Here is a 57671-nt window from a genome sequence, read left to right as displayed (position 1 = left end):
AGCCACGATGACCCTTGACGCGATTCCGGGCAATGAATGGCAAGGTGTCGTGGATTACGTGTACCCAATCCTTGATCCAAAAACACGTACGTTGCGTGTGCGCCTTAAATTCCCTAATCCAGATGGCGCATTGAAGCCAAACATGTTCGCCAATATTGCCTTGCAGCCTGTTACTGACGACGCAGTATTAACGATTCCTAAATCATCTGTTATTCGCTCTGGCGGTATGACTCGCGTTGTTCTGGCTGAGGGCGAAGGCAAATACCGCTCAGCTCGAATTGAAGTTGGCCGCGAAGCTGGCGAACAAATCGAAGTATTACAAGGACTTAAACAAGGCGATAAGATCGTTACGTCATCTCACTTCATGCTCGACTCTGAATCAAGCCAGTCGGCGGATCTGTCTCGCATCAATGGTGTAGAAGCAGCGGCGGAAACAGCATGGGCCAAAGGTGAGATCACAGAAGTAATGAAAGATCACCGCATGCTGACCATCAACCACCAGCCGGTCCCAGAATGGGATTGGCCAGGCATGGTAATGAACTTCACTTTCGCAGATGGTGTTGAAATGGGTGACTTGAAAAAAGGTCAGGCTATCGAATTTGAAATGCAAAAGACGGAGTCCGGTCAGTACCAAATTATCGACTATAAGGCAGACAACAGCGTCATTGCGGCAGAAGTTTGGCTAACTGGTGACATCACAATGTTGATGGCCGACTTTGGCATGATCACCTTAAACCACCTACCCGTTGCAGAATGGAACTGGGATGCAGGCGAGATGAACTTCTCAGTGGGTGAAGACGTTGATCTATCGGGTTTTGAAGAAGGACAGAAAGTTCGGTTTCTAGTTGAAAAACAAGGATCTGACTACGTTCTTAAACAGCTAGTTCCTGCAACATCAGCCGTCGAGGGTTAATTATGATCAATGCTATTATTCGTTGGTCACTGAGCAACCGATTCCTAGTGTTGGTCGCGACCTTAGCCCTTGTATTAGGCGGACTTTACAGTGTAAAGAATACGCCTGTTGATGCGATTCCGGATCTTTCTGATGTGCAAGTGATCATCAAGACAAGCTATCCGGGTCAAGCTCCTCAAGTCGTCGAGGATCAAGTTACTTACCCACTCACCACCGCCATGCTTGCCGTGCCGGGTGCTGAGACAGTTCGTGGCTACTCTTTCTTTGGTGACTCTTACGTTTATATCATTTTCAACGATGATACCGACATGTACTGGGCACGTTCACGCGTGTTGGAGTACTTGAGCCAAGTAGCACCAAAGCTGCCACCGAACGCAAAACCAACCCTAGGTCCTGATGCAACGGGCGTGGGCTGGGTTTACAGCTACGTATTACAAGACAAAACTGGCAAACATGATTTGGCGGATCTTCGCAGCCTGCAAGATTGGTTCTTGAAGTACGAATTGCAAACCGTTGATGGCGTTTCTGAAGTTGCGACCGTGGGCGGTATGGTGAAGCAGTATCAAGTGCAGATTGATCCTGCCAAGCTGCGTGCGTACAACCTCACTTTGCAACAAGTGAACATGGCAATCCAAAACGGCAACCAAGAAACCGGCGCGTCCGTTATCGAAGTTGCGGAAGCCGAACACATGGTTCGTACCACGGGTTACCTAACCAGCATTGAAGACATCAAATCACTGCCTCTCAAAGTCACCGAGAAAGGCACGCCGTTGCTATTAGGTGATATCGCAGACATTAACCTTGGTCCACAAATGCGCCGTGGTATCTCAGAGCTGAATGGCGAAGGTGAAGCGGTAGGTGGTGTTATCGTGATGCGCTTTGGTGAGAACGCCAGTGAAGTGATTGCGAAAGTCAAAGACAAACTCGCAGACCTACAACGCAGCCTACCAGAAGGCGTGGAAATTGTTGCAACCTACGACCGCTCTACCCTTATCGATTCAGCGGTAGAAAACCTATGGAAGAAGCTTGCAGAAGAGTTCATCGTCGTTGCGATTGTGTGTGCGCTGTTCTTGTTCCACATTCGTTCTTCATTGGTTATCGCTCTGAGTCTACCGGTCGGTATTCTCACTGCGTTTATCGTAATGCATTGGCAAGGCATCAATGCCAACATCATGTCCCTTGGTGGTATCGCGATTGCCATCGGTGCCATGGTGGATGGTGCAATCGTGATGATTGAAAACGTTCACAAGCACATTGAACGAACGCCACTGACCGACAAAAACCGCTGGCAAGTAATAGGTAAAGCCGCAGAAGAGGTCGGCGCACCGCTGTTCTTCTCATTGCTGATCATCACTCTTAGCTTCGTACCAGTGTTCGCCTTAGAAGGCCAAGAAGGCAAGATGTTCTCGCCGCTTGCGTTCACTAAGACTTACGCCATGGCAGCGGCAGCAGGTTTGGCAATCACACTCGTGCCTGTTCTTATGGGCTACTTCATTCGCGGTAAGGTGTTACCGGAACACAAAAACCCAGTTAACCGTGGTTTGGTCGCGTTGTATCGCCCGCTGTTGAACATCAGCTTAAAATACCCTAAGACCATGATTGTTATCGCATTAGGTCTAATGGCGTCGGCTTACTACCCAACCAGTAAACTGGGTAGCGAGTTCATCCCTCCGCTGGATGAAGGAGACTTGATGTACATGCCAACAACCTATCCGGGTATCTCAATTGGTAAAGCACGCGAGCTTCTACAACAAACCAACAAGCTGATCAAAACCGTTCCAGAAGTGAAAACCGTATGGGGCAAGATTGGCCGAGCTGAAACTGCAACCGATCCAGCGCCACTCACCATGATTGAAACCGTGATTCAGTTGAAGCCACGCGACCAATGGCGTGAAGGGGTAACAACCGAGTCACTGCGCAAAGAGTTCGACAAGCTGGTTCAGTTCCCTGGTCTTACTAACGCTTGGGTAATGCCGATCAAAACGCGTATCGACATGCTGGCAACGGGTATCAAAACCCCTATCGGCATTAAGATCGCCGGACCCGATCTGAAAGTGATTGAGAAGATCGGCTCTCAGTTGGAGCCAATTCTTAACGACGTACAAGGCACGGCATCGGTTTATGCAGAACGTGTAGCAGGTGGTCGTTATGTCACGATCGACATTAAACGTCGTGCCGCAGCGCGTTATGGCTTAAGCATCAAAGACGTTCAACAAGTGATCTCCACTGCGGTGGGTGGCATGAATGTGGGTGAAACCATTGAAGGCTTGGAGCGTTACCCAATCAACGTTCGTTACCCACAAGACTACCGCGACTCAGTGGTTAAACTGCAAAACCTACCATTGGTGACACCAAATGGCGCTCGTATTGCGCTGGCTGATGTAGCGGACATTCGTTACGAAGACGGCCCTCCGATGATCAAGACGGAAAACGCGCGTCCAAACGGCTGGGTGTTTGTCGATATCGATGGTCGTGACCTTGGCTCTTACGTCGTGGAAGCACAGCAAGTCGTGGCTGATCAATTGGAGCTTCCTGCGGGTTACTCGCTGGCTTGGTCTGGTCAATACGAATACATGGAACGTGCGAAAGATCGCTTGAGTGTCGTGGTACCAATCACCATCGCCATCATTATGCTACTGCTTTACTTCAGCTTCCGTCGTGTCGGCGAAGTAATGATCATCATGCTTACGCTACCACTCGCTATGGTCGGTGGTTTGTGGCTCATGCATATCCTCAACTACAACTTCTCGATTGCCGTCGGGGTCGGCTTTATTGCCCTAGCAGGCGTCGCGGTTGAAATTGGGGTCATCATGCTCGTCTACCTCAACCAAGCATGGCACTACAAAAAGCTGGATGCGGAAGAGAGCCAACAGAAGCTTGAGACGAAAGACCTAACCGATGCCATTCGTGAAGGTGCAGGCCTGCGTGTTCGCCCAGTAATGATGACGGTACTGACGGTCATTATTGGTCTGATTCCGATCATGTACGGCGAAGGTACAGGATCAGAAGTAATGCAACGTATCGCCGCACCAATGATTGGTGGTATGGCATCGGCACTGCTGCTGACGCTGTTGGTGCTTCCAGCCATCTTCAAGCTGTGGAAACAACGTGAGTTGCGTCATAGCAATGCGACTAATCACCAAGCTAGCACACAAGCTAGTGATGTAAACAACAAGGCTTAACCCCTACCTTCCTCTCAAACATGCCGTTTGAGGGGAAGCAACCAAGTTAATAATGAATTAAAACAAGGATATAAAAATGAAAAAGACACTAATCACTCTTGCTCTAGCCCTAACAACAACGACTGCGTTTGCCCAAGTGGATCATTCAAACATGGACCACGCGAACATGGATCATAGCAACATGAAGCATGAAAATATGGACCACGGCAGTATGAAGATGGACCACAGTAAAATGGACCATTCAAACATGATGGATATGCCGGGCATGTCGGCAGTAGGTATGCCAGCAAAAGGGGCAAAGCCAGACAAGGTGGTACACGTTATCTTGGGTGATGACATGACCATCAAGTTCAAAAAAGACGTTAAAATTGAGCCAAACGATGTGGTGCAATTTGTGGTCATGAACACCGGTAAGATCAACCACGAGTTTACGATTGGTTCGGCTAAAGAGCAGCTAGAACATCGCGAAATGATGAAGACAATGAGTGGCGATCACATGCATGACTCAGGCAACGCAGTTACGGTAGAACCAGGTAAAGCGAAGCAATTACTGTGGCACTTCCACGGTGACAACAAGGTTGAGTTCGCGTGCAACATTCCGGGCCATGCAGAATCGGGCATGGTTAAAAAGATTGAACTGTAAGTAATTATCCAACTAGACAAAGGAGCTGATGATTCAGCTCCTTTTATTTCTCTGGATCAAACTATTCGTTAGCTCATGATAAGAAATTCTGAGCCAGTGTCTCACGCTAAGATATTTTTATGACCGAATCACCGACGTAATATATAAGCCAAACTACGGGCCTTGATAGCAACACTCTTCTCCTCATATTGAGACCGTATTAGCGTATTGCAAAGAATCCTACATAAAATAGACATAGATTTAACAGTGTTTAGAGTATTGGCTCGTTATAGTTTACGTGACATCGCTACGGTGCGAACTAAAACTAAAATTGAAGAACACGATCCATGAAAAAGTTATTTTTGTTGGCTGGGCTAATGGTTTGCTCAACCCTAAGTTACGCGTCCCAACTGAATGAGGACATTTCTCTCCTCGAGCAACAAACCTCAAGCAGAATTGGGGTGTCAGTTTGGGATACCCAAGCAGACGAGCGTTGGGACTACCGTGGCGATGAACGCTTCCCACTCATGAGCACATTCAAAACCCTAGCTTGTGCCAAAATGCTAAGTGATATGGACAGCGGTAAGCTAAGTAAGAATGCGACCGCAAAAGTCGATGAGCGCAGTATCGTTGTATGGTCTCCAGTGATGGATAAGCTCGCAGGCCAAAACACACGCATAGAGCACGCGTGTGAAGCCGCTATGTTAATGAGTGATAATACTGCAGCCAACTTGGTATTAAATGAAATTGGCGGCCCTAAAGCCGTAACAATGTTTCTGCGAACAATTGGAGATAAAGCAACGCGCCTAGACAGAATAGAACCTCGCTTGAACGAAGCCACACCAGGCGACAGCCGCGACACAACCACACCTAACGCCATACTAAACACTCTTCGAACTTTGGTCGAAGGCGAAACGTTGTCTTATGAGTCTCGTGTACAATTAAAAATCTGGATGCAGGACAACAAAGTTTCAGACTCGTTAATGCGTTCTGTATTACCAACAGGTTGGTCTATTGCAGACCGTTCTGGTGCGGGTGGTCATGGTTCGCGTGGCATTAACGCGATTATATGGAAGGAAAATCATCGACCTGTTTACATTAGTATTTATGTCACAGAAACCGAGCTCTCACTTCAAGCTAGGGACCAGCTCGTTGCGCAGATAAGTCAGTTGATTTTACAAAAGTACAAAGACAATTAAGTCTCTACTCACCTGACCCCATTTGTATCCTTTTCTAGCCCTTCTCTTCCAGAAGGGCTCATTCTGTACTTCCATCTTAAAAACACCACTTATTGAGTAATGACTTACTTATAAATAGGTATAAGATTTACTTATTTAGGGTGAGTTAACGCCCACATTAAGCAACCAAATGCACACAAACGGCGATAATTAAACCATACTCTTACCAAGAAGCACATTTTCTACAAAATAGCTTCACGTAATTTATTGTTGGTATTTGCAACATTGCCAAGGAGATGTCTATTGAGACTTGAAAGAACTTTTAACCCTGATGACTTATCGATGCAAAACATGGAAAGTCCGATATGTATGCCGATAGGGTTTGTTCACTTTTTAGCTCAATCGGAAACACTACAGCAAGTACTTGATACGGTGGCAGAATGGATAAATCGTATATTTAATTCTGACCGTGCGAGTATCACACTTTATGAAAACAATGATCATCTAAAGGTCTACTCTTTCTCTGGTAGTAAAGCGATTCCCGCTGAATTTTTAGTGCCCATTCATCAAGCGTTTGTTGGCCGAGTGTTCAAAAAGCAACAACTGATGATCTGCGATGATGTTACGCAATCTGATGAGATCGATTGTATGATGCTCGCATCCAATGGTATGGGTACGTGTATGGACGCGCCTTTAATGCACGGTAAAGTCTGCCTAGGAACGCTTAATGTTGCGCATCATCAAACGCACATTTACACAAACGAACAAGCGGCACAGCTTCAGTGCATCGCTAATTGGATTGCTTTAAACATTGCCCTTCATATACAGATTATGAAGATGGAGCACCTCGCCACGACGGATGATCTAACAGGTATTCCAAACCGCAGAGAGTTCATGCGACAAATCGAAAGCCGCCTAAATGAATACCGAACCCAGGGCATTGACTTCCATGTTGCTATTTTAGATCTCGACAATTTTAAAAGCCTCAATGACCGATTTGGTCATGACGCAGGCGATAAATCACTGATCCATGCAGTCAATACTATTAAAAGTCATCTACTTGATTGTGACTTACTTGCCAGAGTTGGCGGTGAAGAGTTTGCCATCGTATTAAGAAGTCGCTCATCACAGCAAGCTCTAGACACATTAGAAACAATTCGTAATGCACTAGAAACGACGACCGTTCAACATTCAGGTTGTGATATGAGCTTCACCGCGAGTATTGGGGTAACTCAAGTCTGTCGTCTCGACGACTCATTTGAACCATTAGTTAAACGCGCCGACTTAGCACTTTACAAGGCAAAAGAAACTGGAAGAAATCGCGTTGAGTTTCATATTGGTGAAGAAAGGTAGAAAAAATAAAAAAAGGTAGCGACTCATTGCGCTACCTTTTATCGATTCTAACCCGCTTAAAATAACTAATACGAACTTTAAGCCAGTTAAAAATAAGAATGAGCAAATTTAATTATGCTTTCTTAAGATCTTTAGCTGGGTAAGTTAGTGTTTTTTCGCCTGCTTTTACATGTGTGTAAAAACCGCCACTGCTTAAACCTGTAACAACCATTTCGCCAAGATCGATACCTTTAGTCGCTACTACTACGTCACCGATTGAAAACATATTGAATACCTTGTTTGTTTAGATTAAGACACTAAGTCGTTGCGCGGTATTTAATACGATATTAGGCAAAGCACCTAATCGAGTTTTTTATCGTAAAGATTAATTTATATTTGTCGTGAATTCTAAGTTTCCACATTGAAAATCACAGGATATTTTCCAAAAAAAGATGCGCTATTCTTGTGAAATACGGTAATATTTTCTAGCATCAAGTGCGGAGGTATTCTCCGCCCTCATTGGAGAAAAATGATGAAGAAAGGCCTAAAAATGCGTGCATTAGAGCGTTCTGATTTGCGCTTTATTCATGAACTGAATAACAACCGAAATATCATGGCCTACTGGTTCGAAGAACCTTACGAGTCTTATGACGAGCTCGAAGAACTTTATCGAAAACATATACATGATGACGCTGAAAGGCGTTTTGTCGTCGAAGATGAAGACGGCATCGTAATTGGCTTAGTTGAGCTGATCGAGATTAACTACATTCACCGCAGCGCGGAATTTCAGATAATCATCGCCCCAGAGCATCAAGGCCGAGGTTATGCGACAGAGATGATTAATCGTGCGTTAGATTACTCATTCTCAATTCTTAATCTACGTAAAATCTACTTATTAGTCGCAGTGGATAACGAAGTCGCTATTCACTTATACAAAAAATGCGGCTTTATCGAAGAAGGTCACCTTGTAGAAGAATACTTTATTAACGGCGCTTACAGCGATGTTAAGCGCATGTATATATTAAAACACCAATACCAGAAAAAGATCGAAGAAAACAACTCAATTCACTAGTTCATTCTATCAAAGTAAAAGCGCAGCTATTTGGGCTGCGTTTTTATTTATTCAAATTGATATTGATATGATAATACGATGCGCTTGTCTGCTTCATCCAAATAGGTGTTGTTGTCCATGACAAACGTCATTACGTTAAAAGAGTGGCGTTTGCTCACGAGGTAACCAAGACCAATACCACCAAAGAAGCCTTTGTAGTTCTCTCCTTCACTGTTTTCTGAGCCGTAAGTGCCCGCTGCGACGGTGGTTGTATATCAATGAAAGGCATTGGCCAATCGCACACAGCGTGGGGGTGTTGTGGAGTCAGTCAGTTGAAATCAGCGTTATTGCTCGCTCACCTCAAGTTCAGTGGGTTTCTTTCGCTTAAACTTCTCGCGCAGAGATTGCATCATCACGAAGAACACTGGCGTCAGTAACGTGCCAACAAACGTAGAGAGAATCATGCCGCCGAATACCGCAAAGCCCAGTGAGTGACGAGATGCCGCACCGGCACCCGATGCAATCACCAACGGGAATACCCCCCAGATGAAGGCGAATGCGGTCATCTGTACTGCTCGGAAACGGATTCGAGCAGCTTCTTTGGCAGCATCAATGATGGATAAGCCCTTTTCTTCTCGCAGAACTTTGGCAAATTCCACGATAAGAATCGCCACTTTGGCGGACATACCGATCAAGATGACCACACCAATCTGTACATACAAATCGAACGGTTGTCCCACCAGCAGTAGCGTACCCATTGCGCCGAGAATCGCGACTGGAACCGCCATCATTACCGCAGCAGGAATGGTCCAACTTTCGTACTGAGCCACCAAGAACAAGTAGGTGAACAGCAAAGACAATGCGAACGCGATTGGTGCCATGTTGCCTGCTTTCATCTCTTGGTAAGTCATGCCTGACCACTCGTACGAGTAACCACTTGGCAAAGATTCCGCAGCCAGTTTTTCAATGGCTTTTACAACATCACCCGAGCTGTAACCTGGCGCTGGCGCACCGTTCACGGTTGCAGAACTGAACATGTTGTAGTTCGACAAGGTATCTGGGCCGAAGATCGGCTTCACTTTCACTAGCGTTGCCAGTGACACCATTTTTCCAGAGCTTGAGCGAACAAACAGATGGTTGATGTCGTCGATATTGTCACGGTATTGCTCTTCTGCTTGCACTTTCACTTGGTACGAACGACCAAACAAGTTGAAGTCAGAAATGTAGGCGCCGCCCAACTGTGCTTGCAGTGTGCTGAAGATTTCATTCAACGGTACGCCCATCGAAATCGCTTTATCGCGATCAATATCGATGTAACGTTGCGGAATATTCGCACGGAAAATCGAGAACGCATGTGCAACTTCAGGCAGTTGGTTGATTTGGGCAACAAAATCAGCGGTTGTTTTTGCCAACTCTTGTGGAGAACGGCCCAAGTTGTCCTGCAGCACAAGGTTGAAACCATCCACCGCACCCATACCTTTGATTGCCGGCGTCGCGAAAACGAACGAAGCGGCATCTGGCGTTGAGTTCAGCATTTGGTTAACTTTATTCATCAATGCGCGTTGGTGTAGCTCAGGGTCTTTACGTTTGCTCCAGTTATCCAGTTTGATGATCAACATGCCCGAGTTTGGAATCGACGCCATGTTAATTACCGAGAAGCCCGCAACCGAAACCACGTTCTCCACACCTTCCATCTGTTTTAGCTCATCAACGTACTTCTTCATTAATGGTGCAGTACGCTGCAATGCTGCTGCGTCTGGCAAACGCATTTCGACCATGAACACGCCTTTATCTTCGTTCGGTACGAAAGAGGAAGGTACGGTCATGAACGCAAATGCCAGCACCGCAATAAGCGCGCCATAAACACCGATACTCAGCACAATACGACGGCTCAAGAAGCCAACTAAACCTTGGTATTTGCGCGTTATTGCTTCAAAACCTCGATTAAACGCACGCAAAGGCGCAATAGGTTGCGAGTGAGTAGATTTCAACATCAACGCACAAAGCGCTGGCGTTAACGTTAATGCGTTGATCGCAGAGATCAGCACCGACACACAGATGGTGACTGCGAACTGGTTGAACATCCGACCAGAAATACCCGGCAATAGCGCAACCGGTACGAATACCGCCAACAAAATAAGCGTTGTTGCCAATACTGGCCCCGTCACTTCTTTCATAGCTTGGATCGTGGCCGGAATCGGGTCTAAATGCTCTTCATGGATAACCCGCTCCACGTTCTCTACCACGATGATCGCATCGTCCACCACGATACCGATGGCGAGGATCAAGCCAAACAACGAGATGGTGTTAATGGTCATGCCCATCACGCCCATGATTGCGAAAGTCGCAATGATGGAAACCGGAATCGCTAAGGTTGGAATGATAGTCGCTCGCCAGTTCTGCAAGAAAACGTACACAACGAAGGTGACAAGAAGTACCGCAATCACCAGCGTCTCGTACACTTCATCAATCGATGTCTCTACGTATTCGGTAGAGTCATACGCGATGTCGTAGACCAAATCATCTGGGAACGATTTCTCGTACTCTTTCATGGCCTCTTTCACGCGTTCCATCACGTCTAGCGCGTTCGCTGTCGGCAACTGGTACAAGGCCAGAACGGCGGCTGGTTCGTTATTCATACGACCATCAGCTTCGTAACCTTGTGCGCCAACTTCGACACGAGCCACATCTTTCAAGCGAATCAAAGAACCTTTCTTGCTCGCACGGATGATGATGTTCTCGAACTCTTCCGCAGAAGTAAGGCGGCCTTTGGTTTGCAAAACATATTGATATTGCTGATCACCTGGAGCTGGCATACCACCGATCTTACCCGCCGCCACTTGGATGTTTTGCGTTTTAATTGCGCCAATAACATCGCTAGCAGAAAGCTTCAAGGTAGCCAGTTTATTTGGGTTCAACCAAATTCGCATTGAGTAGTCTTTCTTACCCAGAAGCGTAATGTCACTCATACCTTCGATACGCTTTAGACGCTCGACAATATTGAGATCCGCGTAGTTAGAAAGGTAGATACTGTCGTGAGACTGTTTCGGAGAACGCAGTGTGATAACGCCCAGCATGTCGGAAGATTTCTTCTTAACCGTCACACCGATTTGGTTTACTTCTTGTGGTAGAGACGACGTCGCCTGTGCCACCAAGTTGTTCACACGAACCTGCGCCATATCGCCATCTGCGCCCACTCGGAAGTAAATACGCAATGTGTATGAGCCATCGTTACCAATCACAGAAGACATGTAAATCATGTCTTCAACGCCGTTGACTTTGGCTTCTATCGGTTGTGCTACGGTCTTTTTAACCACGTCCGCGTTTGCACCCGGATACATGGTGCTCACCGTAATTACCGCTGGAGAGATTTGAGGATACTCAGAAATTGGCAAGACTTTCAGGGCGAGCATACCCATCAATGTCATCGCCAGTGAGATCACCAAAGCAAACTTCGGCCGGTGAATGAAAAATTTACTTAACATCAGTACTCACTCAGCCTTGTTCACTCTGTAGTTCAACGTCTTTCACCGTTGCACCCGGACGCACTTTTTGTAGACCATTGACGATGACTTTTTCGTTAGCCGCCAAGCCAGTCAGCACAGCACGTTTCACACCGTAGGTCTGACCAAGTTCAACGTTACGACGAGACACCACGTGATCATCACCAACCACCATGACGTAGTCACCCGCTTGGTCTTGCTGAACAGCCGCCGATGGGATAAGCAAACCATCAATGGTTTTGTTGCGCAGCTTGATGGTCAAGTTGCCATATTCACCCGGCATAAGCGCGTAAGTTGGGTTATCAAATTGTGCTTCTGCTCGAATTGAGCCTGTTTCTAAATCGATCTTGTTGCCAACGGCGTAGATCTTGCCATCAAGCGGATACAATGAACCGTCTGAAAGCGTCAGTGTTAAATCAACATCCAGTTTGTCATCGTTACGATGAGCCACATCAATGGCACTTCTTACGCGGCGGTAGAGCTTCTCATCCACATCAAAGCCAAAGCGAATTGGGTCGATTTGAGTGATCGAAACAAGAGGAACGAGTTGAATTTTCGAAATACGGTCACCCACTCGGAAGTTGCTGAAACCCACGCGGCCAGAGAAAGGAGCACGCACAGAGCTAAATTCAAGATCGAGCCTTGCTGAAACCAGCGTCGCCTTCGCCTCTTCTACCGAAGCAATCGCTGCGGCTTGCGCGGCAATGGCGTCATCGTATTGCTGCTCACTGATGCTTTTATCTTTGATGAGTTTCTTCACACGTTCTGCATCACGCGTAGTTTGAACGAGTTGTGCTTTTGCTTTTTGCAACGACGCTTTTGCATACGCCAGTGCCGCTTTGTAAGGACGGTCGTCGATTTCAAACAGCAATTGGCCTTTTTCGACCATATCGCCATCTTTAAAATGAATCGCGGTTAATTCGCCACCGACTCGAGGCATAATATCAACGTCATTTACCGCTTCAGTTCGACCGATAAAAGTATGATAAGGAGTGATTTTTGTTTCGGTTAGGGTAACGGTTTCAACAGAGGGTGCTTGGGCAGTTTTCGTTGCGATATCGCCAGTTTTGCATCCTGATAGTAATGCAGAAGATATAGCAATAGATACCAACGCAAATTTATATTTGGCTTTCATGATAAACCTACTTTATGTAGAAAGTGCCCTAGCCTAAATATTTAAATATATGGATAAACGCACTTTCTATTCTGGAAATAAACGAGGGAGTTAGAATTGGTAGTTAAATTCGATACGGTGATCACCATCACCGAAATTAACGTGATCATTCCAGTTTGCAAAGTAACGAATATTTGCGCGAGGATTAATTTGATAAGACAACGCAAACTCATGAGCCAATATATTATCTTCACCTGCATAATAAGTATCTTTATATTGACTAGACCCAGACAACGTATGCATATACATTGGGTTGTAGTTAATCCAGATTTTATCGGTTAATTCAATTTTTGAGTACATACCCACAACAGTGAAAGTACCTGGAATTTCATAACCTTTGTCATCACCACTAAAATCATTAGCAATAGTGACACCCGCACCAGCTAAAGGAAATAGCTGCAACATACCAAACTTAGGTAGACCTTGAATAAAGCTATAAGATGCATCTAATTTATCGTTATCAACGTCGTAGTTTACATCTAATTGACGGCCTAGACCTTTTGCGACTTCTACTTGGAAATTACGTAGTCTGAAAGAGTCAATGCTGTCATCAACGTTGGCATATATTGGATCGTCATTGTCGCGAATGCCAAATAGCTCACCACCAATGCCTTTCATTTCAATGATGTTCATCGCCATGGTACCAGGCTGGCTAGATTGGTAAGTTTGACCGATTTTGATGTTCGCGCCTTTATCAGTAATACCAAAGCCAGCTTGGGTGTATACCGCAAGTGGGTCAGACATATCTTGTAGTTCTTCGTTATTGTTTGTCTGCGCATAGGCAGAAGACGCGAGTTGTAGGGCTGCAACCATAATGGCAACAGACGGTTTCACTAAATTCATAAAACTGTATCCATTTTAATGATTATAAAATTATTCACGTCATGAGGTCATCATAAATAGCAAGCAACACAACTCGCTTTGGATAACATAAATTATCAAAGCAAATTCAATAATGACGAAACATTCGACGTTTTAATTAAAATAAAATAAAGCATCGTAAAAGTTCAATCACCGCTACTTATATCTTATATAACTTGAAATTTGGTAATACCAATGAAGAAGGAAATATTAAAACTTATGAAAATTCAATTATCATTAGAACAAATGATTAATTAATTTTACCATATAAATAGAGAGTGCAATGGATTTAGGTGATCGCGATCAATGTTTCATTTCGATCGTACAACACTCTTCAGATTAATTAGAACATTATAATAATTTAAAAAACCTTAGTTTGATTAGCCTAGCATCAGATTAGAATAGTAGGCCTATAATAAATAAAAAGGGAGTCACTCTCTGTGATTCCCTTTTATTATCGAGCGATAAAGCGCCGATGCGTTTCGATAACTAAAACGCAAACAATTCGCACTATTGCAGTTTCTCTATTCCCATATTGAACAGTGCAAAACTATAAATATCTGCATTTGTCTCAATTATTTTACGCGTTGGTGTGCCTGCACCATGTCCTGCATTGGTTTCGATGCGAATTAAGATCGGATTTGAACCCGCTTGCTTCGATTGCAACTCAGCTGCAAATTTGTATGAGTGAGCAGGAACAACACGGTCATCATGATCACCGGTTGTAATCAATGTTGCTGGGTATTCCACCCCTGCTTTTACATTGTGCACCGGCGAATAACTTTTCAGATATTGGAACATCTCTTTACTTTGCTCTGCCGTGCCGTAGTCATACGCCCAACCAGCACCTGCGGTAAAAGTATGGTAACGCAGCATATCCAATACGCCGACTGCTGGCAGCGCCACTTTAAACAGCTCTGGACGTTGCGTCATAACGGCCCCTACTAACAAGCCACCATTCGAACCACCGTTAATGGCTAACTTGTTTGATGACGTTACCTCTTCATCAATTAGGAATTCAGCCGCAGCAATAAAGTCATCAAACACATTTTGCTTTTGCATTTGAATGCCAGCGTTGTGCCACTCTTTACCATACTCCCCACCGCCACGAATGTTCGCTACCGCGTAGACACCACCAAGCTCCAACCAAGCCGCACGTGTCGGGTTAAAAGATGGTGTGAGGCTGATGTTGAAACCACCATAACCATATAGGATGGTTGGTGCACTGCCGTCCATCGGTGTCCCTTTTTTATAGGTGATGATCATCGGCACTTTTGTTCCGTCTTTTGAGGTGTAAAACACCTGGCGAGAGTCATACAAAGCTGGATCAAATGGCGCTTTAGATTTGTAGTACACCTCGCTATCACCATCTTTGATGTTCAGACGATACGTAGTGCTGGGCATCTTGTAATTGGTGAAAGAATAGTAGACTTCGGTTTCATCTTTTTTACCCGAGAAACCGTATGCGCTGCCAATATCAGGCAATTTGATTTCTCGGATGAGTTTGCCGTTCATGTCGTATTGCTTCACCATCGAGATCGCATCAACAATATAACTCGCAAACAAATTGCCACCCGCGGTAGAAACGCGTAACACATTCTTTGTTTCAGGGATCAAATCTTTCCAGTTTTTGGGCTGCGGCTGACTCGCATCCACCGTCACGACGCGTTTGTTCGGCGCGTTAAGGTTCGTAACCAAGTACAGCTTCGTGCCTTGGTTATCTATCACCCAAGTATCAGAACTGGTGTTATCTAAAATGGTTTTAAGCGGGCTGTTTGGCTTACTCAGATCTTTAAAGAACAGTTTGTTACCCGATGTCGATACGCTGGCTGAGATAAACAAGTAGCGTTCATCATCCGACGTATAGCCGCCAACATAACGGTATTTCTCTTCCTCAAAGCCGCCGAAAATCAGCTGGTCTTCACTTTGCTTCGTTCCAAGTTTATGAAAGTAGAGCTTGTGTTGATCTGTCTTCGCGGAAAGTTCACTCCCCTGTGGCTTGTCATAACTTGAGTAATAGAAACCTTGATTGCCGAGCCAACTGATGCCGCTGAACTTAATATCCACCAGCGTTTCACCGACGGGCTTTTTGGTTTCTGTGTCTAACACAATGACTTTGCGCCAATCGCTACCGCCTTCCGAAATGCTGTATGCGACCAAAGAACCGTCTCGTGAAAAGCTCACTCCCGCTAACGATGTGGTGCCATCCTCACTAAAAGTATTTGGATCGAGGAAAATTTCTGCTTCACCATCACCTAACTGCCGATAAAGCACATCTTGGTTTTGTAACCCGTCATTTTTATAGAAATAAGTGAACTTACCCTCTTTGAACGGTTGGCTTTGCTTTTCGTAGTCCATGAGCTTAGTGATGCGCTCTTCAATCTGCTCGCGGTAAGGGATTTTCGACAGATAATCAAACGTCACTGCATTTTGTGCCTTCACCCATTCTGCGGTTTCTGGGCTGAGATCGTCTTCCAACCAGCGATAAGGATCACTCACTTTTGTACCAAAGTAGTCATCGACAACATCCACTTTTTGTGTGGTTGGATACGTGATGGTTTTCGGGGTTACCTGTTCAACCGACGATTGCGCCGCTTCATTGGCATACGCCACAGACAACACACTTCCGAGTACGAGAGCCGTTGTGAGTGCTAGGGTGTTCTTTTTCATGAAATTCCTTTTTATTTTTCTGTTGTCTTTTTGTGCAATACATCAGAACTCTACTATATATCGACAAAATGAATCTAATTTCATTAAACGAGTTGTGAAAGCCATCCTAACTCCCTCATTTCCTGCGAATTCTACATATCGGTAAGTGGCGGTGTAGAGCTTAGGAGCAATACTTAAGAGCTACGATGGCGTTTACTCTCTTTCGTCTAAGTCAGTTCAATTTGACGCAAAACCCCAGACTCAGAAGCGAAATCTTGGTCGTGACTAATCAGAACAAATCCACCTTTGTATGTCTTTAATGCCTGACTAAGCATTATTTTTGACTCGAGGTCGAGATGGTTATCTGGTTCATCAAGCAGCAGCAAAGGCTGAGAATTTTGGTGGCTGACTATCAGCATCGCGAGCTTCATCTTCTCGCCACCGCTCAGTAGGCGCCCCAACCGAAACACAGCATCTCGACGAAAACCGATCCCGGCCAATAAGGTCCTCGCTTCACTTTCCGTCATCTCTTGGCAGCTCTCCATTACGTTTTCAAGTAACGAAAGATTTGGATTCACTGCGCCAAAATGTTGGTCGAGATAATACAAAGGCGTATTCACTTGCAACTCACCACTCTGCAACGATAACTCGCCAAGCAATGCCTTTAACAAGGTTGATTTTCCGCAGCCATTTTTCCCTTTGAGATGGACTTTGTCGTTCGCAAAAATCTGCAACGTGATAGGTGTAGAATTCCCAAAAGGTAATATACCTTCTTGTATCGACAATACTTTTCGCGAACGGTTCGGATTATCTGTAAGATAAAACTTTTGCGCCTTGAGCTGCTCATGTCGCGATTGCAACGCCTGTTCTTTGGCTTGTAAATGCGCTTGTCTGAGTTGCTCATTCTTATTGCGATTTGAGGCACTGGCGGTCGCGCTATCCTTTTTTCCATCAAGCAAAATTTTGGGCTGACTGCCGTCTTTGCGCAGTTTGTTCCCTTGCGCGGCGCGTTGGTCTGCTTTTTCGCGATTTTTCTGGGCTTGCTCGGCTAACCGTTTTTTCTGTTTATCGACTTGCGCTAACTGCCTCTCGACCGCTTGCAGTTCAGTGCGTTTTTTCTCGGCGTACACATCGTAATTTCCACCAAAAGCCTGTAAACCTAGGCCCGATAGCTCCCAAATTTCCTCCATCTCTCGCAGCAGCTCACGATCGTGACTGATGAGTAAAATCGCGCCGCTGAAATGCGTCATAGACTCTATCAGCCATTGTTTCGCCTCGGTATCGAGGTGATTGGATGGTTCATCGAGAATCAAAAGCTCCGTTTCGTTTTCAAACAACTGCCATAGCTGCAAACGTGCCGACTGACCACCACTGAGCCGAGCACAAGAGAAATCAGGGTCTTGCGGTAATCCCATCGCAGCGAGCTGCTGTTTGAGTTTTAATTCAATATCCCACTGCTCGCCAACCAGTTCGAACCAATGTTCAGAAACATCACCTTGTTCAATCTGCTTTAAAGCATGCAAGACCGCATCTTTGCCCAGAAACTGGGCGATCGATTGCTGACCTGAAAGCAGATCAGACGGCTGCTGGCGATACATCATGAAAGAAGAGGGAGCAGTCACAACACCGCTGGCAGGCTGAGTTTCTCCCGCTAAAATGGAAGCCAAAAGCGACTTGCCGATGCCATTGCGCCCAACCAAACCAACACGTCGTTTAGTCATGGAACAAGAAATAGACTGGAATAGCGTATCGCCATTATCAAACTGATGGCTAACATTAAAAGCTTGTAAAACTGGCATAATTTGCCTCCTGTATGACAGGGACAACAGCCGTAGCTATGATTTGAAATTGCAACAAAACGCGTGCACAAACGCATTAAGCTCTATGTAAAGCTCGACGATATACGTCAAATCAAAAAGTCGTCTTGTTGCAAAGAAATATCGGAAAGTGAGCTACGCCTACTAACCCTGCAGATCCAAAAAATAAGTAAAAATATGGATGACAGGTTTAGTTCTTCATGTTGGCGTAATCTCCTAGAGAAATGATGCGCAGAGTGTAGCCGCTTTTTTGTTCAAAAAGCAAGCTTTCTAACCAAATGTGAACAAAAAGAAAGTTTCACAGTAAGTTGTTATATCACATTAACTTTTTAACAAGTCTTTGAACAATTTCGAGATCTTAGCAACACAATTTTTGTCCAAGCCATACTATGCTTAGGGTAAAGATAATCCACATAAGGGCGTGGTTATGAAATACAAACATATCCTTGTTGCACTCGAACTGTCAGATGAAAGCACCGTGCTTATCGACAGAGCGGTATCAATGGCAAACTATCTCGACTCCGATATCTCCTTTATTCATATTGATGGTACGCACGGAGAAATCTATCGTGAGCTTGTAGACATTAAAGAAAACCCGGATCAAAGGCCGTTGAATGAGCATTCAATGGGATGTTTAAAGACATTTAGTGATTACATGGATTACCCACTTAAACATTTCTTCGTAGGTACTGGCGACTTGGCTGATAAATTAGAGGTCACCATTAAAGAGCAAGAAGTGGATCTTCTGATTTGTGGCCACCACCAAGATTTCTGGAGCAAGATTATTTCTTACTCCAGACACTTAATTAACAAGTCACCGGTGGATATTCTAGTCGTCCCTATTCATGATTAGTAAAACGTAACGCTTCCCAAAACCACCAATTTATTTGGTGGTTTTTTATTGATATTGAAACAGCTTAAACAGTTTTCCAAACTAGCTTGGCGATCATTTATGAGTTACATTTTCTAACCAACCCGCGCTCCTACTGGGCATGGTTACTTAGATAGCAAGGATCCCTATGGCAAATAAAAAAGTACTCATTCTCTTTGCTCATCCTTCCCAGCATCGTTCAGAAGTGAATACTCCACTTTTCAAAGAAGCTCAAAAAATTGAAGGCGTGACATGTGTTGATCTCTATGGCGAATACCCTCGTTTCGATATTAATATCGACCGTGAGCAGCAACGCTTACGTGAACATGACGTGGTGATTTTCCAATTCCCACTATATTGGTATTCAACGCCTGCGATTTTAAAAGAGTGGCAAGATCTGGTTTTGGAATATGGCTTTGCTTACGGTACAGATGGCACAGCACTGCAAGGCAAGACCATGCTTTGTGTGCTGTCTGCAGGGGGTAAAGAAGAAGCTTATAAGGCAGAGGGCTACAACCACTTTACGATTCGTCAACTGCTTGCGCCTATTGAACAAATGTCCGCACTGACAGGCATGAACTACATTGCCCCTCTCGCGATGTTTGGTGCACGTACAGCAGATGAAGAAGGGCGAATCCCTCGTCATGTTGAGCGGTACAAGAGCCTGCTAACAGCTTTAGTCGAAGATAGGTTGGATGTTGAAGCTGCGGCGTCATTAATCAAGCTTAACAGCGCATTGCCAGAGCTCATTAAGGAGGCTTCATGACAGGAATATTCTTACAAGCCTTCGTATATTTGATTGCTGCTGTAATTGCAGTCCCACTTGCTAAGCGTTTGGGACTTGGGTCCGTTTTAGGCTATCTCATCGCAGGTGTGGTCATTGGCCCAATTATCGGTTTAGTCGGTGAAGAAACAACAACAATCCAGCACTTTGCCGAGTTTGGCGTGGTGATGATGCTGTTTCTCGTTGGCTTAGAGCTCGAACCCAAAATGTTGTGGGCGATGCGCAATCGCTTAATGGGCTTAGGAGGTCTGCAAGTCGGCGGTACCGTCGCAGCGATTATGGGTATTGCCTTGTACTTTGACCAGCCTTGGACCATAGCCTTAGCCATAGGTTTGATCTTCGCCCTCTCTTCTACTGCGATTGTTTTGCAAACTTTTAGCGAAAAAGGATTAACGAAGACGGAAGGTGGACAAAACGCTTTCTCCGTGTTGCTTTTTCAAGATATTGCAGTGATACCAATGTTGGCGTTCATTCCTCTATTGGCCTTACCTGAATTAATTGAACAGGCACAGTCCGCGGCTCAAGCAGCCGCAGCGCACCATGAAGAATTAAGCCTCGTTGCGGGGTTGCCTGGCTGGGCATACGGCATCGTAATCACAGCATCGATTGCAATCGTCGTCGTTGGTGGACACTTTTTAAGTCGACCTCTGCTCAATTATGTGGCTAGCTCTGGTTTGCGAGAAATCTTTACCGCAACTGCACTCATGCTTGTCATTGGTATCGCTGCACTGATGAGTTTAGTGGGCTTATCTCCTGCCTTAGGAACCTTCTTGGCTGGCGTTGTATTGGCGAACAGTGAATTCCGCCACGAGTTAGAATCCAATATCGAACCATTTAAAGGCCTATTGTTAGGTCTGTTCTTTATTACCGTTGGCGCAGGGATCAACTTCTCGGTCCTTTTTGGTGATTTCTGGTTGGTCATGGCATTGACCATTGGCGTGATGGTTTTGAAAGCCTTGGTGCTGTTTATTCTTGCACTGATATTTAGGGTGAAAGGAAGCAACCGCTGGCTGTTTACCCTAAGCTTGGCTCAAGCAGGTGAATTCGGCTTTGTGCTTCTAAGCTTTTCAGTGCAAAACCACGTCATCCCATTTGAACTTTCACAAACTCTTGCGTTAGTGGTTGCGATTTCGATGTTCCTGACACCAGGTTTGTTTATTCTGTTTGATAGAGTGATTCTGCCGCGCTTTGAAAGCCAGTCAAATGAACGCGAAAGCGATACGATTGAGGAAACAGGCACGGTGATCATCGCCGGCATCGGCCGCTTTGGACAAATAGTGAATCGCCTATTGGTATCAAACGGCGTGACTACCGTGGTACTTGACCATCAATCTGACCAAGTCGATAACATGCGCCAGATTGGCACTCGCGCCTATTTTGGCGACGCGACTCGACCAGATATGCTACATACAGCCGGCATTGAGCACGCCGCTGCGTTGGTTGTGGCGATTGATAACCAAGAATCGAGTGTAGAACTGGTGAAGTACGTTAAGCACACGTACCCAAAAGTAACAGTGATTGCACGTGCCTTTGACCGTGGACATGGCTATCTTTTGCGTCAAGCGGGGGCTGATATTATTGAATCAGAGACCTACCATTCTGCATTGGAGATGGGCGGTCACACAATGAAAGCCCTTGGCATTCACCCCTTCTTTGTTGAACAACAGAAGGCGACATATAAGCGTGTTGAAGCACGTAAGTCAGAAATACTTTACAAAGCTTGGGAAGATGATTCTGAAGGTGAACGCTATGACAACAATTTCCGACAACTGTTTATTCAGTTAGAGGAGAAAATGGCGGAAGAGATGCAAAAAGATCGTCATGACAAACTATCGCGGTCAGAACGTGGTTGGACACCGCCACCTAAAGGTTACGCCGATGACTTTAATGAAGATAACGTCCAAGAGCTAACACCACCAAGAGAAGAGTCTATCCAACGATAACGCACTCCATATTAAAAACCTCCCGCTTGGGAGGTTTTTATTTTTTCAGTACAGAGCCACACGCCGTGCAGGATAAAATGATCTTCTCGATATTACATAAGATCATTCATTAAAATCTCATACTCTTCGTTTGCTTCTTCCACTAAATGAGAAAGCTCTAACGCATCAGTAACTGCAAGATTGAACTGCCACGGAGTTGTGTCTTCTTTACCACAGATTCGAGTTTCACACCCACGACTCTCAAAAGACAAATCATCAAACTCTGTGGTGTAGCGCTCTTGAAGTTCAACAATCTCAACTTCTAATTTACCAACAGGGTTAACTTTAACGTGGGCATGTAACTCCGAACTGTTAGACAAACAATAATCTCTATGAACCGCAATCATGGCCGCCTCCTTGGTCTGCCAACTGACAACTCAACATTGAGTGTAGACGAGGGATTTTGAACGTGGCGTGAAATAATAATGAAGATTGATCTGTCTCATTAGAACAGACAATTGTTGTCATGAAGGCATGAGCCAGTATGAATCTCATCTGATTTAAATTGTTCTGAGATCGTAATAGTTGGCATTTACTGAGACTTTCCCTATTATCGAAACAAAATTACTGTGGTCATTCTTTAGAGGTCAGTATGGAGCTTGAAGCCGTTGCTAAAGCACTAAAAGAGTTAGGGCATCCGACTCGTTTAAGTATTTACAAAGAAGTCGTCAAAGCGGGATACAAAGGTATCGCGGTAGGCGGCGTACAAGAAAAGCTTGGCATTCCAGCATCCACTCTCTCTCATCATATCTCGAGCCTTGCTTCAGCTGGTCTTCTCACCCAGCGCCGCGAGGGTAGAACCCTTTTTTGTGTTGCAGAGTATCAGTGCTTAGATGACGTAATTGGTTTTTTAAAAGCAGAATGTTGCGTTAACGAGTGCTCATAAATTTCTAGCAAAAACGAGAGAGTTTGAGTTTCTATTGAACTTCAGCAGAACGTGAATGACGATGAAAAACATACACACCGAAGTTGCTAAGCTCGGTGTGTACATCTTCTAGTTCGCGACAAGTAACATCGACGACTTAGATGGTACGATTAACTTACCGTCAGTTGGAATGATTTGTTCTGTCATCAAATCAACCCAATTGCCATCGATTTTTAATGTCAAAGACTGTTGACGCTGTGATTTATTAAGCACCACAATACCTTTGTCACCTCGCTTAAGTACGAGCATGTCATCGTTACCTTCAAGAACACTCATCGGCTCGCCATGCGTCATATTATGGAACTGGATCATTTTTGCCATTCTCGGGTCGCTCCATGCACCTTGCCATCTTGGCTGACCATTTTTACCTTTAATACCGCTGGTGTTTAAGTCGGTATAAATCAACGGCACACCACCATCTCGGCCTAGAATATAGGCATAAGCTAACCATTCGTTTTCCTCGTCCATGATGAGATCAAGAAAGACATCATTGTTAGGAATATCATGTGTGATAGCAAATGTAATCGCACGACCGGGGGACAGAGCCTGACCAAAACAATAGGGATCAATCAGAGACTTGAAGCTGCCCTTTTTAGCAAACGCCTTAAACATGGTTGAGAACAAAGGGAAATCGTACGCACCTAGGCGAGTTTCCTGTAGATACGGCTCAAGAAACAGCTGATACTCTTCTTCCGTCGCACCGCCATCGGTAATAATTTCACCAAATATATGCACATCCCGCGTGATATCGTCTGTCCAAACACGCTTAAGATGCTCTAACGTCATGTGTTTCGCAGCGTCAATACGAAAACCTTTCACACCAATAGCTTTCAGCGCCTTTAGGTACGCTCGCTGCTGCTCAACAACATGGTCACAAACACGAAGAGTTGGCAAGCCAGGATCGGTTGGCCCACCTGTGATACGTCCGTTTTGAACCTGCCACTTATCTTTCCAGTCTTTGATGCCGAATGCTTCAACAAAGTCCTCTTCATCAAAAAGTGGTTGAGATAGATCGCCAAACAACGCTAGCGACTGATATTTCTGCTTGTTGTTCTGGTATTCCTCCAAGACCTCTTGTCTTGGGTACTGAAGGTCTCTGCGAAGGTGGGCCTCATTTGCCATATGGTTAAACACTACGTCGGTATAAACCCACACACCAACTTGCTCCAGTTCACGAACCATATGAATAAAATCTTTGGTATCACCCAAGGCATTATCGATAACACGATAATCTTGTGGTTGATAACGCTGCCACCAGCGCTCATCGTGTGCGCTTTTCATTGGTGGCGAAACCAACACAGAGCCATAACCAAGCTTGCGGATTTCTTTTGCTCGTTGGGCAATGTCAGCATACTTCCAATCAAACGCATGTAAGATAACGTTTGCACCGAATGATTGTGTTTCCTGTGAGCCACTCATGTTGTTCTCCTGCTCGTTTCCACTCACGATTACTTGTTTGCATTTTTTTGTGAGTGAATTCAATAATCGAAATTATAAAAGCTATTCATCAGAGGCACTCACCCTTTTAGCACTAACTCAAGGCTGAAATCGAAGGCGTAGCGACTCATCCATTGCACAGCGATAAATCGTTCTGAGTGAATAACGGGCACACAACATACAACCCAAATAGCCCAACACAAACCTAAAATATTGTTTTAATTAGCAAAAACTTCAATTAAAAAAGATAGAACATAAGACCTATGTACGCCCTAAAATAGGCCCAAAGGATAAAAATAGCCAAGCCAACCCGTTGAGTAATCAATTGTTAATAAAACGAAACTGGCAGGTGGATCACGTTTGGCGCGTTTCAAAAACCCAGTAAATCACCATACCTAGCGTTAAAAGACTAAAGATTTCTGTTTGTATCTGTCCCGAAATGACTTCAAAATGCGAAACTTAGCTTATCTCTATGGGGTATGCTCTACCTTGGAGGATAATAATGAATATCAAAGAATTTTCTGACCTCGTCGGGCTATCTGCTCATACACTTCGATACTATGAAAAAATCGGTTTACTTAAACATGTCCATAGAAACGCGAGTGGACATCGAATGTATAGTTCGAAAGATCTAAACTGGATAAGCTTTGTTAAACGTTTAAAAGAAACTGCAATGCCACTTGAAGAGATTCTAGAATATGCCAAATTAAGGGAAGTCGGCTCTCAATCTGTACCACAACGTCAAGCCCTGTTAGAACGCCACCAAGAAAACCTCAAACGCCACATTGAGCAACAGAAAAAGCACTTATCGGCTCTAGAAGAAAAAATTGCCTTGTATAAAAAGCGGAAAAGTTCGTTGACTTAGAGTTAACTCTAACGATTAAGGTGTGTTTACGTTTATTCACTAGGAACATACCGATGGAACAATCACGCTTTAACAAAGGATTAGAACTACTCTCTCAAATTGATGGTGACGCTGGTCATAATGTCATCGAAAGCTTACAAGATATTTGTCCAGATTTAGCTCAGTACACCATTGAGTATCCGTTTGGCGATATTTATGCTCGCCCGGGCTTAGACCTAAAATCGAGAGAAATCGCAACCGTCGCCGCGCTAACGGCAATGGGGAATTGCGCGCCGCAACTAAAAGTGCACTTAAATGCAGCGCTGAATGTAGGCTGTAGCGAGGATGAGATTAAAGAGATCATTTTGCAGATGTCCGTCTACGCAGGTTTTCCCGCGGCATTAAACGGCATGTTTGCATTCAAAGAAGTGCTAGCGGAAAGAGCAGAGTAATAACGACGTTGAAATCAATTTAACCGCAATTAAAAACGGCCCTTGGGGTTCGGGCCGTGATTAAAACAACGAGTGAATTAGCGCTCAGGAGTTTCAAGCAGTTTAACCGCGCAATCTACCGCGTTGTTAATGCCTTGACTGCTCTCCAACTTGCCTGAACTTGCAGGACCAAGGGCACAAGAATACAAAGCCAGCTGCTTATCGAACGGCAGATCCAACTGTTCATAGAGATTTTGTCGGATTCTTGCATGTTGTTCTGGTTCTTGGTTAGCAAGGCTAATCAACGTTTCATAAATAAGCGTTTTCATGTCTTTCCCTTTTCACTTTATTGCACGGGGTGCATATATATTGTATCCATTTGGGAAGCACAAATCAGAAGCTAGGTCACAGAACGCGTCGCTAAAAAAGTTTATGTGCGCGGTAAATTGCAATACAAACCTAAAGCCGTTTAGAAAAAGGGCAACTGATAACTCGATAGATCAGCCGATTAACTAGCATTCGCCGCTGTTTGTTTATAATCGTGTCCGATATAAACAAAAACGTCGCTGTATCAGCGACGTTTTATCTCGACTTTAGTTAATCGAACCTGTTTAGTTGAAGTGCACTAGCATTTCAACGTCATCGCCTTGCTCTGGAGCCTGAAGAGCGAAGTGCACGTACCCTGCTTCAGTAACAGGAATCGCAAGGTATTCATTGCTGCCTGCATAGTTGGACGCATACTCGTGCTGCTCTACTGTAGGCCAATGCTCCCTACTCGCGTATAGATCGACATTACCAGTTTGAGAGTGAGCCGTTAGCCATACACGAACCTCTTCAACACCTTCAGGCACATAAACTGCTGCATAACGCTGCTTGTGAACGGTAAGCATTTTGGCTTCACCAGACTCTAATACCACAGGTGCTAAATCATCTTGCACTTGGGTTGGCGGTGTTTGCGCTTCCACTTCTAACGCAGCCACAAGATTCACTGAGTCATAGCTATCACGTCCAGTTAAGCTGATGTAGTAACGACCCGCTTTAACGTAACCATCTTGCTCTGGTTCAAACACAATCTCTTCATTGCTGCCATCAGCATATTGACTCATTTCGAAATCATAGTAATGCGCGACTTTGTTGTAGCTCATGTAAAGATCCGCATCACCCGCACCCTCAATAGATACATTGAAGTTAACGGTGTTGGCTGGAACATCAACGTAGAACAGTTTTTCGCTGTATGCTTCGCCACTGAGCTGAAGGCTTTGGTTCGCCGTCAATTCAGTCACTTGTGCTTCAGGGCTTGTTGGTTCTGTTGGCTCTTCTGGGTCTGTATCAGGTTGCTCAGGTTCCACTTTTAATGTGTCCAACCAACGTTCAAACTCAGCATCGTATTGTTGACCTAAAGACGTCACCTGCTGTGCCCATTGTTCGAACTGGCCAGAGCGCGACAATGCCAACAAGCTTTCGACGTCTTGTGGATGATTTTCTAACATGAATCGAACAGCTAGATAACCCCAACGATAGATACGATTGGTATCGTGAGAGTACGTGGTATCAAACACAGTGGAAAGGCTCAGTTTACCATCTGCAATCAGCTCAATCGCAGCTTGGTAACCTTGCTTGTAATGCATGTATTCAGCAAAACCTTCTAGCCACCAAACAATATGACCATGAGCCAAGTTATCGCTGAACGAACCGTATTGGTTAAATCGTGCATCTAAATAGTGCGTGTATTCATGTTCTAGGTTCAAGATAGAGAGATCTTCACCATTCGCGTAGCGATAAGCGACGAAACGCGCAGTATTGTCCGCTTTTGAAGGGTCACCTTCTAGGTACTGACCACCGTTGTCCGTTGTATTACCAAATAGGAATGAAGAGTAATCAACGTAACTAGTGTTACTCGCGAATACCGCCACTTCAACACGATCATTCAAATCATCAGCGACAGGTTGATTACCCGTATTCGCAACTCGATGGAAGTCGGCTTCTTTTGCCGCTAGCACTTCACACGCTTTCGCTGCTTGAGCATCGGTCAGATCCTCAGAGCGAATAATGGCAGGTCCCTGACATTCAAAACGATTTGGCATTACACGTGCAGCTAAATCTTGCTTGGCTTGCTCAATATTCAGACCATTTAGGCCTTCTGGTGCGTAGTAGCTCATCATTTCAACGGCAGCAAGCCATAGTTTGTCATGCTCACTACCCAGTGGATAACGCTGCATCACCTGTTGCATTACTGCCAATGCTTTGCGTTTGGTCTCCTGATCTGGGCTCGCGAGCAAACGACCAGTTTCACGTAATGCATTGAAAACGATAAAGCTTGCATCCGTATCTAATGCCCAAGCATTATCAGATGCGAATTTCACCAACGTATCAATATGGTGTGTATTGTTTGCCATGTATCGGTAGAACGCATCGTTCGCCGCATGGCCTGCCATAGAGCGGAACAAGTTGTTTAAACCATCGACCCATTGCGTGTCCTGCGCGGTTTCACGATTAAAGTGCATCAACGCGGCCATCATGCTATCCATGGTCAGCGGCAACTGCTTAACGTTATCAACCATCAAAGTCAGGCTCTTCATTGCACCAACTTGTTCACGACCTTGATCCAAAGCATGAGGGTTGTTTAGGAATAGGTTCGTCGACTGAGCAAAACGCTGACTCAACGCTTGCGAAAACTCAGGTGTACCAGTACCAGCGTTGTAGCGAACGTAGTAGGCCGCTCGAATAAATTCGCCTAGGTTCTCTAGAATACGAGCTTGATCTGCTTCACCACGATAGCGAGCGATTTCTTGATCCAGCGCGACTTGGATACGGCTTAGGCTCGCTTCACTATAGATATCATTCAGCGTTTCTGAAGGTGCTGAAAACCAAGCGTGGTAGCAATCATACTCAGCACCAGAAACGGCAGTAGCCAGATCTCGCGATTGTTGTAAATCAGCAACAGCACACTGATTTTGTGCAAAAGAGAAGCCAGACACACTCGCTAGCATACAAGCAAGCGCCAAACGATGGCGCGGGAAAAAACGGATATGAGACATAACAACACTCATTGATTATTAACATACATTGAGTGGGGGTTTATATTCTTTACAGCTCAAACAGTGAAATCAGTGTCATAAAATTTATGAAACCGCTCCCAAAAATAGGTCTTTTACTCTAATTAAATGGGAGCAGTCCCACTCCAAAAAAACTCACAATTATCAATAAAAACATTAATTTACCTTTTTCTAAATAACGACTTTATGAGGAAAATTGCCCTTAAACGCCCCCCTTAACTCTTCCAGATAGAGTTCACGACAATCAAAGGTTCTAAATTAAATTTTGATGCTTGATACCATCTATTTTTATTTGTGACTCATTCCCAATAAGTCATAGAGTGCATATCAAAAGGTTGGCATTAATGGTAAATTCTCCGCCAAATCAAACACATTTACTCCTCCAGTCATTGATGAGTGAATAAAGCAGATATTTGGCTAGGGATAATACATGTCACTTTGGGGATTTTGGGGAGCGGGGATTGCCTACTTCATGACAACGTTTGCCTTTGTTTTTGGCGGCATTTTTTGGTTATGTTCTGAAGGTAATACATTAAGAGAAACAAAGCGCCAATCATCAATAATGTCCGGGGTTATTGCTTGTACTATTGGAACTTGGGTGCTTGCTTTTGGTGTTTACGTTTACGGTTACTTTTGGGATAACTCTTCTCACTATTATTTTTATTTGCTCGCTCCATGGGGACTTGCCATTTTTGGGGTAAAACTTCGTAACCGCTGGGTTAAGCAATACGCGCGTGTAAAACACGCAAAAGAAGAACAGTGGCAAAAGCACTGGCGAGAATTATTAGGGGAAGATACTGAAGAGCTTCCACCATATACACATGATTACGAGCTCTACTCGGGCATTTGGCAAGCCAATGAAGCGCTTCAAGAACAGTGTTTTGCAGCCCTTCCTCACGGGAAAGCAGTCTACGAGAGAGTGAAAGCCTTCCAAACGATGGCCTCCCCCGCTGGTGACATAAACAATCAAGTTTTGCTGAGTAAACTCGATCAACTAGAGGATGAAATCATTCAAGTTCTTGAGCAACACTCGCAAAAGAAAGTAAGCATTGAAACTGGCGCAGGTACTTTACACAAAGAGTCAAAACGCAATGTTTATCACCATGAGAATGGCCCAACAGAAGAGCAACTGTACGACTCAATCAACCTCCAACATGATTTGGATCGAGAGCTACGCAACATTATCTATGATCGGCTCGGTTACGATGGCGAAGATGAGTACTTTTTCCTCCAAGCGCCACTCGAAGAGCTTACCGAGAATGAAACCGCAATCAACTGGATGCTCTGGGGGTTAGTAAGCAACCATTTTGCTGTTGACCCATACCAAACGGCGTTGGATCTCAGCCTAATGAATGCGGAACCAAGATGGGGGCAAAATGAACGGTTTGTAATGATTACGGCTCAATAAACGCAAGTACTAAGTCTAATTTTAATACAACCTATTCTGAGACCACCCTCGCGTTGGTTAACTTAGCCAGTAAGCGGCCAACGCGATCGCGCATTTCACGTCTATCGACAATCATATCTAGCGCACCATGCGCTAGTAAAAATTCACTTCGCTGAAACTCGTCTGGTAACTTTTCACGTACCGTTTGCTCAATGACCCGTCTTCCCGCAAAGCCAATACTTGCTTTAGGTTCACCAATATTGATGTCTCCTAACATGGCTAAACTCGCCGAGACGCCACCATAAGTTTGGTCCGTCAATACTGAGATATAGGGTAATCTGTGCTCAGATAAGTGGTTTAACGCGGCGCTGGTTTTTGACATTTGCATTAGTGCCACCAAAGACTCTTGCATGCGCGCCCCTCCGCAAGCGGAAAAACATACTAACCCAGATTTTGTATTAATTGCGCTTTCAACTGCTCGGACAAACTTCTCGCCAACCACTGCGCCCATCGAGCCTGCCATGAAAGAGAATTCGAATGCACACGCAACAACAGGCAGCCCCAATAACTTGCCCTCCATCACCACCAACGCATCTTTTTCTCCAGTCGTTTTCTGTGCTAAAGCTATTCGCTCTTTATATCGCTTTAAGTCTTTAAAACCCAAAATATCTTGTGGCTCCAACTCACTTGCCAACTCTTGTTGTGTTCCATGGTCCAGAAAAGAGATCAACCTTTGACGCGCAGCCATTCTCATGTGATATGAGCATTTAGGGCATACTTCCAAATTTTCTTTTAACGCGGCACGATAAAGTATTTGTTCACACTCAGGACACTTTGTCCAAACGCCCTCAGGGATAGACGCTTTGCGCGAACCTATTATATTTTTATTCTCAAATAACCGTTCTAACCAGCTCATAAATTCACCACTATTGATTACGTTCTAGCGCGATATCTCGTTGTTTGTTCGCTTAAACTTGTAAATAAAATTGTATGTAACTTAGTACAGGGATAAAGTGCGATATGCTGGCTTGATAATCCAATAAAGTGGGATAATGAAATGTTTGATAGCGTTGACCAAATCTGGTTAAAAAGTTTTCACTGTGTTTATGAGAACAACAGCTTTAAGCGAGCCGCTGAGTGTTTGAATATACCAACATCAAATATCAGCCGACACATTGCCCTGCTTGAAGAAAAGTTAAACATTAGGTTGTTCAATAGAACAACAAGGCGAATGACGCCTACCGAGGCTGGAGAAGAGCTCTATAGCAGCACTCGTCCGTTATTGGAGCAACTCAACGCCGCACTAGAAACGGTAACGCGCCACTCGCACACGGTAACAGGGGAACTGCGAACTCTTATGCCAGACACACCTGTACTGGCCAAAGCGGTTGTCACCTTTTGCACGCAATACCCGTCAATCTCTTTGTCTTGCGATACAACGCTAAACCCTAAAGATGATGTTATTGACAGCTTTGATGTCATTTTGAGTTTTCATAGAGGGACTTTGTCAGACAGTAACTGGGTGGCGAGAGAGATAAAACGCTGGCCCAGTGCCATTTTAGCCGCGCCTCAACTAATTGAGAAATACGCCCCCCCTTACAAAATTACGGATCTAAGTCATGTTCCCTGCATCACGACGCTTACCGCAGTAAATGGTGCACCATGGGTATTCAGAAACCCTGCTGGGGGCCATATTACTCAAACTGTGCAATCTTCATTCAAAGTAAACAGCGGTCATCTCGCCAGATATGGCGCGTTATCAGGGCTTGGATACGCAATATTGCCAATTGAGTCATGCCAAAATGAGATCAAAAATGGTGAGCTAGAAATCGTCACTCTAGAGTACGAACCTGAGGATTTAGTGCTTTACGCCTTTTACTCGTCAAGAAAACATGTAGCTAAGAAAATATCTATGTTTGTTGAACATTTAAAGCAAAACGCAAAACTTAACGCCTAGCTAAGCTTTACTCAACTAATTTATCGTATTCTGTTTTATCGTCTAGAAAGGACAAACACCGCTAAGCGATTTGAGACTCGATTTTTTCAAATAAAAAAGCCAGCAATTAACATTTACTGGCTTTTATTAAAGAGGGTCAGTTGGCGTTTAGATTCTAAACGCTCCTACGTGACGATCGAGTGTTCGCGATAGCTCCGCGAGTTGTTGACTTGATTCTTCTAGTTGCTCACTCGCTGTTAGCGCACTTTTCACTGAGTGGCTGACGGTATCCATGTTCATATTAATTTCGTTTGCTACCGTTGATTGCTGTTCTGTTGCGGTTGCTACTTGAGTATTGATATCTGAAATAGTCGTCACTTGTGCAGCTATTGCTTCTAAAGCCTGTCGAGCTAACTCAGTTTCTGCCGTTCCTTCTTCAATAAGAGTCTTACTATTACTCATTGAATTCACCGCACTTTGAGCTTCAGTTTGTAGCTGGTGAATCATATTGTCAATTTCATCGGTAGAATGAGCCGTTTTAGTCGCTAGGTTGCGAACTTCATCAGCGACTACTGCAAAACCTCGGCCGGCATCACCAGCGCGTGCCGCTTCGATAGCCGCATTGAGAGCCAATAGATTGGTTTGCTCCGAAATACCTCTAATCACCTCTAGAATACTACCAATCGACTGAGTATTTTCAGCAAGACTCACGATAATGTTGGAAGTGCTGTTCATCTCGTTTTCAAGATTAGTCATCGCCGTTTTGGTTCTTTCTAGCGTCGTGTAGCCATCTTGCGCTTCATTACTTGCTGCACTCGCAGCATTTGCCGCTCCGGCAGCATTGGAGGCAATTTCATTGACCGTCGCAATCATTTCGTTCATGGATGTGACAACCAGCATGGTTTGCTCGTTCTGCTCTTGCCCTCTTGTGAGCGCTTGTTGAGATTGCCCACGCAAAGCGACAGCTGAACTATTAAGCTCCACACCAGTATTTACAACTTGTGTAATAATCTCATGTACTTTCCCAACAAAAACGTTGAAAGCAGAAGAAATTTGCGCGACTTCGTCATTACCTTTCGCTGGCAAACGAACGGTTAAGTCTCCGTCTCCTTTTGAGATGTCTTGTAGAGCGTCTTTAAGCGAAGAAAGCGGTCTCATCAGCTTATTTAGCAGAAGTGACAGAATCAAAACACACATAACGAAGATCGCCACCATAGAGATCAACTGGTAAGTAATAATTCCATTCGTCGCTTGGCTCACTTCGGTAATAGGAATACCAATATCAAAAGTACCGTATAACTGACCATCTACATAAATTGGTGCCATGATGTCAAACACCCATACTTTCTGGACATCGGCATACCACTTTGAGTACTGTTGAACACCTCTCGTCGCGCCTTCAACAGTATATTCATCATTATAGGTTTTGTTCAGCTTGTGCTTATCACTGTGGGCTACTGCCGTTACGTTACGGTCAATTACAACGGCATAACTCACGTCTGAACGTTGTTTCAGCCCCTCAACAAGCGATTGTAAATCTTGCATTGGATTGGCTGAGTTCTCCAAAATATAACTCGCATTTCCCGCTAGAAACTCAGCTTGAACTTGGGATTTGTTTAAGATGATGTCATCGATTTTCTGACTCGAAATTAGGTACGTTGATGCCATACTCGCCACGACAGCAATACCAAACATGGCGCAGACTGCTAATAAGATGATTCTTTTCATTATAATTGTCTCAATACAATTCAATTGATGCTCATTAATCGAGCGCTAAGCCTTTCTTCTCCAAAACCAACCAAACTGCATTTTGGGTCTGTTTGGCAGAGCAAGACATAACTTTATAACTATGTATCTGCTTGGTTCCCGATTACTTTAGACAGAAGGAAAAAAGTCTTCAAAACGTCACATTTCTACGAGGTTTGGCGAAGGGACGAGTACGCAAAAGGAAACGTTTGCATAGTTAAATTTAACTATGCGACCAAATTGGTATCGAACATTAAAGAAAAGACTTCTAATTAGCGTTTTGACTATCGGGATCGCTTTGGTCAGTGCTCCCGTTTTATCATTTAGTATCTCAGATTCGAATATTAGAGCCACAATCGCAGCGGTTGTAATACGAGATGCTTGATGAAGCGAGAATGACTTGGTTTGTAGATATGGCAGCGATGTCGGATCGAGTGATTATCAATCAAAAATCGGCAGAAAAATAGGCAAACCAAGGCATTAAGCCATTACCAATGCAAAAAGAAAGAAAAAGAATCTTTACCACAGAGTTTAACTCGTCAGCGATATGTATCCATGCATACCCATGTATAAACCAACTGCACTGATCAAGACGCCCGATAAGTAAGGAGCTCGACGTGCAACATCATTCAAACCGCTCCATTTAGATGTCGCTTTTTGCACGCCCACTGCTGCCACAACGCCAACAGCAACCAGAGTCAAGGCTAAGCCAATACTGAATGACACAACTAAAGTCGCACCAAGAGTCATTGCCTTAAGCTGCAAACAGATAAGCAAAACCGTTACCGCAGCAGGGCATGGAATCAAGCCGCCCGTTAATCCAAACAGCAGAATTTGCCCATTCGTCACGTCTCGATTCTCAAAGCGTTTTTGAATGTCTAAAGCGTGAGCGCGTTCGTGAGCATCTTGATATTCCTTATCTTCGCTTTCTAAATGAGAACCAGGACGAAAATGTACATCAAAGTCATGGGTATGATCATGGTGCCCGATGATCAAAGTGACAGAAAGTCCATTAGAGACTTCAATGCAAGACGCCGATTCCAAGTATCCATCACGCTCTATAAAGTGATAGATATCAGCAGGTTGATAACCATCACTCAATACCGAAACCTTGATACCTTCAGCAGTTAAAGGTTTACCGCTGAGTGTTCGCAACTGGAAACGGTGATGCTCCCCTTCCTCTGTAATCGAAAGCGAAACATGCCCATGTCCTGTATCCACAACTTGCGTCGTCCAATCGCGAGCATGATCCTGAGCTTTGTTCCAAGCTCGCTCATCGCTCCATGTCCGCCAAAACATCCATACGCCGGTTGTCACGATAATGACCCCAGAGATAAGTTGCATCCATGGTTCAGCCGCTTCAGCGGTGAATTTCTGGCTAATATACATCCCGCCAACAGCGATTAACCATACAATTGCAGTGTGAGAAAGTGTGGCAGCTAAACCCAGCATCACGGCTTGTTTGACCGTTCCTTTCACAGCGACAATGAACGCCGCCATCATCGTTTTAGAGTGCCCAGGTTCTAAACCATGCAAAGCGCCAAGCAAAATGGCACTGGGAATAAAGAACCACCCATTACCTTGTTGTAGTAACGCGACAAAATCCATTGTTGTTCTCTGTTGTTGATTCTAATTTATCGCAAACTATACTCCCCCCTAGTATTAAATACTACCCCCCAGTATAAATTGAGTGCTACATTATCAGTTAGAATAACTCGGCCCGTAACTTAAAGAAGATAAGACATGTCGCATACAACCAGAGATCAAAAGAAGCTCAACACTCGAGTCAGTAAAATACAGGGTCAGGTGAATGGACTTAAAAAAATGCTGGAAGAAGAGCATGAATGCCAAGATGTGTTGCAGCAGATTGCCGCTATTCGGGGAGCAGTAAATGGTTTGATGCGAGAAGTAATTAAAGGTCACTTACTTGAGCACGTTGTACTTGAGGAAGACAAAACTCAACGTGAAAAAGATATGGAAGTCGTATTAAAAGTACTGGACTCTTATATAAAGTAACCCTACTTCGCTAGAGTAAAGTCACTAGGGTTACACTCGAATATATCCTTTATATGTAATCGCTTACTAAGCGGGAAATAACAATTCCATTTCATATTGATTAAGTTGAAAATGGAACCTATATCGGTTCAAGTTAAATAGTTTATTTATAAGAACTAAAACGGCCCAAACATAGGGCCGTTCATATTATTAAAAAACTCTAAACTATCTGATAAAAATACATATTGTGATAGGTTTTTACTTTATGGAAGAGTACAAGTAAACCTTTATACCTCTTGTAATTCGACGTGCTTAGCGCTGTAAGATTTTGTAAATGCAACACACCCCAAAAGTACAGCAAGTGGTAACACAGGATCAAAGATTGAACCATGAGATCCGAAGAATAAGTTAAGAATCATGACTAATGAACCACCAATAGCCCAAGCAATTGTTGTTGGAATAGTCCAAATAATGAGTTGTTTCTTAACCTCAGTCACCCCCATTAATCGATTAACAATATGGAATAGCGAGTCATTAAAGTAGCCAGCAAATAGAGATCCCATCGTAGCTGCCGTCGCTGCGAATAAAAGGTTAACGTCAGGAATATTCACTAAAACTGGGGCAGATATAGAAGCAGCGGTTATCATGGAGACTGTACCAGAGCCCTGAATAATACGAACTAACGTCGCAATAATAAATGGAATCATAACCGCAGAAATAGGAAGCCCTGCAACTTGGTTAGCAATCTCTGCGCCCGCACCCGTTTCACGCAATACGGCACCTAACGCGCCACCAGCTCCTGTTACTAACAAAATGATGCCACAAGTGGAGATTCCTTGTTCCATCTTTTCATTCGCTTCTTCTTTGGTAAGGTTATTACCCAATGTGTAAACCGCTAATAACGTCGCTATTGATAGTGCAATAGTAGGGCTGCCGATAAAAGCGATAAATTGACCAAATGTTGTTGCAGTCAGCCCTTCGAAACCGAAAGTCCCCTCTAATAAACCCATCACTGATTTCGCAAGTATAAGTAAAATTGGGATAATAATTGGAGCGATAGATTTACTTAAAGATGGTAGGTCTTTCGCTTCTTTACTTGCAATGTACTCTTTGTGATCATTAATCAGTTGCTCACTAGACTTCGAGAAATGTTCGGTTGGAATGAATTCAGGAAACTGCTTTTCTAACCATCTTGCATACCAAACAATACCCATGACACAAGGCGCTGCGATCATCAAACCAAAACCTAACATGCTGGCAAGATCGACACCAAAGATACCAGCAACTCCCAAAGGCCCTGGAGTCGGCGGAATAGCGTGATGCGCTACGACCAAGCCGCCCGCCAGAGCAACCGTAAGCGTTAAAATCGAGCGATTGGACGTTTTTGACAAAGACTTCGCTATTGGATAAAGAATGATAAGCGCGCTATCCACAAAGATTGGGATGCTAACAATATAGCCAGTTACAGCAAGAGCGGCCTCTTCTTTCTTTTTTCCTAACCACTTTATAAAATTATAGGCAATACTTTCTCCTGCTCCAGAAGCCTCTAAAATAGCCCCCATCATAACGCCGAGACCGATGACAATCCCTATACCGCCTAATGTTCCACCAAATCCTTTGCTAACGGTCGCAATCGTGTCGTCAACACTTAACCCACCAATAATACCTGCGATACATGCCGCAATTAACATCGCAATTAACACATGTACTTTTGTACGTAATACAAGAAAAACAAGGACTGATACGGCTACTATTAGTCCAATTACTGAGGTTGGTAACATTAGACAATCTCCATATTGTTAACAGAAATAAATTGTTGTAATACATCCTTGAAATTACTGTCTGCTTTAAATCCAAGCTCCAGTTCTTTAGTACAATCAATTTTTTGTGGCCAACTACTCACAATACGATCAATACCCGCATCATGCTCATAGGTAATATAATTAGAAAGTTGTTTACCCATTAGAGTGTCCATTGTTTGAATCATCTCAGCTGGTGTAGTTTGAATACCAGGTAAATTAAGCGTTCTATAGGACAGATTATTTAACTGCTCATAAGGCATTAGCCCTGCATATTGAATATTGTCCACCACTCTAGACGGGCTCGATATCCAAAGTTTTAGCGTAGGGTCTACAGGACAATTTGATTCTTGAGCATTCAAAGGCTCACGAATAATTCCGCTTACGAAAGAGCTAGCGGCAAGGTTTGGTTTCCCAGGGCGAATACAAATAGTCGGTAAACGTACGGATACAGCTTTAACAAAGCCTTTACGGGCATAGTCGTTCACCAATAACTCACCTATAGCTTTTTGCGTCCCGTAGGATGACTGAGGATGAAGTGCTGTTATTGGTGTAATCGTTTCCGGAAGATCACCACCAAATACAGCTAAAGATGAAGCAAACGTAAAACGAATATTAGGGTTTACTTTACGGCAACGCTCAAGCAATAACTGTGTGGTCGTCAGATTTACAGCTACGCCTAAATCAAAATCTTGCTCAGCATGGCTCGATACAATTGCCGCTAAATGAAAAATGTGTGTCGTTTCGGCAGTAATAACTTGGTCTATATTTTCTCGCTTTGTCATATCCATGACTAAAGAAACGACTCGGTCATCAATGCCCTCTAAGCGCGACTTTTGAATGTCGACAATAGTAATACTTTCAGCTTTGTTTTCTTTTAGTAGTGATTTGGCAAGTAGGGTTCCGAGAAAACCCGCCCCTCCAGTTATGATAATATTCATAGTCACGACCCTTTGTTTTTGTAATTGGTTTCAAGTTATTTATGGATAGAAATTAAAATTGTTATAGGTATGGTTTAACCCAACTAAGGCCCAGCTGCGTGCTATGCCTTGGGTTGTATTCACAACCGATCCAGCCTTGGTAACCAGAGTCATCCAAAACATAGAATAGGTGTGGGTAATTCAGTTCGCCTTCCGATGGTTCGTGCCTTTCAGGCACAGAAGCAATTTGAATATGGCCTGTGTATGGCGCCACATCGCGAATCAACGTACTCAGATCACCGTCCATAATTTGTGCGTGATAGAGATCGAGCTGCAATTTCACGTTTGGACGAGCCACTTGTTTGATGAGTTCCACCGCTTCACGTTGATGTGCAACAAAGTAGTTCGGTACATCGCGATTGTTGAGTGGCTCAATCATCAGCTCAACACCATGTTCGGCAAACTTATCCGCTGCATAACGAATGTTTGAGATAAAGGTTTCAATATGCTGGTCACGAGTGAAGCGTGAATCAACAATGCCAGACATAGCGTGAACCTTTTTACAGTTCAGTGCCTTGGCGTACATCAACGCAGTCTCGACGCTCGTTTTAAATTCATCCTCACGCCCCGGAATAGCTGCAAAACCTCGTTCACCTGCATCCCAATCACCTGGAGGCATGTTGAATAACGCTTGCTCAAAACCAAACTGCTGTATCTTGCTTGCTAGTTCTTGCGCTTCGAATGCGTATGGAAAAAGGTATTCCACCGCTTTGAAGCCCGCTTGGTGTGCTTTTTCGAAACGATCTAGAAAAGGAACTTCTGTGAATAACATTGTCAGATTTGCCGCGAATTTAGCCATTACTTACCTCTCCCTTTTAGGTCTTGAATCTCAGTATCCGTTAAGTAGCGGATGTTGCTATCTTTAAGAATGAACGCTAGCTTCGCTGTCTCTTCTAGCTCTTCTGCGTTATCCACTGCATCTTCAAAGTCCGTACCCGTGATCACTGGACCATGGTTCGCCAGGAGGAAAGCTCGGTAGTCACTAGCCCGCTGCGCAAGTTCTTCAGCAATCTGAGGGTCGCCCGGGCGCAGGTACGGAATCACTGGCAGTTCGCCAATGCGCATTACAAAGTAAGGTGTGAAAGCTTTGATGGCATTCTCGCGATCTAAACCTTCAAGACAAGAAAGCGCCGTCAAGTAAGTAGAATGCAGATGCACAATCGCATTACACTTTGAGTTATTTCGATAAATCGCCAGATGAAAAGCCACTTCTTTTGATGGCTTTTCACCAGAGATATGGTTGCCATCAATATCCACAACCGAAAGCTCTTCAGCAATCAAGCGGCCGAACGAAGAACCAGTTGGCGTTGCCAGAAAGTGTCCATTAGGCAGTTTTAGAGAAAGGTTGCCAGCGCCGCCAGTCGCATAGCCACGTTCAAACATAGAGCGCGCCATAGTGACCATTTGCTCTCGCAGTTGTTGTTCTGTCATCAATTCTTTATTCATCACAACCTCACCTATTCAAAAAACGACTGTGCTTTGGCAAAGAAGTGTTCATCGCCGAAGTTGCCCGATTTCAGAGCCAAAGAAAGCTCGCCTTCAAGTGACTTCACCCAAGGTACACCTGGTGCGATTTGAGGACCGATATGAAAACCTTTTACGGCTAGGCTTTGGGTTACAACCCCTGAGGTTTCCCCACCCGCAACGATGAAATTTTTCACACCGTGCTGCTGAAGTTTAACTGCAAGTTGGCTAAAGAACTGTTCAACCGCGTGACTTGAAGCATGCGCGCCAAACTCTTGTTGAATCGCTTTTAACGCCGCTGCATCTGCGGTTGCGTAAACCAGTGGTGCGAACTCGCTTTCGATGTTGGTCATGACCCAATCAAACACTTGATTTGAGTAATCTTCTTCCGTCAGACACGCCTTCACATCAATAGCAAAGTGTGGCGCTTTTTCTTTGTAAACAGCGACCTGTTGGTTGGTCATGACAGAACAAGATCCAGATAACACAACGGTTGGTGCCTTTTTAGGGTTCCCCTCTTGCTTCGCATCACTTTGATCTTCAAGGTTCTCTATCCAGTTCTTAGCAATACCCGCAGCCAAACCAGAACCACCAGTTACCAGTTTTAGAGACTTCGCCGCTTGGCCAAGTGTGACAAGATGCTCTGCATTGAATGCATCAACCACTGCATAGCGGTTACCTTGTACTTTTAGCTCTTCAAAGCGCTCAATTACCGCTTTTGGACCTTGTTCAATTATTTGGAAGTTTACCAGGCCAGATTTGCCTTGAGATTGAGCATCCATCATACGAACTAGGCTTGAATCAGTCATTGGTGTCACAGGGTGATTACGCATACCTGAGTCGCTTAGCAAGTCTTGGAATACAAATAGATGGCCGTTGTAAACTGTGCGACCATTCACTGGTAATGATGGGCATACAATGGTGAACGCTTCACCTAGCTCTGCAAGCAGTGCATCCGTTACAGGACCAATGTTACCTTCTGCTGTGCTGTCAAACGTTGAGCAGTACTTGAAGTAAAACTGCTGACAGCCATTTGCTTGCAGCCACTTAAGCGCAGCTACTGAATCCTCGATTGCCTCATCTACAGGACAGGAGCGAGATTTAAGACTGATCACGACCGCATCTGCATTTACATCAATCTCTTCTTTTGGAATATCGTTAAGCTGAACTGTGCGCATGCCGTTTTCTACAAGAAAACCTGCGATGTCTGTTGCGCCAGTAAAGTCGTCTGCGATAACGCCTAATAACATCATTTTTTCTCCGTTTTACGTGCGCTTACTTCTGTTTGTTTTCTACACCTGGAAGCTCAATACCATCAAAAATCTTGATAACGGCACTGTCGTCTTCCTGGCCAAAACCAGCATTGCTTGCACTCAAAAACATGTTTAGTGCTGTGCTTGATAGAGGAAGTGGAAATTTGAGATCTTTTGCTGTGTCCGATACGAGGTTTAGATCTTTCACAAAGATGTCGACCATAGATTTAGGGGAGTAGTCACCATCAACTACATGCTTCATGCGGTTCTCAAACATCCAAGAGTTACCCGCTGCATTCGTCACCACGTCGTACATCAGGTCAAGAGGAATGTTTGCACGTGCCGCTAATGCCATTGCTTCAGCACCAGCTGCGATATGAACACCTGCTAGCAATTGGTGGATAATCTTCACAGTTGCGCCTAGGCCAATCGCTTCACCGATGTTGTAGACCTTAGCTGCCGTTGCGTTGAGTACTGGTTCAAGTGCATCAAATGTGCTTTGCGCTCCCGACGCCATAATAGTCATCTCACCTGATTCTGCTTTTGCAGCACCACCAGATACCGGTGCATCAAGCATCACAAGGTTGTGTTCTGCCAATTTCGCTTCAATTTGTTTTGCGTCTTCTGCTGAGATGGTTGCTGAAACCATTACTGGCGTATTCGGCTTAAGCACTTTAGCAAGACCGGTTTTGAACAAGACCGTGTTAACTTGAGCTGCGTTCACAACAAGAACTAGAACCGAATCAAGCTTATCTGCAAACTCAACTGCATTTGTAGAAACAGCTTTTGCACCGAATGAACCTAACTCTTCAAGCGCTTGAGAATTTAAATCGAAACCATAGACATCTAGGCCTGCACGCACACATGACTTTGCGGCGCCCATTCCCATAGAGCCTAAACCGATAACACCTACAGATTGAACTTCACTCATAAAAACAATGCCTTCTGGTCTATTAAACTTTGTTAACTCTTGTTTGGTTGATGTGATTATATGTGAAGATTAATACTAAGACCTCGCTTTGAATCACATTTTTTCACACAAATTAACAATGTCGTGATATATACCTCTTTATGGGCAGAGATATTCCGAGCAGTTAACACAAGCGAAGGCTGTTCTTACAACGTTGAGAACATAATTCACAGATATTCACAACAAATGAAAAGATTGGTAGGATACTGAAAAACAAGAATATAGAAGTGAAACTATGATCCCAGCAGAACGTCAAAGAACCATATTATCCCTGTTATCACATCAAGAAGTGTTAAGCATTTCAGATTTAACCGACCACCTTGGCGTATCACATATGACCATTCGTCGTGATATCGTGAAGCTTGAATCCTCAGGTAAAGTCGTTTCTGTTTCTGGTGGAGTGCAACTCGCTCAAGCTCTACATTCCGAACTTTCCCATGATGCGAAGGTCGAGCAACAAGCGGATGAAAAAATTCAAATTGGTAAGCTGGCGGCTACGTTAATTGGTCAAGACGCTACGATTTACTTGGATGCGGGAACAACCTCTCTAGAAATCGCCCATCAAATAGCAAATCGTAATGATCTTTTAGTGATCACCAATGACTTCTCTATTGCTGCTTTCCTTATGACGCACAGTGAATGTGAGCTTTACCACACTGGGGGAAAAATTGACCGCGAGAACCAATCCACCATTGGAGGAAAAGTCGCAGAGTTCTTGAATGGGCTAAATATTGATATCGCCTTTATTTCGACTTCATCTTGGAGCTTGAAAGGCTTATCAACACCTAATGAAAATAAAGTTCTCGTTAAAAAAGCAATCATCAAGGCGGCACAAACCAATTATCTGATCTCAGACTCAACTAAATACGGTCAGATAGCGAGCTTTCATGCACTAGACATCGAGCAATTGGACGGAATTATTACCGATCGAAACCTATCCGAAGTGGTCACTCAAGAATTAACGGATAAAGGATTACGTGTGTATAAAGAGTAACACTACCTAAACATCTGAGTTCGCGTAACTTTTATACTCGTTAATTTATAGGTGCTTCCAATATACATAGACCGTGCTGTGTACTTTCTGGCAGAAAACACATCCTTTTGTTTTCTAAATTACCAAATTACTGATTACATCTGGATATGGAAGCTCACTTCGCTTTATCGCTGCTCGTCACTTGTCATCAAAAATCAAATTCACTGCAATTGCCATCAAAACTAAGCCTGAGATTGGCAGCAAGACACCTAATGGTGAGCGCTCTATGTAAGGCAGATTCTCTGCAATCAATAAGCCCCACTCAGGTTCTGGCGGCTTAACGCCAAGTCCGATAAAACTCAGAGACGTCAGACTGAGCGTAATGTATGGCAAACGTAGAAACGCGTGACGAATTAATGGCGGCAGTACGTAAGGCAACAAGTAGTAACGGAGTACTCGCCACTGACTGGTTCCCCAAATGGGCGCAAGATGCGTGTAAGGCTGCGCTTTGGCTTCCATCAACAAACTTGCACAGTGCGCTGCTAATGGTGCCCACGACACCATAACAATCGCAATCAAAGCGCTGTTTGGGTTCATCCCCGTTAGACCAGCAATCAGCAGACCAGCCACAATGTATGGCACACCTTTGGTGATCTCAATTAAGCCTTGGCTATAACGAGTCACGAAGCCGAGCAGCAAACCAATCACCAAACTTAGGAAGGTTGCGATGATGCCCATTTTGATTGTCGACATCATACCGCCGCCAACACGAGCAAGCAGATCTCGCCCGACCGCATCGGCACCAAACGGTGCTGCTAAGCTTGGCGATTCAAGGCGGGTAAATTGGATAGTGTAAGGATCGCGCATTAAGGCCCATCCCGCACAACCAATCAGCAAGGCAAAGATTGTCGCACTGACAATACGTTTGGTGGTGCTTTGGGTAAAACGGAACGTGCTGTGACTGCTGATCAGCTTGCCACTTGTGACACTGTGCCCGAGTAACCAACGTTGCAATAAGATGCTCGCACTACTGATCAACATAGAGAACACCAGCAACACCAACAAGCCACCTTGCAGCATCGGCAGATCTTGTGACTTCGCCGCGCCTAATATTAGTCGTCCGATACCCGGAATGGAGAACACCTGTTCCACAGCAACCGCGCCGCCGGTCAAACCAATTACCGTCATTGCGATTTGAGGGATCAAGTTACTAACGGCACGCCACAAGGCAAAGCGTAAGATTTGAAACTTACTGACGTTCGCCGATAACCAAGTGATCACCCAAGGCTCATCTAATACACGCTTGAGGCTGTCATTGAGCAAGCGCCCGAACAAGCCAGCAGCAGGCAATGCCATTGCCAAACTGGGTAGCCAGAGGTTTTGCACGCCTTGCCAACCATAAGGTGGGAACCAACCCAACCAAATGGAAAATACCATGATCAGCAATGAAGCAATCACGTATTCCGGCAATGAGACCAACACCGAACTTAGCGTGTCATGATGCTTGTCTAAACGATTCTGTTGCCAACGACGCACGGTGTAAAGCACGCTCGCCATGCACATTACAAATGCCATACCTAACGCTGTAAGCATCAGTAATAGTGACGTTTTTGCGGTTTGTTGAACGCTCTCCATCACGGATGCGCCACTCACCCAAGAGACACCTAAGTCACCTTGCATGGCAAGCGTCAACCAATCCCACAGTCGCTCAGCAGCGCTGCGGTCAAGTTGAAGATCTTCTCGAATTGCTTGCAGAGCTTCCGCCGTCAGCAATTGTTGAGCACCCGCACGGGCACGGAGGATTGATTGGCTTGGATCGATACCGGCAATATCCGGCATCAAACCCACCAGCAGAACTACTACCCCGAGAGACAAGAAGCGCGACAAAAAACGAGTAAACCATTCAGGCATACAAGCGCTCCAACGAGAGCGCATGTTGGCAACAGACGACATCGAGTTAGTTCACCTCAGTAAACTGGTCGATCAGGCGACGCTCACGTGGGTCACGTTGTGCATTCTTCACGCGATCACTCTCACCTTGGATTACACGCTCGTGAAGCAGTGGAATAACAGCGTATTGATCAAGGATTTTGCTTTCTGCTTCGATGATCGCTTGTTGGCGTTTCTCTCCCAATGGCTGACGATCAGCGTGTTTCAGTGCTGCGTCCACTTCTTCAGAGCAGAACTGACCTAGGTTGTAAGAACCTTTACAGCTAAAGTCACTTTGCATGTACGCCACTGGGTCACCAGAATCCAACACTGTTGCACGTGACAACAAGAACGCATCGAACTTACCTGCTAGTGCATCGTTTTCGATTTGTGCGTATTCACGAACGTCTAGTTCAACCACAAAGCCGGCCGCTTCAAGTTGTTGCTTTAGCAGCACCGCCACTTCTGGCAGCTCAGCACGGTCGGTAAATGTACCGATGGTGATCTTCTCACCGTTCGCGTGGCGCATTTCCATGGTTTCCATACGAGGGTTCGCATCACGAATTGGTTGAGCCCATGCCAATGCTGGACCTAACAGACCTTTTGCTGAATCGGCGTGGTTCTCGTAAACCGTTTTGATGATTTGCTCACGGTTAACCGCTTGAGCAGCTGCTTTACGCAAACCGAACTGGCTAAACACATCTGATTTATTGTTTAGGTAAAGCGTGTTGGTACGTGGCATTGCGACTTCGTGCAGCTGTGAAGATTCCATCATCGCGATTTGCGAAACAGGAACCGCTTCAACGACATCCGCCTCACCGGTACGCAGTGCAGCAGCACGAGCAAAACCGTTTGGTACGTATTCAGCAAAGATACTGTCTACTTTTGCTTTTTCACCCCAGTAACCGTCAAAACGCTTCAGTTTCGCGCTGGTTGTCCCGTTGATTTCTGTCAGAACGAATGGACCCGTACCCGCATTGATTGGCACAACGCGACCGTTTTCTTGATATGCAGCACCAGAAAGGATCGCTAGCTGTGGGCTAGATAGACGGCTTGGCAACAATGGATCGTTAAAGGTCGTTTTGATTTCAACAGTGAAGTCGTCCAGTGCGCGAACTTGCCATTCGATACCATCCAAAATGCGTGGTTTTGGTGCGGCATCTAGTGCTTTTTGTAGAGAGTTCACAACCGCGTTGGCATCAAGGTCAGAACCATCGTGGAATTTCACGCCCTTACGTACCGTAAATTGCCACGTCATCGGATCAACTTGTTCCCACTCTGTTGCCAGCATTGGCTCTGCTACCGACTGATCGTTGAGGTTCACTAGCGTTTCTGCTGTGCTCCAACGTGACAGTTTGAACGCGTCATCTGAAAGTGGCGACAAACCTGTGCGTGGTGGTTGCATCATGGCAACGCGAATTTCCGTTGCTTGCGGTGCAGCTGCTTTTTCCGCTTCTGGCTTGCTTTCGCCAGAGTCAAAACAACCCGTCAACAGTGCGCTTAAAGCCAGCGACAAAGCTAACTTGGGAGTACTAAGGTGCATAAGAAACCTCTCCAATGGTTTTTGTGAATTCATTACTTTTGTGTTGAGCGCTCATCAAGGCTCTCGTGATCAAGTGTGATGGGTTATTTGTCACGTTTTGTGCCGTGCCGTGCTCGACAACGTGTCCTTTGTCTAACACTAGGATTTCATCGCATAGGGTTTGTGCCGCATCGAGGTCATGTGTCACCAAAATCAGGCGCATCTGACGACTCTTTTGAATGCATGCCAACAGGTCGAGAATCTGTTTACGACTGACGGGATCTAGGCTGCTGGTTGGCTCATCGGCAACCAACACGCAAGGTTCGACAATCAAAGCTCTGGCGATAGCCACACGTTGCGCTTGCCCAACTGATAATTGCTGCGGGTTGCGATCCAGCAATGTGAGATCCAAACCGACATCCACCAAGACCTTTTCCACCTTCTCATTGAGCTCTTGCGTCAAACCAATGTTGCTTAGCGGCTCCAGTAAGATCTGGCGAACGGTGTAATAAGGATTCAAGCTCGATTGCGGCTCTTGCGGAATCAATTGAATGTGCTGACACAACTCTTGGCGCTGCTTAGCCGAGCTACGCGATAGCGGATAGCCACACACATACACTTCACCAGATGTGGGTTTACGAAGACCAAACAGAAGTTCAATCAAGGTCGATTTACCCGCACCAGAAGGACCAACAATCGCAATGTTCTTTGTGTCGATGGCAAGATCCAATTGTTCGAGCGCTTTAAACGGTTTGCCCCCTAACCAACTTGGTTTGGAGTAATAGTGAACACTGGCTTGCTCAAAGCGAACTTCCGCCGATTTAGGCTGCGTGTGCCCGCTCAAGTTGTGCTTAGTCAAAATAGGCTCCAGAGATGAAGTTAAGGCAGCAGTTGCGCAAGTTGTTGGCAGAAAGGATGCGAACTTTGCTGAATGGCTTGCCATGGTGCGCCATAAGCCACCATGGTGTTGTCCGCAATCACCAAGACTTTGTCACACGCCAAAGCCGCAGATAGATCGTGCGTGATCAACAAACCACTGATGTTGCGTTGCTGAACACTACTGCGAAACAACTCGAGGATCTCCGCTTCGGTGATTGGATCGAGCGCACTGGTGGGCTCATCAGCGATGATCAAGTTGGCACTACCAAGCAACGCAATCGCAATACAAATACGCTGGCGCTGACCACCAGATAACTGGCTTGGATGCTGCGCTAATGCTGCTTTTGGATCCGCAAATCCGAGTTGAGACAACAAGGTCGTCACGGTGTCTCGGTTTGCTGAAGACAAGCGCGTTTTTTTGCCCGTCAATGCCAAACACAGTTGTTGTTCGACAGACGCCAATGGATTCAGCGCTTTAAGTGCATCTTGGAAAATGACCGCGGGACGCTGCAATTGACTACGTTGCAGCATGACAGTTTGTGCGACTTCACTGCTGTTAAGCTGGATACTTCCGTCTACCCAAATATCAGACGGCAAAAAACCTGCGACGGCTTTCGACAACATGGATTTACCAATGCCGGAAGGTCCCATAATGGCAAGAACTTCACCTTGAGACAGCTCAAAAGAAATGTCTTTGAAGAGTGTACGCTCTGAGTCTGTAAGGCTGAGATTATTAACGGAGAGTATTGGTTGAGAAATCACGGCATAAACTAAATGTAATAATATAACATCACAAATAATATCATGCGGGTTAAAGCAAGGAAACCAGTCGGAAAGGTTATTTCATCACCTTTTTCAGATTTATCAACAAGGGCAGATGGCTCCACCCTTGTTATAAGAACATCTAAATTAGGTCGTCTGTGACAGTGTGAATTAAAGACACTTTTGTTTAACTTGACCGAGGTATCGAAACAAGAAGACAAAGCGCCCAACGTAGAACAAAGTGAATGCCAGCCATAAACCGTGGTTGCCCCAATATTGCACCGCAATCAATTGAGTCACTAAGAACAACACCATGGTTAGAAAGGTAGAGTTACGCACTGGTCGCGTCGTCCCTGTACCGGTAAAGATGCCGTAAAACGTAAGACCAAAACCAGCAACCAACGGGAATGCCAATAACCAAGGGCTCATGTCTAGATACAGCTCAACAAGGTTTGGCAAGGTGGTAAACAACATCACCACTTGGTGTTTGAACAGCACTAACAGCAAGGTCAAGACAACAACGAACGCCGCGGTCCATTGCGTGTTTAGCTTAATCACGTTATCAAGCAATGTCGTATTCTTCTGGCCTACCGCTTTACCTGCAAAGACGCTCGACGCGTTCGCTACACCGTCGAACATGTAGCTGACGATAAAGGTCACTTGCATCATGATTGCGTTCGCAGCAAGCACATCAGAACCAAGCTGAGAGCCTACACGCGCCATCATGTTGAAGAACACCAATAGACACACAGTACGAAGCAGCAGATCCATATTGGAAGACGCAATGACTTTGAGATCTTTACGCGTCATTTTTGCGGTCTGAATGTGATCAAACAGCGGGAAGCGACAGGTTTTCAACACCAGCACCGCACCAATAACAAACGTCGAGATTTGCGCGATAAGTGTCGCCACCGCAACACCAGCAATGCCCATATCAAAGTACAACACAAATACGATATCCAGCACGATGTTCAGAACATTACCAAACACTTGCGTGAACAAGGTTTCTTTGGCTTTCGCCTGCCCCATCAACCAACCAATCACGGTGTAGTTCAGCAGTACAAACGGCGCACCAAAGATCATGATATCGAAGTAAGTCTTAGCGTTTTCGGCCACGACTGCATCAGGGGAGATAATCAGCTCTGCCCCCATCCAAATCACGGACTGCAACGCAATGAAAATCAAGCCAAGGCAGAGCGAAAGCACGAAAGGACGCAATAAGCTACTCGCTTGATCCTCTGGGCTATTTTTACCTAATGCGATTGCACTTTGCCCGGTAGTACTGACGCGGAAGAAGCCAAACAGCCAATACAAGGTATTCATGATAACGGTGCCGATCGCTACACCACCAATCATCTCAGCCACACCGAGTTTACCGATCACCGCGGTGTCCACCGCCCCCAATAATGGTTGGGTAACAGTAGAAACGATGAAAGGAAATGCGATTTTAAAATAGTCTTTATGAGTCAGGGACATCTTAAATTATGAACAGGGTTAATTTTTATAAGGTCGCTATCATATGCGAATGGCGTCCGAACATGAACCAAAGTTCGCCAGCAAGGAATAGCATTGATAATTGATACAACCAGCAAACGTATTCTCATACCAAAGCTTGAAATAGGATAACGACTTATGAGAAAAGCCAAGTTAATTGCATATAAATGAGTTTCTAGTTTGGAAAGATTAGCGTTTGGTTGAGCATGGCAGATCAGAATGTATCTGCCATGTCATAACGGTAGTGATTGGTGAAAAGAGACCGTACAGATGATATTTAATGCTTGTGGGTTTCATCTGACAATGTTTAGGTCGATACCAAGCCTTATGTTCTGTAAAGCACCTTCACAACATGCCAACCGAACTTGGTTTTAACTAAATGCGGCGTTAACACTTCGCCAGAAAAGCACACTTTGTCGAACTGAGGTACCATTTGACCACGGCGGAATTCACCAAGGTCACCACCGCGTTTGCCTGACGGGCAAGTTGAATACTTCTTCGCTAATGTCTGAAACTTTGCGCCTTTTTTCAGTTGCTTGATTATGTCTTCCGCTTGCTCTTTGTGCTTCACAAGAATATGTAATGCGGCTGCTGTATTTGCCATTGATCTATCTCTCACTATTCTGGTCGCGCAAGTGTACCCAATCCTTTTTAACAGACCAAACATTTCTTAATAATAGCTCAGCGGTAAAGGCCCTAATACACGAGGAATATAAAATCGTCTACATAATGAGTTTAAAATACAAACAAGTTTTGCTCAGTTAATCACTATGTCTCTAAAAGATTGTCTAAAAAGCTCACATTTGTCTCTCCGATGGTTGAAGCCTTCGTCTGATAAGATTAGATTAGACACAATTCGGTGGTGTTTATAAGGTTATTTTCATGGCAAAAGTCATTAGCAAAGCGAATCAATCTCAGGGCATGTTGATGTTTAAGCTCACCCTGCAACAGAGTTTCGCTATCGGTACGCTAAAAGTCCGTGAAATCGTCCCGTACATGCCAACGACAAAGATCCCTTACTCGCATCATCACGTCATTGGAACCGTTACGATACGTAACTTAACAGTACCAGTGATCGATATGTCAGCGGCTGTTGGCTTTCGTCCTATAAGTGAAGAAGAATATAAAAGCTGCTACTTGATCGTGACAGATTGCTTGCGAACCGTGGTAGCTTTTATGGTTCGTAGTATAGAGAAGATCATTGAGTGCGATTGGAAAGCTATTGAAACGCCACCTCCGAGCGCTGGAAAAAATATTTTCGTGACTGGAATTACTCGCTACGAGGATAAAACTGTTCAAATGCTGGATGTGGAACTGCTACTTTCCAAAATTTATCCGCAGTACGAGAATTCAAAGATCCCAATGCTGACAGATATTGAGCGAGAACGCCTAAAAGCACTCAGTATTCTATTGGTGGATGACTCTTCCATCGCTCGTAAACAGCTGTGTGACGCACTCGATAGCATCAATATTGGGTATCAAATCTGTAAAAATGGTTTAGATGCATTGGAACTGATGAAAAGTGACGCTGCGGCTCATCGCCCAATTGATATTCTGGTCAGCGATATTGAAATGCCCGGATTAGACGGTTATGAATTAGCATTTGAAGTTCAGAATAATTCCTCTCTGAACCATTCATACCGCATTTTACATACATCGTTATCGAGCGAAATCTGTGTAGACAGAGCTCACCAAGTTGGCGCGCATGAGGCACTTGAGAAATTCAATGCAGGAGAACTAATCGAAGCGATGCTTCGCGGAGCAAAAGAGCTAGAAGCCAAAGCTATGACTTCTTAACTCTTATTGGACGAGTTGATTTGAGAATATAATGCAGTACTTGTCCTATCCCTGATGCTCACATCCGCTAATTTCTCAGCTCACTTCTTTGGCATCGCGTAACTACGAGAAACGAATTCCGTCTCTTTGACTTGGTGAGCATGATTAATATAAGAAGCTAGGCTGTAAAGTGCATTCGCTAATAAGTTCGCGTAACGAAACAAAATAGGTGCGGGCTGCTTCTTACCTGTATGTTCAACGGCAACTAATGCTCGTACCGTTTTTTTAGCTTGGCAACGGCACAAATGCAATTGACTGGCTGCCGGGTGCCCTCCGGGTAGAACAAAGCCTTTGAAGCCGCCATCAATACGTTGCTTGAGCAAAGCATAATCGGCCTTTAACTCTTCAACTTCCGTCTCTGTAATCGCTAATTTTCCGCGAACCGAACCATTTAGATGATAAACATTAGGCTGCATTCTTGTCAGTATATCGCGGCTAAACTCGTCCAACTCCATAGCGAGAACAAGGCCAATACGACTACAAAGTTCATCTGCTGTAATTTCAAAGTCACAAACCGGACTGTCCTCGTAAATAAACGGATAGCAAATCTCGCTCAATTCCTTGCTTACAGGTTTCATGCTTTTGTTCCAATATAAAAAAGGGAGTCAGTATAACCTAACTCCCTTTAAACGTTCATTATGCCAAATGATCGACATTCATATGATCGGTTTACAATCAGGCACTTTCGACTTTCTTGTGACCTTCTTGAAGGTGAACAAAATCTACTAAATCATCACCAGACACTTGATACGCCTGACCAAAACCTTTAACAAATAGCCCCGATTCTGGCTTTAAGTTGAACAAAACGAAATCCTCTAGCTGGCTTAGACCATCAATAATCTCACCAAAACGCTCTTTCATTTGTCCAACAACTTGTTGCCACATCTCTGTGTCTCGCTCAACTACATTTGCTACCGCATCAAAAGTTAAGCGCTTACGAGCAAACAGCTGCTTTGAAGACTCTTCATCTTCGATCATCATCAATGAAACATTTGGATTTTCTAAAAGGTTACGGGCATGACGAGCGATTTTAGAAATGAGAACGAAATAACCTTCCTGGTTTTGGACATAAGGCGCGTAGCTTACATTCGGGCGACCTTCTGCATCGACAGTTGCAAGCTGAAGTGTACGACGCTCCTGACGGAACTCTTTGATCTCTGGCCCTAAACGACCTTGCAAACGCTCTTGTTTAACTTGTTGATCCATATTGATACCTGACTTTACTAATTAGTATTCGAGTTAAGCCTCGATTATGTTTGTGATTACTTTTTTAATTCGGCTTGTAGGGCGCGAAATGCGGTGACTTGCTCTTCAATCAACTCGCGCTTTTCGTTACGGCCTAAATAAATCTTGAAAATATTGCTTCCGCACTCTGAGAAAAAACCAAAATAGTGACTCTCTCTACCCATAAACGGTTTACTGACTAATGCGACATTTTTAACGTTATCTAATTTAAGGTGGCCGTGCAGTTCACCTTCTCTACCCATTAAATTGTAATAGCCACGCGCCACTTTTCCTTTTGGAAACGGCGCTTTAACTTCAAAGATAGAACCAAAAGAGTGGACGATGGTCGTCACCGGGCCAAAACCAACCAAACTTTCTAAGATGCTTTGCGCTTGCTCTCCTGGTGCAATAGCCACCATTTCCTGAGGTAGAGCCGCAACAACCTCAAACTCGGAAATGCCAAGACGCTCTGCCATCGCAGCTGGCAATAATTGTGGTTCTTGCTCTAGTAATACTTCAACTTGTTGCTTGATTGATTCCATTGTGTCTTCCGTTTTTGTTCAATTTGTTTTCATTAATTATTGGATGCTTTCGGTACGGTTTCGTTCATCTCTGACGTGAGTACCTGAATACAACTTTGAGCCAATGACACAGCCCAGAAGCTGCCTGCAAGAGTAAGGACTGCGCTACGTTCATGTAGTTGTACTAAGCCTTTCGCTTGCCACACTTTAAATAGAGGCAATAAAAACCCGAACGCGTCCTCTCCCATAAATGATGGAAGTTGATTTGCTTGAACAATGCCACGGTCAAACGCAGATTTGAGTGCAGAAAAAAGTGGTTCTAGAGGGCTTTGCTTCATCATCATCGCGATGGTGCTTTGACCTTCTTTGACCGCTTTAATATAGGTCTCTAGTGTGCGGTGTTGCATCATCCCGTAGCCACCGATATTACCTCCAGCACCACAGCCAATTGGCAATACCTCTGCATAAGTCTTGGCTAAACTATTGTATAAACTACGCTCGCGGTTATCGATTGCCCAATGGTTCACACTCAGTTGCTTCATATGGTGTTTGGCCATAAAGTTCACACCGAGCTCATACATTCCCGCTTTTTCTGGTGTGGTCGCAGGTGGCGGGATTTTTCCCTTTTCTACGAGGTTGAGCATGGGAGCTGACCCACCAACCACTAACTGATACAAGTCCAGTCCGTGTGCGCCAGTCGAGAGGAAATCATTTAAATCTTGCTCTAACACTTCTTTGGTTTGATAAGGTAAGCCATAGAGTAAATCAATAATGACCGGAATTTTGTCTTCTTTGGCGATCTCGCTCACCCGTTTGAGGACATCTTCTCTATCATCTAAACGTTTTGCGCTGCGGCGCACTTGTGTATTAAAACTTTGCACACCAAAAGAGAAACGATTAAACCCACCGTCTAAAGCGCCTTGATACAACTCATCAGAAAAACGATTGATGCGACCTTCTAAGGTGATTTCGCAGTCTGCGGCCAAAGGAAAGTGGTCTCGGATAGCCTGGCCTAACACACGAACCTGTATTGGAGATAAATCCGTTGGCGTTCCGCCCCCGATATATACGGCGTGAAAAATACCATTTTGTGTCCAAGGTAATGCCGCTTTCTCTCTAAGCTCCTGCATTAATGCTTCAAAGTACTCATCAACCAGTGTGCGACTTGCAGCATTTTGAAAGAAGTTACAAAAAGTGCAACGAACGCGACAAAACGGAACATGAATATAAAGACAGCGCTTATTGGTCGCTTTAATTGAGTTAGCCGTAATACTCGAAAAAATCGCCTGTTGTTGAGACGAGGGCACAGGTACGCTCGCTCCCCCGGCATGTGCAGAATGCTTCTTAACAAAAGCAAATCGCAATGGATCAGGACTATCACTGCCCAACACTGATTCATCAAGCTTATCGATATCGACGCTCATATATACTCGCTTAACTCCCATCATGTAAGGGATGGAAGCTGATCTTAAAAATTCTGCAAGAATCATAATTTGAGCGTAATGATAATGCAATTGATAATTGATCTTATTTCCATTGTAAGTAATAATCTGCCCAAGTTTTCATAGTTTCCCGAGATATTCCGTGAACGTACAAAGATATGTCATTGCAGGAGGTGCTTCCCTTGCCATCCATGCCGCACTTCTTTTTGTTTCTCAAGAGACAAAGGTGTTCGCGATGCCGGCTGGAAACCCAGCAAGTTCGGTAAGTCTAAATCTTGTGTCTGCTCCTCCCGCTGTCGAAAAATCTACACCAGAAAATGTAGCGCCACCAAAAGAGCAGCCTCAAGACCAACCTGAACCAGAAAAGAAGATTGTAAAAAAACAGGTCGTCAAGAAAGACGCTGTTAAGAAGAAGGTAGTAGAGAAAAAACCAGAACCGGTTAAACAATCTAAACCTAAAACGGTCGAGCCCACCAAAACCGTAACAAAGCAAAAGGTTCAGCCCGAAGCGAAACCAAAGAAAAAAACGGAACCGGTGAAGAAAGAGACGGTAGCTCAACAATCCGCACCTGCGAGCCAATCCAAAGGGGCAACATCTCAGCCTGTCTTGGTCGACAAACCAACGTTTGTGAGTCAACCAACACAACCCCGTTACCCAAGGTCTGCACAAAGACGCGGTATTGAAGGTGTAGCCTTGTATGAGATATGGCTAGATGAGAATGGTAACCAGATTAAACAGGTTTTGATTGAGTCTTCCGGCACAGAGTCGCTAGATGCCTCAGCACTTCGTGCGATCAAACAGTGGCAATTTACACCACATATTTCAGGTGGGCTAAAAGTCGCTCACCGAGTACAAGTACCTGTTCGTTTTAAGTTGGATGGATAATGGAACAACTACAAGAATTACAAACTCAATTTGGGCTGATGACATGGCCTTTGATCATTTGCTCAGCTCTAACCGTGATGATCATCGCCGAGCGATTATTCCATGTGTTAATTAGCCTTGGTGTAGGAAAGCGAGCCATTCGCCAAAAGCTCACAGGATTAGACCCAACAAATGGGAGCGAGCTTGAAGCACTTGCTGAAGAGTTGTCGAATAAGCGGCCGCTTCTGTACCGTGGTGTTGCGATGTTGCTTGCTCATCATTCTTTCTCTAAATCTTTAAGAGAGGATGCCGCAGGTATTTGGCTGCAAGAAAAACGCCATCAGCTGCATTCCGGCCTTCGTTTGCTGACGCTGATTGGCGTCATCAGCCCTTTAATTGGCTTGCTTGGTACGGTACTTGGCTTAATTGACATGTTTAAAGGCATCGCGGTTTCAACGGGGAATATCACTCCGAATGATTTGGCTGACGGCCTAGGTCTTGCTATGCGCACCACTGCCGCGGGTCTCATTATCGCACTTCCTGCCATTTCAGGAGCGCAGATCATTGGTTTGTGGGCGGATCGTGTAATCGCCAAGCTTGAGCACACTTTAAACTACGTCAACTTATGGCTTGAAGGTATCTCGTTACAGCATGTCTCGCCAGACCACTCAAAAGTAACACTGCGCTCTTCTGAGAAGATTGAGGCTGCAACTAAATGATTAAAACACCACAAGAAAATAGTCGTAACGGTTTAACCCCCGATTTAACACCGCTGTTAGACATTATTTTTATCGTCATGGTTTTCCTGATGTTAACCGCAGCGGTCAAACTTGATTCATTAGACGTCAATTTACCGAGCACAGAATCTCAGGCTGTTGCAGATGTCGATAAGCAATCCATCACGGTAAATATTCTTAAAGACGAGCCTTACTGGGCTATTAACGGCAAGACATATATCGATTGGGACAACTTTACCCTCGCGCTGTTAGAAGAGAGTAAGTCAAGCGATAAACCGATTGTAATTGGAGCAGAAAAAACCGCGAATATTCAGTCGCTAGTACAACTTCTCGGCTTTTTACAAGAAAACGGAATTCAAGCAACTCAGTTACTCACTGAAGAGCCATCATAAAAATAAGTAAGATAGAGATCCTTTCAAAATGAAGAACACACGCATCACTATTCATGCTGTTGTCACGGCAGCTATTTCCCTACTTGCGAGTAGTCAACTTTTTGCCAATGAAACGCCATCCTCAGAGCGCGTTGTTAGCGCAGGCAGCGCCGTCACTGAACTCTTGCTTGAACTCGAAGCTAAAGATAGCTTGGTTGCTATCGACGTCACCAGTCAATTACCAAAAGGGATGGAACTGCCTAAAGTGGGCTACCATCGTCGTCTTTCAGCGGAGGGGTTGCTCGCCTTACGTCCGACAAAAGTCATTGGTTCTGATGAGATGGGGCCGAAAACAACATTGAGCCAATTGAAATCGGCTGGCGTAGATGTAGAAATCGTTAATACTGATGCAAATGTCGAGGGCCTTTATCAACGTATTGATCAAATTGCGAACCTTATGGATCGCAAAGCTCAAGCTGAAAGCTTAAAGCAAGATGTCCAGGCGCAAGTACAAGCACTCAATGCAAACCAACCTGATCAAGCGAAGAAAAAGAAAGTGCTCTTTCTGCTGATCCATGAAGGGCGACCTGCAAATGTTGCGGGCTCACAAACGACACCCGATGCAATTATTCAACTCGCCGGCGGACAAAACCCAGCCGCTACACAACTCTCGTCTTACAAGCCTCTATCCACAGAAGCGATGGTAGAGATGCAGCCTGACGTGATTCTTGTTAGTGGTCGCAGCTATGAAACGTTGGGTGGTGCCGATGCAATTTTAAAAGCAATGCCGCTTCTTGCTGCAACACCCGCTGGAAAGAACAAAGACATCATAACGATTGATGGCCATGCTCTGGTAGGTGGTTTGGGCCTTAAAAGCCTTGCAGAAGCTAAACGTTTGAATACACTGCTTTACCCATAGAGACATGACATGTTGTTAAGACGCATCCCCCTTTCAACGACGTTATCAGTGCTTA

General features: G+C 44.7%; 51 protein-coding genes (2 of these 51 cut by a window edge). 22 read left to right on the top strand and 29 right to left on the bottom strand.

Annotated features, from left to right (window positions below):
* The 5 genes from R7F64_RS02710 to R7F64_RS02690 form a co-directional block, all read left to right on the top strand.
* Positions 1 to 913, top strand: the 3' portion of a protein-coding gene (locus R7F64_RS02710) for an efflux RND transporter periplasmic adaptor subunit (RefSeq protein ID WP_318071432.1). Its footprint begins 806 nt before the window's first position; the window shows 913 of its 1719 coding nt (coding positions 807-1719); the start codon falls outside the window, past its left edge; the stop codon is at positions 911 to 913.
* Positions 914 to 915: 2 nt separating this feature from the next.
* Positions 916 to 4095: an efflux RND transporter permease subunit gene (locus R7F64_RS02705; RefSeq protein WP_318071431.1), complete on the top strand. Its 3180-nt coding sequence runs from the start codon at positions 916 to 918 to the stop codon at positions 4093 to 4095.
* Between the two features lie 76 nt (positions 4096 to 4171).
* Positions 4172 to 4738, top strand: coding sequence for a copper-resistant cuproprotein CopI (gene copI, locus R7F64_RS02700; protein ID WP_064376773.1), 567 nt, complete (start codon positions 4172 to 4174; stop codon positions 4736 to 4738).
* A gap of 326 nt (positions 4739 to 5064) precedes the next feature.
* Complete coding sequence (locus R7F64_RS02695; RefSeq protein WP_005375420.1) at positions 5065 to 5916, top strand: carbenicillin-hydrolyzing class A beta-lactamase CARB-42; 852 nt, start codon at positions 5065 to 5067, stop codon at positions 5914 to 5916.
* A 282-nt stretch (positions 5917 to 6198) separates the two neighbouring features.
* On the top strand, positions 6199 to 7248 hold the full coding sequence (locus tag R7F64_RS02690; RefSeq protein ID WP_021707655.1) for a sensor domain-containing diguanylate cyclase: 1050 nt from the start codon (positions 6199 to 6201) through the stop codon (positions 7246 to 7248).
* 112 nt (positions 7249 to 7360) lie between these two features.
* On the opposite strand, the gene R7F64_RS02685 is transcribed toward R7F64_RS02690, so the two are convergent.
* Positions 7361 to 7513 carry a hypothetical protein gene (locus R7F64_RS02685; protein ID WP_005375418.1) on the bottom strand — a complete coding sequence of 51 codons (153 nt, stop codon included), beginning with the start codon at positions 7511 to 7513 and terminating at the stop codon, positions 7361 to 7363.
* Positions 7514 to 7759: 246 nt separating this feature from the next.
* Here R7F64_RS02685 and speG point away from each other — a divergent pair, with 246 nt between their 5' ends.
* Entirely contained in the window at positions 7760 to 8299 is a 540-nt protein-coding gene (speG, locus tag R7F64_RS02680) for a spermidine N1-acetyltransferase (RefSeq protein ID WP_005375417.1), read from the top strand.
* A 323-nt stretch (positions 8300 to 8622) separates the two neighbouring features.
* On the opposite strand, the gene vmeQ is transcribed toward speG, so the two are convergent.
* From vmeQ to R7F64_RS02655, 5 genes are all read right to left on the bottom strand, one after another.
* The gene (vmeQ, locus tag R7F64_RS02675; protein WP_318071430.1) at positions 8623 to 11763 is read right to left on the bottom strand and encodes an efflux RND transporter permease subunit VmeQ; all 3141 of its coding nucleotides are present in this window, start codon (positions 11761 to 11763) and stop codon (positions 8623 to 8625) included.
* A 10-nt stretch (positions 11764 to 11773) separates the two neighbouring features.
* On the bottom strand, positions 11774 to 12916 hold the full coding sequence (gene vmeP / locus R7F64_RS02670; RefSeq protein WP_054578671.1) for an efflux RND transporter periplasmic adaptor subunit VmeP: 1143 nt from the start codon (positions 12914 to 12916) through the stop codon (positions 11774 to 11776).
* Between the two features lie 90 nt (positions 12917 to 13006).
* Positions 13007 to 13798 carry a hypothetical protein gene (locus R7F64_RS02665; protein ID WP_005375405.1) on the bottom strand — a complete coding sequence of 264 codons (792 nt, stop codon included), beginning with the start codon at positions 13796 to 13798 and terminating at the stop codon, positions 13007 to 13009.
* Positions 13799 to 14326: 528 nt separating this feature from the next.
* Positions 14327 to 16486: a prolyl oligopeptidase family serine peptidase gene (locus R7F64_RS02660; protein WP_318071429.1), complete on the bottom strand. Its 2160-nt coding sequence runs from the start codon at positions 16484 to 16486 to the stop codon at positions 14327 to 14329.
* A gap of 206 nt (positions 16487 to 16692) precedes the next feature.
* Entirely contained in the window at positions 16693 to 18264 is a 1572-nt protein-coding gene (locus R7F64_RS02655; RefSeq protein WP_318071428.1) for an ATP-binding cassette domain-containing protein, read from the bottom strand.
* A 445-nt stretch (positions 18265 to 18709) separates the two neighbouring features.
* Here R7F64_RS02655 and R7F64_RS02650 point away from each other — a divergent pair, with 445 nt between their 5' ends.
* The 3 genes from R7F64_RS02650 to R7F64_RS02640 all read left to right on the top strand — a co-directional run bounded on the left by R7F64_RS02650 (position 18710) and on the right by R7F64_RS02640 (position 21880).
* Complete coding sequence (locus R7F64_RS02650; RefSeq protein ID WP_104976479.1) at positions 18710 to 19135, top strand: universal stress protein; 426 nt, start codon at positions 18710 to 18712, stop codon at positions 19133 to 19135.
* A gap of 166 nt (positions 19136 to 19301) precedes the next feature.
* The gene (locus R7F64_RS02645; RefSeq protein WP_005375391.1) at positions 19302 to 19919 is read left to right on the top strand and encodes an NAD(P)H-dependent oxidoreductase; all 618 of its coding nucleotides are present in this window, start codon (positions 19302 to 19304) and stop codon (positions 19917 to 19919) included.
* The gene (locus R7F64_RS02640) at positions 19916 to 21880 is read left to right on the top strand and encodes a monovalent cation:proton antiporter-2 (CPA2) family protein (protein WP_318071427.1); all 1965 of its coding nucleotides are present in this window, start codon (positions 19916 to 19918) and stop codon (positions 21878 to 21880) included. The genes R7F64_RS02645 and R7F64_RS02640 overlap by 4 nt, the downstream gene beginning before the upstream one ends.
* A gap of 92 nt (positions 21881 to 21972) precedes the next feature.
* Here R7F64_RS02640 and R7F64_RS02635 read toward each other — a convergent pair whose 3' ends face one another.
* Positions 21973 to 22266: a hypothetical protein gene (locus R7F64_RS02635; protein ID WP_318071426.1), complete on the bottom strand. Its 294-nt coding sequence runs from the start codon at positions 22264 to 22266 to the stop codon at positions 21973 to 21975.
* Positions 22267 to 22511: 245 nt separating this feature from the next.
* Here R7F64_RS02635 and R7F64_RS02630 point away from each other — a divergent pair, with 245 nt between their 5' ends.
* Positions 22512 to 22805, top strand: coding sequence for an ArsR/SmtB family transcription factor (locus tag R7F64_RS02630; protein ID WP_005375388.1), 294 nt, complete (start codon positions 22512 to 22514; stop codon positions 22803 to 22805).
* A 108-nt stretch (positions 22806 to 22913) separates the two neighbouring features.
* On the opposite strand, the gene R7F64_RS02625 is transcribed toward R7F64_RS02630, so the two are convergent.
* The gene (locus R7F64_RS02625) at positions 22914 to 24263 is read right to left on the bottom strand and encodes an alpha-amylase family protein (RefSeq protein ID WP_318071425.1); all 1350 of its coding nucleotides are present in this window, start codon (positions 24261 to 24263) and stop codon (positions 22914 to 22916) included.
* 520 nt (positions 24264 to 24783) lie between these two features.
* Here R7F64_RS02625 and R7F64_RS02620 point away from each other — a divergent pair.
* Positions 24784 to 25146, top strand: a complete 363-nt coding sequence (locus R7F64_RS02620; RefSeq protein ID WP_318071424.1) for a MerR family transcriptional regulator — start codon at positions 24784 to 24786, stop codon at positions 25144 to 25146.
* Positions 25147 to 25199: 53 nt separating this feature from the next.
* On the top strand, positions 25200 to 25577 hold the full coding sequence (locus tag R7F64_RS02615) for a carboxymuconolactone decarboxylase family protein (RefSeq protein ID WP_042521541.1): 378 nt from the start codon (positions 25200 to 25202) through the stop codon (positions 25575 to 25577).
* A 77-nt stretch (positions 25578 to 25654) separates the two neighbouring features.
* Here the strand turns inward: R7F64_RS02615 and R7F64_RS02610 are convergent, their stop codons facing one another.
* Positions 25655 to 25885, bottom strand: coding sequence for a PAS factor family protein (locus R7F64_RS02610; RefSeq protein WP_005375384.1), 231 nt, complete (start codon positions 25883 to 25885; stop codon positions 25655 to 25657).
* 282 nt (positions 25886 to 26167) lie between these two features.
* Positions 26168 to 28594, bottom strand: coding sequence for a M9 family metallopeptidase (locus R7F64_RS02605; RefSeq protein WP_005375382.1), 2427 nt, complete (start codon positions 28592 to 28594; stop codon positions 26168 to 26170).
* Between the two features lie 448 nt (positions 28595 to 29042).
* Here R7F64_RS02605 and R7F64_RS02600 point away from each other — a divergent pair, with 448 nt between their 5' ends.
* Positions 29043 to 30020 carry a hypothetical protein gene (locus R7F64_RS02600; protein WP_065275418.1) on the top strand — a complete coding sequence of 326 codons (978 nt, stop codon included), beginning with the start codon at positions 29043 to 29045 and terminating at the stop codon, positions 30018 to 30020.
* A 31-nt stretch (positions 30021 to 30051) separates the two neighbouring features.
* Here the strand turns inward: R7F64_RS02600 and accD are convergent, their stop codons facing one another.
* Positions 30052 to 30915 (bottom strand): acetyl-CoA carboxylase, carboxyltransferase subunit beta, encoded by an 864-nt coding sequence (gene accD, locus R7F64_RS02595; protein ID WP_017821534.1) that lies wholly within the window; start codon positions 30913 to 30915, stop codon positions 30052 to 30054.
* Between the two features lie 141 nt (positions 30916 to 31056).
* On the opposite strand from accD, the gene R7F64_RS02590 reads away from it, so the two are divergent.
* Positions 31057 to 31956, top strand: coding sequence for a LysR family transcriptional regulator (locus tag R7F64_RS02590; protein ID WP_318071423.1), 900 nt, complete (start codon positions 31057 to 31059; stop codon positions 31954 to 31956).
* Positions 31957 to 32103: 147 nt separating this feature from the next.
* On the opposite strand, the gene R7F64_RS02585 is transcribed toward R7F64_RS02590, so the two are convergent.
* Positions 32104 to 33663, bottom strand: a complete 1560-nt coding sequence (locus R7F64_RS02585) for a methyl-accepting chemotaxis protein (protein ID WP_065275420.1) — start codon at positions 33661 to 33663, stop codon at positions 32104 to 32106.
* Between the two features lie 549 nt (positions 33664 to 34212).
* Positions 34213 to 35289, bottom strand: a complete 1077-nt coding sequence (locus R7F64_RS02580; protein WP_065275421.1) for a nickel/cobalt efflux protein RcnA — start codon at positions 35287 to 35289, stop codon at positions 34213 to 34215.
* A gap of 135 nt (positions 35290 to 35424) precedes the next feature.
* Between R7F64_RS02580 and rcnR the strand changes: the two genes are divergently transcribed.
* Positions 35425 to 35697: a Ni(II)/Co(II)-binding transcriptional repressor RcnR gene (gene rcnR / locus R7F64_RS02575; RefSeq protein ID WP_005375370.1), complete on the top strand. Its 273-nt coding sequence runs from the start codon at positions 35425 to 35427 to the stop codon at positions 35695 to 35697.
* Between the two features lie 266 nt (positions 35698 to 35963).
* Here the strand turns inward: rcnR and R7F64_RS02570 are convergent, their stop codons facing one another.
* The 6 genes from R7F64_RS02570 to ltnD form a co-directional block, all read right to left on the bottom strand.
* Positions 35964 to 37457: a GntP family permease gene (locus R7F64_RS02570; RefSeq protein WP_005375369.1), complete on the bottom strand. Its 1494-nt coding sequence runs from the start codon at positions 37455 to 37457 to the stop codon at positions 35964 to 35966.
* Positions 37457 to 38416, bottom strand: a complete 960-nt coding sequence (denD, locus tag R7F64_RS02565; RefSeq protein ID WP_017635260.1) for a D-erythronate dehydrogenase — start codon at positions 38414 to 38416, stop codon at positions 37457 to 37459. Before denD ends, R7F64_RS02570 begins: the two co-directional genes overlap by 1 nt.
* 61 nt (positions 38417 to 38477) lie before the next feature.
* Complete coding sequence (otnI, locus tag R7F64_RS02560) at positions 38478 to 39254, bottom strand: 2-oxo-tetronate isomerase (protein ID WP_042521549.1); 777 nt, start codon at positions 39252 to 39254, stop codon at positions 38478 to 38480.
* Positions 39254 to 39901, bottom strand: coding sequence for an aldolase (locus R7F64_RS02555; RefSeq protein WP_005385078.1), 648 nt, complete (start codon positions 39899 to 39901; stop codon positions 39254 to 39256). The genes otnI and R7F64_RS02555 overlap by 1 nt, the downstream gene beginning before the upstream one ends.
* A gap of 11 nt (positions 39902 to 39912) precedes the next feature.
* Positions 39913 to 41169, bottom strand: a complete 1257-nt coding sequence (otnK, locus tag R7F64_RS02550) for a 3-oxo-tetronate kinase (RefSeq protein ID WP_065275632.1) — start codon at positions 41167 to 41169, stop codon at positions 39913 to 39915.
* 25 nt (positions 41170 to 41194) lie between these two features.
* Positions 41195 to 42103, bottom strand: a complete 909-nt coding sequence (gene ltnD / locus R7F64_RS02545; protein WP_161445308.1) for an L-threonate dehydrogenase — start codon at positions 42101 to 42103, stop codon at positions 41195 to 41197.
* A 274-nt stretch (positions 42104 to 42377) separates the two neighbouring features.
* Between ltnD and R7F64_RS02540 the strand changes: the two genes are divergently transcribed.
* Positions 42378 to 43136 (top strand): DeoR/GlpR family DNA-binding transcription regulator, encoded by a 759-nt coding sequence (locus tag R7F64_RS02540; RefSeq protein WP_005375354.1) that lies wholly within the window; start codon positions 42378 to 42380, stop codon positions 43134 to 43136.
* Positions 43137 to 43313: 177 nt separating this feature from the next.
* Here R7F64_RS02540 and R7F64_RS02535 read toward each other — a convergent pair whose 3' ends face one another.
* The 6 genes from R7F64_RS02535 to ppiC form a co-directional block, all read right to left on the bottom strand.
* A complete protein-coding gene (locus tag R7F64_RS02535) occupies positions 43314 to 45068 on the bottom strand; it encodes an ABC transporter permease subunit (protein ID WP_412034459.1) in 1755 nt (584 codons plus the stop codon).
* A 4-nt stretch (positions 45069 to 45072) separates the two neighbouring features.
* A complete protein-coding gene (locus R7F64_RS02530; protein WP_213879464.1) occupies positions 45073 to 46587 on the bottom strand; it encodes an ABC transporter substrate-binding protein in 1515 nt (504 codons plus the stop codon).
* Positions 46577 to 47425: an ABC transporter ATP-binding protein gene (locus R7F64_RS02525; protein WP_213870356.1), complete on the bottom strand. Its 849-nt coding sequence runs from the start codon at positions 47423 to 47425 to the stop codon at positions 46577 to 46579. Before R7F64_RS02525 ends, R7F64_RS02530 begins: the two co-directional genes overlap by 11 nt.
* A gap of 20 nt (positions 47426 to 47445) precedes the next feature.
* Positions 47446 to 48207: an ATP-binding cassette domain-containing protein gene (locus R7F64_RS02520; protein ID WP_104976471.1), complete on the bottom strand. Its 762-nt coding sequence runs from the start codon at positions 48205 to 48207 to the stop codon at positions 47446 to 47448.
* Positions 48208 to 48378: 171 nt separating this feature from the next.
* Positions 48379 to 49683, bottom strand: coding sequence for an MATE family efflux transporter (locus R7F64_RS02515; RefSeq protein WP_318071422.1), 1305 nt, complete (start codon positions 49681 to 49683; stop codon positions 48379 to 48381).
* 343 nt (positions 49684 to 50026) lie between these two features.
* On the bottom strand, positions 50027 to 50368 hold the full coding sequence (ppiC, locus tag R7F64_RS02510) for a peptidylprolyl isomerase PpiC (protein WP_080276970.1): 342 nt from the start codon (positions 50366 to 50368) through the stop codon (positions 50027 to 50029).
* A 215-nt stretch (positions 50369 to 50583) separates the two neighbouring features.
* Here ppiC and R7F64_RS02505 point away from each other — a divergent pair, with 215 nt between their 5' ends.
* The gene (locus tag R7F64_RS02505) at positions 50584 to 51498 is read left to right on the top strand and encodes a chemotaxis protein (protein ID WP_033906782.1); all 915 of its coding nucleotides are present in this window, start codon (positions 50584 to 50586) and stop codon (positions 51496 to 51498) included.
* A gap of 80 nt (positions 51499 to 51578) precedes the next feature.
* Here R7F64_RS02505 and R7F64_RS02500 read toward each other — a convergent pair whose 3' ends face one another.
* The 4 genes from R7F64_RS02500 to hutW all read right to left on the bottom strand — a co-directional run bounded on the left by R7F64_RS02500 (position 51579) and on the right by hutW (position 54706).
* Positions 51579 to 52115 (bottom strand): ATP:cob(I)alamin adenosyltransferase, encoded by a 537-nt coding sequence (locus tag R7F64_RS02500; RefSeq protein WP_017635269.1) that lies wholly within the window; start codon positions 52113 to 52115, stop codon positions 51579 to 51581.
* A gap of 97 nt (positions 52116 to 52212) precedes the next feature.
* On the bottom strand, positions 52213 to 52743 hold the full coding sequence (gene hutZ, locus R7F64_RS02495) for a heme utilization protein HutZ (RefSeq protein ID WP_005375331.1): 531 nt from the start codon (positions 52741 to 52743) through the stop codon (positions 52213 to 52215).
* 56 nt (positions 52744 to 52799) lie between these two features.
* A complete protein-coding gene (gene hutX / locus R7F64_RS02490; protein ID WP_005375329.1) occupies positions 52800 to 53303 on the bottom strand; it encodes a heme utilization cystosolic carrier protein HutX in 504 nt (167 codons plus the stop codon).
* A 32-nt stretch (positions 53304 to 53335) separates the two neighbouring features.
* Positions 53336 to 54706, bottom strand: coding sequence for a heme anaerobic degradation radical SAM methyltransferase ChuW/HutW (gene hutW, locus R7F64_RS02485; protein WP_025768508.1), 1371 nt, complete (start codon positions 54704 to 54706; stop codon positions 53336 to 53338).
* A 160-nt stretch (positions 54707 to 54866) separates the two neighbouring features.
* On the opposite strand from hutW, the gene R7F64_RS02480 reads away from it, so the two are divergent.
* The 5 genes in view from R7F64_RS02480 to R7F64_RS02460 are tightly spaced (at most 28 nt apart) and all read left to right on the top strand, a layout consistent with a single transcriptional unit that may run on beyond the window.
* A complete protein-coding gene (locus tag R7F64_RS02480) occupies positions 54867 to 55610 on the top strand; it encodes an energy transducer TonB (protein WP_021707650.1) in 744 nt (247 codons plus the stop codon).
* Positions 55610 to 56308, top strand: coding sequence for a MotA/TolQ/ExbB proton channel family protein (locus R7F64_RS02475; protein WP_005375324.1), 699 nt, complete (start codon positions 55610 to 55612; stop codon positions 56306 to 56308). The genes R7F64_RS02480 and R7F64_RS02475 overlap by 1 nt, the downstream gene beginning before the upstream one ends.
* Entirely contained in the window at positions 56305 to 56718 is a 414-nt protein-coding gene (locus R7F64_RS02470) for an ExbD/TolR family protein (RefSeq protein WP_005375322.1), read from the top strand. Before R7F64_RS02475 ends, R7F64_RS02470 begins: the two co-directional genes overlap by 4 nt.
* A gap of 28 nt (positions 56719 to 56746) precedes the next feature.
* Entirely contained in the window at positions 56747 to 57616 is an 870-nt protein-coding gene (locus R7F64_RS02465) for a heme/hemin ABC transporter substrate-binding protein (protein WP_318071421.1), read from the top strand.
* A gap of 9 nt (positions 57617 to 57625) precedes the next feature.
* Positions 57626 to 57671, top strand: partial view of a FecCD family ABC transporter permease gene (locus R7F64_RS02460; protein ID WP_053307873.1) — the start only. 992 nt of this gene lie beyond the right edge of the window; 46 of the gene's 1038 nt are visible here — the first part of the coding sequence; the start codon lies at positions 57626 to 57628; the stop codon falls past the right edge of the window.

This window comes from Vibrio sp. Vb1980 (assembly GCF_033338615.1).
Taxonomy (GTDB): Bacteria; Pseudomonadota; Gammaproteobacteria; order Enterobacterales; family Vibrionaceae; genus Vibrio; species Vibrio alginolyticus.
Note: the sequence above shows the minus strand (reverse complement) of the source record. Positions and strands in the feature narration are given on the sequence as shown.

Coding starts and splice junctions, on each gene's coding strand:
- R7F64_RS02640 (WP_318071427.1), top strand. CDS start 19,916: ATGACAGGAATATTCTTACAAGCCTTCGTATATTTGATTGCTGCTGTA.
- otnK (WP_065275632.1), bottom strand. CDS start 41,169: ATGTTATTAGGCGTTATCGCAGACGACTTTACTGGCGCAACAGACATC.
- R7F64_RS02590 (WP_318071423.1), top strand. CDS start 31,057: ATGTTTGATAGCGTTGACCAAATCTGGTTAAAAAGTTTTCACTGTGTT.
- ppiC (WP_080276970.1), bottom strand. CDS start 50,368: ATGTTTGGTCTGTTAAAAAGGATTGGGTACACTTGCGCGACCAGAATA.
- R7F64_RS02600 (WP_065275418.1), top strand. CDS start 29,043: ATGTCACTTTGGGGATTTTGGGGAGCGGGGATTGCCTACTTCATGACA.
- hutW (WP_025768508.1), bottom strand. CDS start 54,706: ATGAGCGTCGATATCGATAAGCTTGATGAATCAGTGTTGGGCAGTGAT.
- R7F64_RS02580 (WP_065275421.1), bottom strand. CDS start 35,289: ATGGATTTTGTCGCGTTACTACAACAAGGTAATGGGTGGTTCTTTATT.
- R7F64_RS02505 (WP_033906782.1), top strand. CDS start 50,584: ATGGCAAAAGTCATTAGCAAAGCGAATCAATCTCAGGGCATGTTGATG.
- accD (WP_017821534.1), bottom strand. CDS start 30,915: ATGAGCTGGTTAGAACGGTTATTTGAGAATAAAAATATAATAGGTTCG.
- R7F64_RS02465 (WP_318071421.1), top strand. CDS start 56,747: ATGAAGAACACACGCATCACTATTCATGCTGTTGTCACGGCAGCTATT.
- R7F64_RS02645 (WP_005375391.1), top strand. CDS start 19,302: ATGGCAAATAAAAAAGTACTCATTCTCTTTGCTCATCCTTCCCAGCAT.
- R7F64_RS02555 (WP_005385078.1), bottom strand. CDS start 39,901: ATGAATAAAGAATTGATGACAGAACAACAACTGCGAGAGCAAATGGTC.
- R7F64_RS02500 (WP_017635269.1), bottom strand. CDS start 52,115: ATGAAACCTGTAAGCAAGGAATTGAGCGAGATTTGCTATCCGTTTATT.
- R7F64_RS02630 (WP_005375388.1), top strand. CDS start 22,512: ATGGAGCTTGAAGCCGTTGCTAAAGCACTAAAAGAGTTAGGGCATCCG.
- R7F64_RS02695 (WP_005375420.1), top strand. CDS start 5,065: ATGAAAAAGTTATTTTTGTTGGCTGGGCTAATGGTTTGCTCAACCCTA.
- R7F64_RS02540 (WP_005375354.1), top strand. CDS start 42,378: ATGATCCCAGCAGAACGTCAAAGAACCATATTATCCCTGTTATCACAT.
- hutZ (WP_005375331.1), bottom strand. CDS start 52,743: ATGGATCAACAAGTTAAACAAGAGCGTTTGCAAGGTCGTTTAGGGCCA.
- rcnR (WP_005375370.1), top strand. CDS start 35,425: ATGTCGCATACAACCAGAGATCAAAAGAAGCTCAACACTCGAGTCAGT.
- R7F64_RS02470 (WP_005375322.1), top strand. CDS start 56,305: ATGATTAAAACACCACAAGAAAATAGTCGTAACGGTTTAACCCCCGAT.
- R7F64_RS02625 (WP_318071425.1), bottom strand. CDS start 24,263: ATGAGTGGCTCACAGGAAACACAATCATTCGGTGCAAACGTTATCTTA.
- R7F64_RS02635 (WP_318071426.1), bottom strand. CDS start 22,266: ATGATTGCGGTTCATAGAGATTATTGTTTGTCTAACAGTTCGGAGTTA.
- vmeP (WP_054578671.1), bottom strand. CDS start 12,916: ATGAAAGCCAAATATAAATTTGCGTTGGTATCTATTGCTATATCTTCT.
- vmeQ (WP_318071430.1), bottom strand. CDS start 11,763: ATGTTAAGTAAATTTTTCATTCACCGGCCGAAGTTTGCTTTGGTGATC.
- R7F64_RS02530 (WP_213879464.1), bottom strand. CDS start 46,587: ATGCACCTTAGTACTCCCAAGTTAGCTTTGTCGCTGGCTTTAAGCGCA.
- R7F64_RS02610 (WP_005375384.1), bottom strand. CDS start 25,885: ATGAAAACGCTTATTTATGAAACGTTGATTAGCCTTGCTAACCAAGAA.
- R7F64_RS02605 (WP_005375382.1), bottom strand. CDS start 28,594: ATGTCTCATATCCGTTTTTTCCCGCGCCATCGTTTGGCGCTTGCTTGT.
- R7F64_RS02685 (WP_005375418.1), bottom strand. CDS start 7,513: ATGTTTTCAATCGGTGACGTAGTAGTAGCGACTAAAGGTATCGATCTT.
- R7F64_RS02705 (WP_318071431.1), top strand. CDS start 916: ATGATCAATGCTATTATTCGTTGGTCACTGAGCAACCGATTCCTAGTG.
- copI (WP_064376773.1), top strand. CDS start 4,172: ATGAAAAAGACACTAATCACTCTTGCTCTAGCCCTAACAACAACGACT.
- R7F64_RS02665 (WP_005375405.1), bottom strand. CDS start 13,798: ATGAATTTAGTGAAACCGTCTGTTGCCATTATGGTTGCAGCCCTACAA.
- R7F64_RS02615 (WP_042521541.1), top strand. CDS start 25,200: ATGGAACAATCACGCTTTAACAAAGGATTAGAACTACTCTCTCAAATT.
- R7F64_RS02650 (WP_104976479.1), top strand. CDS start 18,710: ATGAAATACAAACATATCCTTGTTGCACTCGAACTGTCAGATGAAAGC.
- R7F64_RS02535 (WP_412034459.1), bottom strand. CDS start 45,068: ATGTCGTCTGTTGCCAACATGCGCTCTCGTTGGAGCGCTTGTATGCCT.
- hutX (WP_005375329.1), bottom strand. CDS start 53,303: ATGGAATCAATCAAGCAACAAGTTGAAGTATTACTAGAGCAAGAACCA.
- speG (WP_005375417.1), top strand. CDS start 7,760: ATGAAGAAAGGCCTAAAAATGCGTGCATTAGAGCGTTCTGATTTGCGC.
- otnI (WP_042521549.1), bottom strand. CDS start 39,254: ATGGCTAAATTCGCGGCAAATCTGACAATGTTATTCACAGAAGTTCCT.
- R7F64_RS02515 (WP_318071422.1), bottom strand. CDS start 49,683: ATGTCCCTGACTCATAAAGACTATTTTAAAATCGCATTTCCTTTCATC.
- R7F64_RS02660 (WP_318071429.1), bottom strand. CDS start 16,486: ATGAAAAAGAACACCCTAGCACTCACAACGGCTCTCGTACTCGGAAGT.
- R7F64_RS02570 (WP_005375369.1), bottom strand. CDS start 37,457: ATGTTACCAACCTCAGTAATTGGACTAATAGTAGCCGTATCAGTCCTT.
- R7F64_RS02585 (WP_065275420.1), bottom strand. CDS start 33,663: ATGAAAAGAATCATCTTATTAGCAGTCTGCGCCATGTTTGGTATTGCT.
- denD (WP_017635260.1), bottom strand. CDS start 38,416: ATGAATATTATCATAACTGGAGGGGCGGGTTTTCTCGGAACCCTACTT.
- ltnD (WP_161445308.1), bottom strand. CDS start 42,103: ATGAGTGAAGTTCAATCTGTAGGTGTTATCGGTTTAGGCTCTATGGGA.
- R7F64_RS02475 (WP_005375324.1), top strand. CDS start 55,610: ATGGAACAACTACAAGAATTACAAACTCAATTTGGGCTGATGACATGG.
- R7F64_RS02620 (WP_318071424.1), top strand. CDS start 24,784: ATGAATATCAAAGAATTTTCTGACCTCGTCGGGCTATCTGCTCATACA.
- R7F64_RS02655 (WP_318071428.1), bottom strand. CDS start 18,264: ATGCCAGTTTTACAAGCTTTTAATGTTAGCCATCAGTTTGATAATGGC.